We start from the raw sequence: 53,823 nt of genomic DNA on the forward strand, positions 1-53,823 counted from the left end.
TCTGGTCTTTCCTTGGAACACTGAAGCTTCGCAACCTCAGCTTCCTCGGTTCAGACCAGATGGACAACCTCCTGAAAGAGCAAATCTAGCCCCCGTCATCCTGAGGTGCGAGCGAAGCGAGCCTCGAAGGATCGACGGCCCCGCTGGTGGCCGATTCATCCTTCGAGACGGCCGCGTTGCGGCCTCCTCAGGATGACGGGGATGGTCTGAATCCGGCTCGACGATCAGCTGTCGCTCGCGCCGCTCCACACCGTCAACTCTACCGCATCGTGATCGCAAGGCCGCTCAGATCGGCGTTGGCCATCAGGCCGACCTGGTGGCCGGTCAGTTCGAGCACCGCGCCCTTCTGATTAGTCAGCACGATCGCGCGCGCGCCGCGGCCGACGGCAAGGCCCGCGCCGGCCGCGCCGTAGACGCCGGCAACGTCGGACGGACGATTGATGTTGCTGACGCGGCCGCGCAGCACGGTCTTGGAGCCGCCGAACACCAGGCCGTAGTCGAGGCCGCCGGTGGAGAGCCGATAGGAGCGGCCGCGGAACGTCAGCACGCCGCTGCCGCCGGAGCCGCCGATGAACCATCCGGCCTTGTAGATCGTGAGCGTCACGAAGCCGCTGTCGGCACGCGCGGCAGTGGAGAACGCGAGGCCCGTGAAGGCCATCAGTGCGACCAGCGCGGCGCGAAGGGTGAATGAAAGTTTCATGTGCGGTCTCCCCGGGATTTGCTCACGTCGATTTGCTCACGTTGCGACGCCAGCGCGAATCGCAATGCGCCGACTGTAGCAAGCGCGTCGTCAGGCGCAATTTGGCACAGCAGGCGTCCATTGGTGAGGGTAATGCCCGCGGGAACCGCGTTGAACCTGTTCCCGGGGTTGCAACACTCACTGCATGTCCGGGGCGATCGGCCCCTGAGCTCCAGGATTTCCCCGCGGAGCATTCACTTTTTCAAACCGGAGATTTCCCATGCGTCGTCTTGCGATTGCCTGTGCCGCCATGGCCGCCACCGTGTCCGTGCTTGCTGCGGCAAGCCCGGCCAGCGCCACGCCCTATCATCTGATCCGTTGGCAAGACACCGGCTTCTGCCAGATCTGGGACCAGAGCGTTCCGACCACGCCGTGGCCCGCGAACTTCGCCGTCGTCAGCGAGGAGCTGCCGAACTTCGACGCCGCGTTCAGCTACAAGACCGGCCTCCTCAACAACGGCACCTGCTCGTTCTGAGCGCCTCCCCGACCACGCACAGGGCGGACACGCGACAACAGCGCGGCGTCCGCCCTCGTGCTGTCAGCCGCACGCGATCGCGCGTCAGTGGTGCTTGATCAGCGCATCACGCGCGGCGGCGAGTTCGAGGAATGCGGGGCCGTTGCCGCCACCGTCGGGATGCACCGTCTTGGCGGCGCGCTTGAACGCCTGCTGGACCTCGGTCGCGGCGAGGCGGCGGCCGAACGGCAAGCCAAGCAATTGCCGGTAACGCTCTTCCTGCGTCAGCGCCTTCGGCGTCAGGCCACGCCGGCCGAACTGCGGCGCGGACAGCATGTGCAACGCGTCGCTGACGATGCCGAGACGGCGCAGCGCCATCGATCGGGTGCGGCGGTCGGCTGATTTCAGCGCCGCCTGGCGCAGAATCGGCAGCACCTGTGCGGCCGCATGCCGCAGCGTGTCGTCGATGTCGGTGGTGGCGATCTCGGCGATCATCCTGGCCATTTCGCGATAGTCGGGATCAGGCGCAGCGCAGAAGCGCTCGATCGCACCTTTCCAGTGTCTGATATTCGGGTCCATGATCGGTCCGTACTGTCATCCGAATCCGGATAACAGCAACGCGCAAACGCGGCTTGGCGTTTCGGTTGGCGCAGTTTTGAATAGTGTTGTCGGCAACGCTCATAAATCAGAATGAGGAAACACCATGGCCCTTCTCGACAATCACATCGCCGTCATCACGGGTGCAGGCTCAGGCATCGGCCGTGCCATCGCCGCGGGCTACGGCCGCGAGGGTGCGCGCGTGGTGCTGCTCGACATGAACGGCGATGCCGCGGCGGAGGCGGCCAAGGAGATCCGCGACGCCGGCGGCAACGCGGAGAGCTTTGCGCTCGACGTGACCAATCTCGACGCCTGTATCGCGATGGCGAAGCAAATCGCCGACAAGGTGGGACCCGTCTCGATCCTGGTCAACAATGCCGGCATCGCGCGCCGCAACGGCATGCTCGGCGCCGACGAGGCCGTGATCAAGGATTGGGAAGACATCATCTCGATCAATCTCACCGGCGTCTTCAACGTGACGCATTCGTTCCTCGCCCCGCTGCGCAAGAATAAGGGACGCATCGTCAATATCGGTTCGATCCAGTCCTTCGTGCATCTGCGCACGCCGAGCTCGCCGGCCTACACCGCCTCCAAGCACGGCGTGCTCGGCTTCACCAAGGCATTGGCCGCCGAGCTCGGCAAGGACGGCGTGCGCGTCAATGCGATCGGGCCCGGCTTCATCGAGACGCCGCTGAACGAGAAGGTGCGCGCCTCCAATCCCGACCTTGTGAAAGTCTTCATGGACCACACCCCGCTCGGCCGCGCCGGCAAGCCGGAGGACATCGTCGGTCCCGCGATCTTCCTCGCCTCGGACCTCTCGGCCTATGTCTCGGGGTCGATCGTGATGGTCGATGGCGGCTACCGGACACTGTGACCGATGGAACCGCAATCGTGGCGATTTCTGGGTATTTTGCTTACAAAGCAGGGAGTTAGCGGCGCGTTAAGGAATTGTTAACCAAACCGGCACACCGTGGATCTACGGGGTAGTTGGTTTCTCGATGTCTCCGCCTCATCGACGAGGCGGGCGTTGATCGGGAGGAGTTCATGTCTTACGCGTCCACCGTACCGTCGCCGGAAGCACTGCTGCCGTCGCTGGCTCCAAATGAAATCGTCCCATTGCTGATCGGCGCGACTGTCGATGAAGTCGAGCGCGAACTGGTGCTGCAAACACTTGCGCGCTGCGACGGCAACCGCACCCGCGCCGCGCGCGTGCTCGGACTGTCGGTGCGGACGTTGCGGAACAAGATCCGCGAATATTCGGCCGACGGCATCGACGTGCCGCACAGCGAGCACGCCGCGGCGTAGGGATCAGATCGGCAGATCGATCGCAAGACGCCGCCAGCGCGACAATAACACTCTGTCGTCCTCGCCGAGGCAGGGTGCGAGATGCACGTCGGTCGTCGCAGTCCGTTGCAGCGTCTGGCCCACCAGTGCGGTCGCATAACCCCAATAGTCGCGCCGGCCGTTCGGATCCGGCGCGACCAGGGACTTTGCGAGAATCTCGACATAGATCGCCGTCGCGGCTTTGCGCCAGAGCTCACCCGCGCGCAGCTCCGCGGAGGGCGCGCCGGTCCGCGCCTGCCACATCAGCCAGTAGCTCTCCTCTCCGCCGGCCCAATCCGATGACGGCAGCGACGGATCAAGACATGGCGAGCGGCACGCGAGTGGCCGCGCGACGCAGAACACGGAATAGCCGAGCTTGTCGTACCAGCCGACGCGCAGCAATCGGCGGATCCCGTCCTGCTCATCCGCCGCGAGCTGCCGCCTGCCGGTCCGCTCGAGATCGGCGATCATCGCTTCAAGACGATCGTGATCGAATGGCTCGACTTCGAGCACCACGCCGATATTGTGTGGAAACAGCGCATCCAGCATGGCGACCATCTCGCGATAGAACGCGCGCGCCAGGCCGCCGCCGCGCCACGCCGTCGCGATGCCGACGTGGTTGCAGAAGATCAGCTCGCTTGCGTGATCGTAGGTGAAGAAGCCGAGCCCGACCGCGCGCGTGGCGCCGGCGCGCAGAATGAAGCAGCGCGAGTCGAGGCGATAGGACATCTCGTCGCCGCCGACGCTGAAGTGACGCCGTTCGCCGACATCATCCGACAACAGCCAGCGCACGATGTCGTCCGCGCTGTCGCGCTCACTCGCAGGAAACAGCTCCTCATAGACCTCGAGCACACCCGTGCTGCGAAAGGCCGCTTCGTCAAGCACATCGTGCCGCGTCACGACGATGTCGAGCGGTTGCGGTTCGCCCGCGGCTTCGCGGTACATGCCCTCCAGAACCCGCAACGCGCCCTCCGCTGTCATATGCGCATGGAATTATGACTGTTGATCGCTCGCATCGGTGCCGGCGGGCAGAATTGAAGCCGTGCTCCAACCTCTGTTACAAGCGGCTTCAAATCGCGACGGAGCATAGCAGTGGCTGACGAGACAGTTTCCCGCCAGGGGTCACGAGGGGCGCAGGGGCCGCAGGGCCGTCAGGGCGAGCCGGGAAAGCCCGGACCGCAGGGACATCCGGGGCGACCGGGGCCGGAAGGTGCGCGCGGCAAGCCGGGTCCGCAAGGCAAGGCCGGTGTGGTCGGAAAAGCCGGCCCCCAGGGCAAGCCGGGGGCGCAAGGCAAGGCCGGCGTGCAGGGTCCGCGCGGCGAAGCTGGTCAACAGGGCCCGCAGGGTCCGGCCGGCCCGCGTGGTGAAGCCGGCCCGCCCGGCCAATTGCCGTCGATCGAGCAAGTGATGCCGTGGCTGCACATGATCTTCGACGCCTGGGCAGACTACAAGCGCACCAAGGAGCGCGAAGCCGCAGAACTCGCCGAGCGCGATGCCGCCGAGCGCGCGGCAGCCGAGGCGATCGCCCTTGACGTCGACGCGATCGATTTCGCTGAGGATGACGACGAGGACGACGACCACAAGAAAAAGAAGAAGCACCGCAAGAAGGACAAGAAGTAGCCCTTCCTGTCATCACGCGGCGACACGGCCGGCGAAATCCGTGTCGCGCTAAATGCTCAGCGCGCTCGATGCTCACCGCTCGGTGCCCGGATTGGCCGGAGGATCGGACGGCCGGGCGAGCTGCATGAGCTGGAAGAACCAGCGCATCGCTTAGTACCAGGCAACACCCACGAACGCCCCGCAGGCCGACAGGATGACGATGTTGGCGAGGTCGATCGTGCCGCTCGACCACAGCATGCCGCAGGTCCAGAGCACGGCGAACGCAATCGAGCACAATGTGAGCAGGGCGGCAGGCTTCATGGCGTTTGCTCCGGGACCGGGGTGAACGGCCATGATGCCTGGAGGCAAGGCCCCACACCGTGACCTGCATCACGGAATGCGCAGGCTCAGCCTGGCCTCAGCCGAACCGCAGGCGCGAACGCTCCCTCGCCCTCTCCGCCTCCACCTCGCGATCGCGCGCCGGCGACGTGGTCTGCAACGAGATCAGGAGCCTGCGCGCGGCGTCCGAGACCTCGGTCACGGCGAGGTTGAAGGCGGCCTCATTGGCCTGCGACGGCTTGTTGAAGCCGGACAGTTTGCGCACGAACTGCAGCGCGGAAGCGTGGATCTCGTCCTCGGTGGCGGGCGGCTCGAAGTTGAACAGCGTCTTGATATTGCGGCACATGTCGGTCTCCCTCGCCCGCATCTCGGGGCTTGCGTCTCAAAGACGATCGGCTGCTGCAAAATACGACATCGTGGTCTATTCTGGCAGCCTCATCGTCCACGATGGAAACGAGGTTCCGGATGAGCCACGTGATCTACAAGGTTGTCCAGCACGATGGCGGCTGGGCCTATACCGTCAACGGAGTGTTCTCGGAACCGTTTCCAACCCATGCCGCGGCGCTTGCCGCCGCCCGGCGCGCCGCCAATGAGCAGCGCGTTCCCGGGCGCACCGAGGCGATCCAGTACGAGACGTCGGACGGCAAATGGCTGACCGAAACCGCCTCCGGCAATGACCGCCCGGAGACCGAGGTCGAGGACGGCCGCTAGCACCGTGCGCGGGTTCAGAACGGAACCTGCACGCCGAGCCGGTCGAAGAACGCCCGCCCCTGGTCGGTGATCCGCAGCGCGCGCGGAATCCGATGCGGCGCGACGCCGCGCATCGCGACCAGCCGCGCCAGCACGGCATTGGCGAACGGACCGGCGAGATGCGGCACGCGCTCGGTCCAGTCATTGCAGAGCCGCAGATGCGGCTGCCGCGCCGGATCGAAATCGATCTCTTCGGCGCGGCACCAGGCCAGCCCCTGCTCCGTTACGCGACCATCGCGGCCCTCGATGATGACGAGGCGGCGGCGCACCAGCGCATTCGACAGCAACACGCCGAGCTGGCCCGCCAAATGATGGTAGCAGGTGCGCGATTGCCTGAGCTGCTCGGCGGGCATCGCGCGCTTGCGCCCGGCAGTGGCCTTCGTTGCAAGATCGACCAGGTTCTCGATCAGCGCCGCGACATCATCGTCCCTGATCCGGTAGTATCTGAACCTGCCCTGGGCCCACACCGACAGCACGCGCGCATCCACCAGCTTCTGCAGATGCGCACTGGCGCCTTGCGGCGAAATGCCGGCCACCGCAGCGAGCTCGCCGGCCGGCAGCGCCTTGCCGTCGGCCAGCGCGCTGACCATGGCCTCGCGCACCGGATCGCCCAATGCCTCGGCGATCCGCGAAAATCCCGTCTGCACGGATTGGGATGATCTCACCGCATCGTCCTCCGGATCGCGCAACAACGTCCTATCCGCATTCACCGTGCCGTGAAACTCATTTCAGTTTTACCTGAAACGTCGCGACGGCCTCTTCCGATCAAATCGGCGCCATCGGACGAACACAGGGAACAATCATGGCAGCCGACAATACCGACGCGGAACGCATCTACAAACTCTGGGACGAGGCCCTCGGCAACAAGGACCTCGAGGCAGCGTTGGCGCTTTATGCGCCCGATGCCTCGATCGAAAGCCCGCTGGTCCAGCACCTGATGCAGACCAAGGACGGGATCGTGCGGGGCCGCGAGGCGCTGCGCGAGTTCATCACGCGCGTGTTCCGCACCAACCCGCCGCAGCGACGGCGCTTCAAGCAAGGCTTCTTCAGCGACGGCCGAATTCTCACCTGGGAATATCCGCGCCAGTCTCCGGACGGCGATCAGATGGATCTCGTCGAGGTCATGGAGATCAAGGATGGTCTGATCCAGCGTCACCGGGTCTATTGGGGATGGTATGCGCTGAACGTGCTGAGGGCGAGCTGAACACATCTTCGCCAGCCACGCGGCGCAGCGCTCGGACAACGCTTTGCGTCATGCTAGACCTGCGCCTGAGCGGCTGGACAAACATGCCGTGCATGGGAAGAAGCATGATGTTCCGTTGGTGCGCGGCGCTTGTGGCCGCTTTCGTTTCGATGTCGGTACCGGCCATGGCTGCAGATTATCCCGCGCCGCAGGATGGCGAGTGGATCGCAAAGGACTTCAAGTTCCACAGCGGCGAGGTGATGCCGGAGCTACGGCTGCACTACACCACGGTCGGCGCGCCGACCGGGCAGCCGGTGCTGGTGCTGCACGGCTCCGGCGGCTCGGCGGCCAGCATGCTGACGCCGACCTTTGCCGGCCAGCTGTTCGGCCCGGGTCAGCCGCTTGATGCTGCGAAATACTACATCATCATCCCCGACGGCATCGGGCACGGCAAATCGTCGAAGCCGTCGGATGCGATGCGGACAAGCTTTCCAAGATACGACTACGACGACATGGTCGACGCGCAGTACCGGCTGGTCACCGAAGGGCTCGGCATCAGGCACCTGCGGCTCGTGATCGGCAATTCGATGGGCGGCATGCACACCTGGATCTGGGGCGTACGCTATCCGCAGATGATGGACGCCCTGGTGCCGATGGCTTCGCAACCGACGGCGATGGCGGCGCGCAACTGGATCCTGCGCCGGACGATGCTGGAAACAATTCGCAACGATCCCGATTACAATGGCGGCAACTACACCAGCCAGCCGAGGATGATGAAATACGCCATCGCCGCCTATCGCTTCGCGAGCGCCGGCGGCACGCTCGGCTACCAGACGCTGGCGCCGTCAGCGCCGCAGGCCGACAAGATGGTCGATGACCAGCTGGCATTGCCGGTCACCGCAGACGCCAATGATTACATCTATCAATGGGAAGCCTCGCACGACTACGATCCGTCGGCGGGACTGGAGAAGATCGAGGCCACTTTGCTTGCGATCAACGCGGCCGACGATGAGCGCAATCCGCCGGAGACCGGCGTCACCGAGGCGGCGGTGAAGCGGATCAAGAACGGCAAGATTGATCTGATTCCGGCGAGCAGCGAAACACGCGGCCACCTCACGACCGGCGATGCCAAATTCTATGCCAGGCAATTGCAGGAGCTGCTGCAGACGGCGCCGCAACACACGATGTAGCGATCGGGATCGAGGCGATGTCCGCAAGTCGCTTCCGCAATGTCGCGCTGAGCCTGCCCGAGGGGATCGAGGGCGCGCATCACGGCACCGCCGACTTCCGCGTCGGCAACCGCATCTTCGCGACGCTCGGCTATCCCGACAAGGATTGGGGCATGGTGAAGCTGACGCCGGAGCAACAGGCTGTCGTGGTCGAGGCCGAGCCGGAAATCTTCCGGCCGGTGCCGGGCGGCTGGGGCAAGAGCGGCAGCACCAATGTCCGCCTCGCCAAAGCCGATCAGGTCACGTTGCGCAGCGCGCTCACAATGGCCCGCGACAATATCGCGGCAAAGCCTGCGAAGAAGGCACGCGCGAAGAAACCCGCCTGAGCGCGGCGATCCCGCACTGCATCACAGACAACAGCGCTGTCTCGCTGATTCTTTGGGCATGCATCTCGTGCGCGGTTCGTGCCTAATTGCACCAACATCGGATTCGCGCGCGAGACGATGCGCGCGTGTCACGCACAAGGTTGTCGCGGAGGGATGCGATGCGAAGGCTCACGCATGGCGCGATGCTTGCGTGGCTCGCCATGACGGCGGGCGCAGCGCTGGCGTTCGACAACGGCCAATACGACAACGTGCCATCAGATATCCGCGCCTGGTTCAAGAGCGTGATCGCGCCGAACGGCGTGCCGTGCTGCGATATCTCCGACGGCCATCGCACGAGCTATGACGTTCGGGGCGGCACCTATTGGGTGCCGATCGAGGGCGAATGGATGATGGTGCCGGAGCGCGCGATCATCCGCGATCGCGGCAATCCGGTCGGCGAGGCAGTGGTGTGGTACGTGCACCACCGCGGCAACATCATCATCAGCTGCTTCGTTCCAGCAGACGCGGTCTGAGGCGCCGCCACGCAGTCGCGCCAATTTGAAACAGATACCTCCTGTTAACCTTACTTTTTAACCAATAATTAAGGATGAGTTTGCGGGCGCCCTCAGGCGCGGCCTAGCGTCTGCACAATGCTCCGTAACCGCGAGTTGGTGCCGGCCATGACTGATCGAACATATGGGGCGCTGATGGCGTCCATCGGCGTTGCAGCACTGCTGCTCGCTTCCTCGACCGCGACCTATGCAAGATCCGGAACGGCGCCGCGCGGCACGTTTTCCGCGCACCATCCGGCCTTCCGTCATCATGTGCGCGCGCCCGGCATCGTGTTGCCGGACGCGGGTGGATACTATGATGGCGCGGCGGACGTTCCCTTCGCCGCCGCGGTCCCGGCCCCGGCGTCGAACGACGTTCGCTACACTTACACTCAGGACGTGCCCTGGGATTGGGCGCATCGATATCCGCCGGCCGTGGTGCCGTCGGATCGCCCCTATGTGTCGAGTTGCCCCACCGAGAGCGTGACAGTGCCCGGCCGCGACGGCGATCGCACCATCAACATCACCCGCTGCTACTGACCGATCACTCGCTCCGGATCGCGAAAACGAAAGAGGCCGCCCGCACGGACGGCCTCTCGCATTTTTGCCGACGCGCTTCGATCAGCGCGACGTCGATCAGGACTCCTCGCCCTTCAGATGACCGACGTGCTTCTGGGTGTAGAGCTCAAGACCGATGCGCTTGATCAGGTCGAGCTGGGTCTCGAGGAAGTCGATGTGGTCTTCCTCGTCCTTCATCAGCCTCTCGAACAGGTCGCGGCTGACATAGTCCTTGACGCCGTGGCAGTAGGTCGCCGCTTCCTGATAGAGCGTGCGGGCGCCGATCTCGGCAGCCAGGTCACACTCGATGATCTCCTTGACGTCCTGGCCGATCTTCAGGGGATCGAGCACCTGCAGGTTCGGGAAGCCGTCGAGGAACAGGATGCGGTCGACGAATTTGTCGGCGTGCTCCATCTCCTCGATGGACTCCTTGCGCCAGACCTTGGCCATCTCCAGGAGGCCCCAATTGTTGAGCATCCGGTAGTGCAGCCAATACTGATTGATGGCGGTCAGTTCGCTGCGCAGCCCCTTGTTCAGATAATCGATGACCTTCGGGTCGCCTTGCATGATCCACTCCACCTGTCGCGGCCAAAACCGGCCAGCACTGAATTTAGAACGCTTCTAAATCAGATTGCCGGTGAGAGCAACCCTTCGCGGAAGCAGCGCGTGGATAACCGGATTTGGGGGATTTGCGGAGGCAGAGCGTTTCCGGCGGCGTGGCAGCCGGATCGCATGAAGAAAACGCGTTGAAACGGGTAGCTTCGGTTCTGCGTCGATCAGAACCGAAAATGGCTTAGCAGGCCGCGAGCGCGAATTCGGCCGGCTCGGCGTCTTCGTTGGCGGCGTGCGGATGGCCGCTGTGGGGGCAACCCGAGCAGCAGGCCTTGGCGCAAGGGCCAAGCGCCTCGTCGATGATCGCCTTGATGGTGCGCGCGCAGCGACCGCATTCGGCGCTACAGCCGAGGCAGCCATAAACCTGCTTTGCGCTTCGTGTCACAGACTCGCCGCCATTGACGGCATTGCGGACATCGTGGTCGCTGAGGACGTTACAGGAACAGACAATCATCAGATGAGGCGGGTCCAACGGGTGATGCTCGCCAATATGGATATTGTCGACCCCGGCCGGATGCAAAAGGAAAAAGCCGTTTTTGTAGCAATTCCAAACTGATGCAAGATTCATATTGGAATGAATCTAAATCGGTTGGCCCCGCCTTTCGGGAATAAGAGACCCGTCAGGCCAGTCTACCGGGCCAATCCGGGCTTCCATCGCCACACGCACTGGTTCACTGCGGCTACGAGCTTGTGCGTTGCAAGATATGCCAAAAGCTGCAAGCATTTGGACGCGAATACGGCAGCGTCGTTCATTGATCATTCAAGCGGAATATGGAACCCTCAGGGCGAGACAGATCGCCCACGTACGCTGTCCCTGCTCCCGTGAGAAAGGTGAGGTCATGAAGAAGACATTGCTGGCGCTTTGCGCCGCCGCCACTCTGGCGGTTTCGGCTGTGGCGGTGCCCGCCCCCGCCCAGGCACAACGCGGTGTCGCCGCTGGCGTCGCTGCGGGATTGATCGGTGGCGCCATCGTCGGTGGCGCGATCGCTTCGCAGAACGGCTACTACGGTCCGGGCTATGGCTACTACGCGCCCGGTCCGGCCTATGTCGCCGAGCCCGGTTACGGTCCCGATTGCTTCTGGCAGCGCCAGCGGTTCTGGGACGGCTACACCTGGCGCGTTCGCCGAGTCCGCGTTTGCGATTGATCGCCGTTCATCTCGATTAATTCGAACCAGATGTCCCGGAAAACCGACTGTTTGTCCGGGACATCTGCTGTAGAAGGCCAGAAAAAACCGCTTTTCTGCGCGATGAGCCTGCCGACGTTTACTTTCGGTTGACTGTTCTGCGCTGTTTAGCAAGACAGCAGTTCGAGATCAGCGTGTGAGTCACCTAAAACCTGGCGCCGAACCACGACGCCACCACCCTCCAGGAGAGCCAAAGACATGAAGAAGACTTTAGCTGCCCTTGTCGCCGTTACCACGCTTGCCGGTTCGCTGGCGGTTGCTCCGGCTGCCAAGGCTGGTGACGGCGGGGCCATCGCGGCCGGCGTTGCCGGTGGCCTGATCGGCGGCGCCCTGCTCGGCGGCGCGATCGCAGGCGCCCGTCCTGCTCCGGTCTATGTTGCACCGGCACCGACCTACGTCGAAGAAGCTCCGTGCCGCTGGGTTCGTGAGCGCTTCTGGGACGGCTACGGCTGGCGCTTCCGTCGCATCCAGGTTTGCGACTGATCGATCGACGCTATCAGCATCACACTCGAAAACCCGGCCTTGCGGCCGGGTTTTTGTTTTCGTCACCAGGCAGGCTTGGTAATCAGCGCTGCCCGTTCATCGCGCGCAGCACCGCCTCGCTCGGCCAGCAATCGACCTTGAGCCCGGCCTGCTTCTGATAGGCGCCGAGCGCGGCGCGGGTCTGCATCCCGGCCTTGCCGTCGAGCTTGTCCTTGTAGAGCCCGATCTTCGTCAGCTGCTGCTGCATCGCCTCGACGTCGGCAGAACGCAGCTGCTTCGACGCCGACCATGGCGTCGCGAACGGCTGCGGGCTCGTCATGCGGTCGGCGAGATGGCCGACGAACAGCACATAGAGGTCGGAGAAATTGTATTCCTTGATCACGAAGTAGTTCGGCGTGGTCAGGAAGGCCGGACCGTAGATGCCTTCCGGCTGCAGCAGCGAGGCCGATTGCGCCTGCTCGGTGGCGCTGAGCCTCACGCCGCGCACCGGCACGAAGCCTGCCCGCAGCCACTGGCTGATCGGTTTGGTCACTTCGGGGACACCTATCGTGCAATCGGCATTGGCGGGTGCTGTGACCTCGTAGGCCCAGCGCACGCCGGGCTGCCAGCCCTTGTTGACGAGCTGTTGCGCGGCGGAGGCGAGCGCGTCGGGCACCGAGTGCCAGATGTCCACCTTGCCGTCGCCGTCGAGGTCGACGCCGTGCTTGTAATATTCCGACGGCAGGAACTGGGTGTAGCCGGTCGCCCCCGCCCACGACGAGCGCAGCTCCTTGCGCGTCACGGCGCCCTCGCCGAGGATCTTCAGTGCGAGGATGAACTCGGTGCGGTACTGATCCTTGCGGCGGCCGACATAGGCCTGCGTCGCCACCACGCGCAGCGTGTCGTAGGGCAGTGAATAGCGGCCGTAGTCGGTCTCGCGGCCCCAGATCGCCAGCACGATGGTGGGGGGAACGCCGAACCGCTTCTCGATCGCGTCGAGCGACGGACGATACTTCTGCAGCAGCCGCTGCCCCTCGGTGGCGAGCCGCGCGATCGAGGCTTCCTTGATGTAGTCGGCCGGCACCTGCACGAACTCGGCCTGCGCCGGCGCGCCGGTCTTCGGGCGTCCGGGAAGGATCAGGTCAGGCAGCTTGTAGTCGGGCTCGAGCCCGCGCGTCTCGCGATCGAAGGTTTCGCGCGATACGCCGGCCGCCTTGGCTTCCGGCCACAGCGAGGCGATGAACTGGGTGAACGCGGCGTCGGCGGCGGATGCGGGCCGTTGCAGCGGCGCACACAGCAGCACCGCGCATGCGACGATGGTGGCTGGCCATTTCATGATCGATCTCACCTGGTGTCCCGAATCCGAATATCATTCGCCGCACCTTCGGAGCGAACTTCAGATTCGATAAGGACACTAGCAAACTTATGATTCCAGTGTGCTTTATGAATGCGAAGTTCGTGAAGCGGCTGCCGCGAAATCGCACGAACTTCGCATTCAGCACACTGGCGGAAACAGGCATTGCAACGTGGATTCGGCAATGTCAGAATTCAATTCTGGGTGGTAAGTTTTGCCATGCGCATATTTTTGTCATTTCCCTCCGAACTGGAATCGCAGGCTGACAACATCGCTCAGTCCCTGCGCAATTGCGACCATGACGTTTTCTTTTCGCACGACGATCTCCCGCCGGGCGACAGTTTCGATGCGCGCGTCGAAAAAGCCATCGAAAGCAGCGATTTTATGGTGTTCCTGATCAGCCCGGAATCGGTGACCAAGGGACGCTACACCTTGAGCGAGCTCGCCTTTGCCCGAGCCAAATGGCCGAACCCGAGCAACCGCGTGCTGCCGGTGATGATGGCGCCGACCCCGCTCGACCAGGTTCCGGCCTATCTCAAGGCGGTCACGATCCTGGAGCCGCAGGGCAGCGCCGCCGCCGAGACGCGGGCCGCGGTGGACCGCATGCTGGCGGCCGAGAGCGCGCAGTCGCGCGGCCGACCGAATTTGCCTTTCCTCGTGCTGGCGCTTGCGTCCGCCGTCGTGTGCAGCCTGGTCGCGACCTATGCGCTCAACGTCCTGCAATATTCGTTCGTCGTCTCAGACGCGGGCGGGATCACGATCCTGCCAGGGGTGATCTTCGGCGCGGCGATCGCCGCCTGCAATGTCGTGTTCGGCGCCAAGGACCGGTTTCAACTGGCGCTGGTGGTCGCCATCACGACCGCGGCATGGATCGCGGCCTATGATGCCAGCGCCGTCACGCTTCAGGCGCTCGGCCAGTACGCGAAGACCGTCCCAGTCGACGGCAATGCCGCGAGCCCGGCCCAGATCACCGAGACGCTCGGCAACAACCCGTTGATGGGTTATCTGATCGGCGGCATCGGCGGCGCGGTGGGCGGAGCGATCACCATTCTCGGCGTGCTCCTGACCAACCCCGCGTTCAGGCGGATCGACAGCGTCGTGGTGACCTGGATCGCAGCCATCGCGGCCGGAACCATTTACGGTGCAATCGTCAGGCTGCCGACCTTGCTGGGCTGGCTGGTGCTGTTCGGCGTCTGGCAGACCGCGTTCATCCTTGCTATGGCCCGCGGATTTCCGCGCGGCGCGGCGCAGATCCCCGAATGGCTTGGAAGATCCGCGCCGGCATTGTTTGGCCAGCGCGCCGCGCGATGACGCCGCGCCAGCCATTAGTCGTTGTCCTGGCTAGTGCCCGGACTGCTGCTTGGCGCCCTCGATCGAGTCGTTCGACAGCTTGTCGACGAGGGCGATGCCGATGGCCGACAGGATGAAGACGCAGTGGATGATGGTCTGCCACATCACGCCGGTCTCGGTGTACGTGCTCTTGCCGGACGACAGCGCGCCGGCCTCGATGAAGGTGCGCAGCAGGTGGATCGAGGAGATGCCGATGATCGCCATCGCCAGCTTGATCTTCAGCACGCTGGCATTGACGTGGCTGAGCCATTCCGGTTCATCCGGATGCCCCTGCAGATTGAGGCGGGAGACGAAGGTCTCATAGCCGCCGACGATCACCATCACCAGCAGGTTCGAGATCATGACGACGTCGATCAAGCCGAGAACGGCCAGCATGATCTGCTGCTCGCTGAAATCGAAGGCATGGGCGAACAGGTGCCACAGCTCCTTCAGGAACAGCACGACATAGACGCCCTGGGCGATGATCAGGCCGACATAGAGCGGCAATTGCAGCCAGCGCGATCCGAAGATCAGCATGGGAACGGGACGCAGCGACCGGCCCTTGGAGCGGGCGGGCGCGTCTGATAGTGCGGACATGTCGGGGTGCTCGCGGAATTGAGAAATTGCGGAGCGCTCTATCTACGCAATCCCGCGCGCTTGAAAAGCGACAACTGGCCGCAGATTTGCGCCGCGATACCGTCATGATCCTGCAAAGAGGAACAGCCGAACGCGGCGCGATGGCCGCGTTCGACTGCTTTGACCGATCAGCGCGTCAGCTTCTTGTACTTCACGCGGTGCGGGATGATGCTGTCCTGGCCGAGGCGGCGCATCTTGTCCTTTTCGTAATCCTGGAAGTTGCCTTCGAACCATTCGACGTGGCTGTCGCCCTCGAAGGCCAGGATGTGGGTCGCGATGCGGTCGAGGAACCAGCGATCATGGCTGATGATGACGGCACAACCGGCAAAATCCTCCAGCGCCTCTTCCAGCGCACGCAGCGTGTCGACGTCGAGGTCGTTGGTCGGTTCGTCGAGCAGCAGCACGTTGGCGCCCGACTTCAGCATCTTGGCGAGATGCACGCGGTTGCGTTCACCGCCCGACAGCGCGCCGACCTTCTTCTGCTGGTCGGCGCCCTTGAAGTTGAACGACGAGCAATAGCCGCGCGAGTTGACTTCCTTCTTGCCGAGCAGGATCAGCTCGTTGTTGCCTGAGATCTCCTCCCACACCGTCTTCTTGCCGTCGAGCGCGTCGCGCGACTGGTCGACATAGCCGAGATGCACGCTCTCGCCGACGGTGATGGAGCCCTTGTCGGGCTCCTCCTGCTTGGTGATCATCCTGAACAGCGTGGTCTTGCCGGCGCCGTTGGCACCGATCACACCGACGATGCCGCCCGGCGGCAGCTTGAAGGTGAGATCGTCGATCAGCATGCGGTCGCCAAAACCCTTGCTGAGGCCTTCGAAGTCCACCACGTTCTGGCCGAGACGCTCGGCGACCGGAATCGTGATCTGCGCGGTCTGGGTCTGCTTTTCGCTGGCCTGCTTCAGCAGGTCCTCATAGCGCTGATAGCGCGCCTTCGACTTGGCCTGGCGTGCCTTGGGGGACGACGCAATCCACTCCTGTTCGCGTGCCAGCGTCTTCTGGTGGGCGGCGTCTTCGCGGCCCTCCTGCTCTAGCCGCTTCTGCTTCTGCACCAGCCAGGACGAGTAGTTGCCCTCGTAAGGAATGCCGCGGCCGCGGTCGAGCTCGAGGATCCAGCTCGTGACATTGTCGAGGAAGTAGCGATCGTGGGTCACGATCAGGATCGCGCCGGGATAGTTGCGCAGATGGCCTTCGAGCCATGACACCGACTCGGCGTCGAGATGGTTGGTCGGTTCGTCCAGCAGCAGCAATTCCGGCTGGTCGAGCAGCAAACGGCACAGTGCGACGCGGCGGCGCTCACCGCCCGACAGCTTTGTGACATCGGCATCGTCCGGCGGGCAGCGCAGCGCGTCCATCGCCTGGTCGACCTTGCTGTCGAGATCCCACAGGCCCTGCGCCTCGATCTCGTCCTGCAGCTTGGTCATCTCGTCGGCGGTCTCGTCCGAATAATTGACCGCGAGCTCGTTGTAGCGGTCGAGGATCGCCTTCTGCTTGGCGACGCCGAGCATGACGTTCTCACGGACGTTGAGTGCGGGATCGAGGTGCGGCTCCTGCTCGAGATAGCCGACGCGGGCGCCCTCGGCGACCCAGGCCTCGCCGTTATATTCCTTGTCGAGGCCGGCCATGATCTTGAGCAGCGTCGACTTGCCCGAGCCATTGACGCCGAGCACGCCGATCTTGGCGTCCGGATAGAAGCTCAGATGGATGTTATCGAGCACCTTGCGGGTCGGATACGCCTTGGTCAGACCCTGCATGAAATAGATGAACTGGCGAGCCATCCGCTGTCCCTGGAATTGATCCGATTTAAAGGAAATTTTGCTGCCGCCGATGTAACGGCCGGCCCCCGAAAGCGCAACCGCAGGGCGGTTGTTTTCCATCCGTTCACCACGTTCCGTCCATTCGCCACGGGTGATTACGGGTTCGACACCATGTGCGCGCCGAATCACGACAATGGAAACCATCTTTTAATAAATCAGGCCAAAACTCGTCTCCAACGCCGAAAAACGGCGATTTTCGCGGCAGAACCGCGACCAAACAGTTGAGGCCACGTCATGGCTACCATCATTTCAGCACCTCTTTCGCGCTCCACGACCAAACGCGAGGCGACGCTGTTCGCCGAATTCAGCGCCTTCTGGCGGGCTTTCGTTGCCAAGGCTTTCCATCCCTACCGGCCGGAACTGCACTATATGCGCGGCCCGGGTCCGGCCTGCCGTGCCAAGCAGATGGCGCTGTCGCCGGCCGTCCGCTCGATGCTCGTCGATATCCGCACCGCGAAGACGCGCAAGCCATCCTGAGCCGCGTGACAATCGCCGCATTTTGAACCTGCGGCCGCTTGCGCGCCTGCCGATTGCGCGCGACCATCCGGGTCTCCCCGACGGTTGATTTTCCGCCGTCGCCTCACCCTGAATGGACCTTTCCGATGACGCGGCTCCGCTGTGCAATCCTCGACGACTATTTCGACATCGCGCTTTCGCTGGCCGACTGGCCGGCGATCACGGATCGCGTCGAGGTCACCGTGTTCGACCAACCGTTCGCGAGCGAGGCGAAGGCAGCGGCCAAGCTGAAGGATTTCGAGATCATCTGCGCGATGCGCGAGCGCACGCCGTTCCCGCGCAGCCTGCTCGACGCGCTGCCGAAGCTGAAGCTCATGATCACGTCGGGCATGCGCAACGCGGCAATCGACATGGAGGCCGCCAAGGAGCGCAACGTGGTGCTGTGCGGCACGCAGTATAGCCGCGATCCCACCGCGCCCCTGACCATGGGCTTGATCCTCGAATTGACCCGCGGCATCGGCCGCGAGAATGCGCGGATGCACGCCGGCGAGGCGTGGCAGAGTTTTGCCGGCACCGAGATCGAGGGCAAGACGCTCGGTGTCATCGGCCTCGGCAAGCTCGGCAGCAAGGTCGCCGGCATGGCCAAGGCGTTCGGCATGAACGTGATCGCCTGGAGCCCCAACCTGACGCCGGAGAAATGCGAGGAGGCCGGCGTCGGCTACGCCAGCAAGGACGAGCTGTTCGCGACATCAGACATCATCACCATCCATGTCGTGCTGAGCCCGCGCTCGCGCGGACTGGTCGGCGCCGCCGATCTCGCCCGCATGAAACCGTCTGCCTATCTCGTTAACACCGCGCGCGGGCCGATCGTCGACGAAGACGCCCTGCTTACGGCGCTGCGCGACAAGAAGATCGCCGGCGCCGGCATCGACGTGTTCTCGGTCGAGCCGCTGCCATCAGATCACCCGCTTCGCAAGCTCGACAATGTCGTGATCACGCCGCATCTCGGCTATGCGACGCGCGAGAGCTTGCAGACGCACTATCAGCAGATGGTCGCGTGCATCGACGCCTTCACCAAAGGCAGCGAGCCGCCGCGGCGGCTGGCCTGAGATCGGACATCGATCGGCAAACAAAAAAGGCGCGCTGTTCGCGCGCCTTTTTCAATGATGAGTTTGCCGGTTGGCCTAGCGCACCGTGACCGGCGCGGGCAGCGGCTGGACCGAGGTCGGCTGCGTGCCGGGCAGCGGCGCAGCCTGAGCGGGGGCCATCGGGTTGGGCGGCGGCGCGGCGGACGCCGTCGTCGTGCCCGGGGCGGCGCCGCCGGGCAGCACAACCACACGGGTGCCGACCTTGGCGCGCTCGAACAGGTCCGAGACGTCCTCGTTCAGCATGCCGATGCAACCCGACGAGACGAACTTGCCGATGGTCGACGGCTGGTTGGTGCCGTGAATACGGTACACGGTCGAGCCGAGATACATCGCGCGGGCGCCGAGCGGGTTGCCGGGTCCGCCGGCCATGAAGCGCGGCAGATAGGGCTGGCGTTCGATCATCTCCGTCGGCGGATGCCAATCCGGCCACTCGGCCTTGCGGGTGATCTTCTGCACCCCGGTCCAGGTGAAGCCGTCGCGGCCGACGCGGACGCCATAACGGATCGCCCGGCCATTGCCCAGGATGTAATAGAGATAGGTATTCGGCGTATCGACAACGATCGTGCCGGCCGGTTCCTTGGTCGCGAACGCCACTTCCTGGCGCCGCAGATTCGGGGCCAGTTGCGCCGGGCCGTCTTCCGGTTGCTCGTCCGCCGGCAGCGACGCGATCTGCAGCGGCTTGCCATTGGCATCGACCGGCGCCTGCTGCTGCGGCACGGCTCCGGTCACGCCCTCGGGCGGACGCATGCCGCCGCGGTCGTCGCCATAGGACACGCCGGCTGCCGGAACGCCATTGTCGCGATTGGCTTGCTGCGCGCCCGGACGATCGCCGTAGATCACCGGCGGCGGCCCCATCGGCCGGCCATAGCGCGGATCATCGGGCGACATCACCGGACCGGTCGGCGCACCGCGCTCGGAGTAGACCGGCTGGGAATTCATCGGACGGCCGTAGCGCGGATCGTCCGGCGACATCACGGGACCGGCGGGCGCACCACGATCGGAATAGACCGGTGCATTCGTCGGGCGGCCATAGCGCGGGTCATCCGGCGACATCACCGGGCCGGGCGGCGGCAGCGCGGCCGAATTGCGCGGCGCATCTTCATCGTCGAGCGAGTCGAAATCCGGCATGTTGCCCTGCGAGTAGGGCTGCGGCGCTGCCGAATAGGCCGGGCCCTGGGGAACCGGATACCCCTGCTGCGCATGCGCAAGCGAGGTTCCCGCCACGCCGAGAGCCGCGGCAGCGCAAATCGTCAGAATGCGGTTGATCATCATTGCTCTGTTATAGTCCCCAAGCCACACCGGACTGTTAACGGCCCAATGCAGGAAGATAGCGGCGCATTCAAGACAAATCCGCGAAACCCGGGCCATTTCGGGCATTTGTGATTTGCCGTCAACGCTGCGGCAAAGATGTCTCATGGGTCGGGAATGATTGTCCACCTGCCCAAAGTCATCAATCACCCGCATTTTGTAACAAACAGTCTCCGGGGGTTGCGATATCTTCGAATCGGCCTGATTCGCGTTCGCGACGCCGGCTCTCTTGTGTGGTCACCGCGTTCCCTCGACATCAAAGACCCTCCCGCAGAAGGGGGAACCCGCGCCCATGCTCCCCGGCCTTCGTTTCCTGTTCGCCGCGATCGTGCTGGCGACGTCGCTTCTGGTGTTCGGGTTAGGGGCAGCCGCGCTGTTTCGCGCGGCGCATGAGGAATTCGCCAGCATTCCCGCCCGCCGGGCCCCGCCCGAGCCGCAATTTGCGCAGCAGCCCGAAACGCCGCCGGTGCTCGCCATGGTGCGGGTCGAGCCATCAGCCGCAGACAGGGCGGCGGCCGACAGCCCAGCGCCCTCGACGCCGTCCGAGCCGGTTGCCGCCTCCGAGCCGGCCGCTCCTGCCGAAGCCTCTCCTCCAGCCGAGCCGGCGAAGCTCGCCGCCGTGACGGCGGATGACGCACCGCCTGCTCCGCAGAAGCTGGAAGCCCAGACGGTCGAAACTCCTGCGCCAGCGCAGTCGGCCGAAGTTGCTCCGCAACCTCCGGCCGCAGATCCGTCGCCTGCATCGCAGCCCGCGCCGGTTTCCACGGAAGCGGCACCGGCGCCAGCCGAGGCCAAGGTCGCCGCCGTGGTCGATCCGCCTGCCACACCCAGCGAACCCACGCCCGCCGCAGCGGCGCCAGCGATGGCTGGGCCGGAGCCAGCACCGCCGTCACCCGAGGCCATCGCAGCCGCCAGCAGGATCGCAACGCTGGGTGGACCCGAAGTTGTCGTCGAAGCGCCGGCCGCGCCGAAGGCCACGGAAGCGAAGAAGCCGGAGCGCAACGCGACCAGCAAGCCGGCACATCGCAAGGAGCGCCGGCGGATCGTCCGCGCACCACCGGTGCGGCAGGCCGTTCAGCAGCAGCTCGATCCGTTCGGCAACCCGACCCTGGTGCCGCTCACGCGGCGTTGATCCCGCAGCTTAAGCCGGACCCGTCGCGATCGGCGGGCCGCTCGCCTGTCCCCATTCCGACCACGAGCCGTCATAGAGCGCGCTCTCGGTGACACCGAGCCGGTAGAGCGCGAGCGTCAGCACGCCGGCCGAGACGCCGGAGCCGCAGCTCGTGACGATCGGCGCGTCGAGCTTGACGCCGGCGCTGCTGAACGACTTGCGCAGATCGTCGAGCGGCTTCATCTCGCCGGTCACGGCATCGAACAATTGGCCGTAGGGCACGTTGCGGGCGCCCGGGATGTGGCCCGCACGAATGCCCGGCCGCGGCTCCGGCGCGCGGCCCTCGAAGCGTTCGGCGGCACGCGCATCGATCACCTGCTCGGCATGGCTTTCGACATTGGCGATCATCTGCTCGATGCTGCGCACGCGCTTCGGATCGTAGCTCGCCTTGAAGGTCGCAGGCTTCGCCTTCACCTCGCCGCTCTCGACTGCCCTGCCCTCGGCGCGCCACTTCTTCAGACCGCCGTTGAGAATGCGCACATTGCGATGGCCATAGGACAGGAACATCCACCAGGCGCGCGGCGCGGCAACCCAGCCGCCGGAATCATAGATCACGACGGTGTCGGCATTGCCGACGCCGAGCCCGCCGATGTCGCGGCCGAACTGCTCGGCGCTCGGAAACATGTGCGGCAGCGGATTGGAATGATCGGACACCGCGTCGACGTCGAAGAACACCGCACCGGGCAGATGCACGGCGAGATAGTCGTCCTTCGGCAGCGGCAGCACGCCGGGCAGCTTGAAGGTCGCGTCGAGCACCTTGACGTTGGCGTCGCCGAGATGCGCAGCCAGCCATTCGGTCGAAACGAGCGGATCGTCGGTGGTGGTCATCTTGCCTGTCTCTCCATCGTCATTGCCGGACTTGATCCGGCAATCCATCTTGCTTCGAAACGATGGACACGCGGGTCCCGGCTACGCAAAAGGCTTCGCCGGGCTCTCCGTGAAGTGGCCGCCGAAACTTCTTAGCGAAGGCGGCAAGCCCGCGTGTGACATCTTGCTCAGCCCTTCTTCTTCGGCTCCCACGCCTCGATCGGACCGCCGGCCTCGCGCCACGCAGCGAAGCCGCCGCCCATATGAGCGACCGGCTTCAGGCCCATGTCCTTCGCGGTCTTGGCGGCGAGCGCCGAGCGCAGACCGCCGGCGCAGTGGAAGATGAACTTCTTGTCTTCCTGGAAGATCGGCTTGGCGTAGGGGCTGTTCGGATCGATCCAGAACTCGAGCATGCCGCGGGTGCAGGAGAACGCGCCGGGGATCTTGCCGTCGCGCTCGATCTCGCGCGGGTCGCGGATGTCGACGATGACGACGTCGTTCTTTCCGATCAGCGTGATCGCATCGGCCGCGCTGATGGTCTCGATCTCGGCATTGGCCTCGTCGATCATCACCTTGATGCCGCGGTGGATGTTCTGGGGCATGGGGCTCTCCCTTTGTCTTTATCTTTTGCCACCGTCATTCCGGACAGACGCGAAGCGGCTGATCCGGAATCTCGAGATTCCGGGTTCGATGCTTCGCATCGCCCCGGAATGACGGAATTGACTACCGCACCAGCTCCCGCATCGCGTGCTCCAGACCCTCGATCGTGATCGGATACATGCGCTCGGAGAACAGGCGGCGGATGATGGTGGTCGATTCCGAATAGTCCCAGTGCTTCTGCGCCACCGGATTGAGCCACACCGCATGCGGATAGGTGCGGGTGATGCGGTCGAGCCAGACCGAGCCGGCCTCTTCGTTGACATGCTCGACCGAGCCGCCGGGCACCATGATCTCGTAAGGCGACATCGAGGCGTCGCCGACGAACACCACCTTGTAGTCGTGCGGATACTTGTGCAGCACGTCCCAGGTCGGCGTGCGATCGGTGAAGCGCCGCTTGTTCTGCTTCCAGACGCCTTCATAGAGGCAGTTGTGGAAGTAGAAATATTCCATGTGCTTGAATTCGCTCTTGGCGGCCGAGAACAGTTCCTCGACCTGCTCGATATGCGAGTCCATCGAGCCGCCGATATCGAAGAACACCAGCACCTTGACCGCATTGCGCCGCTCAGGCCGCATGTGCACGTCGAGATAGCCGTGGTTGGCGGTCTCCTTGATCGTGGTGTCGAGGTCGAGCTCATCGGGCGCGCCGGTGCGCGCGAACTTGCGCAGCCGCCGCAGCGCGACCTTGATGTTGCGGATGCCGAGCTCGACATTGCCGTCGAGATCCTTGAACTCGCGCTTGTCCCACACCTTCACGGCGCGGTTGTTGCGGTTCTTCTCCTGGCCGATCCGCACGCCCTCGGGATTATAGCCGTGGGCGCCGAACGGCGAGGTGCCGGCGGTGCCGATCCACTTGCTGCCGCCCTGGTGACGGCCCTTCTGTTCCTCGAGCCGCTTCTTCAAGGTCTCCATGAGCTTGTCCCAGCCCATGGCCTCGATCTGCTTCTTCTCTTCCTCGGTGAGATACTTCTCCGCGAGCTTCTTCAGCCACTCCTCAGGGATCTCTGCCTTGCCCATGGCGTCGAGCAGGCTCTCGAGCCCCTTGAACACGGTGCCGAACACCCGGTCGAACTTGTCGAGATTGCGCTCGTCCTTCACCAGGGCGGCGCGCGACAAATAGTAGAAGTTCTCGACGGTCTGTTCGGCGAGATCGGCGTCAAGCGCTTCCATCAAGGTCAGATATTCCCGTAGCGTCACGGGGACCTGGGCGTCGCGCAGCGATGTGAAGAACTGCAGGAACATATTTACTTAAATCGCCCGCCCTGCCGGTGCCGTCAAGGGCCCCTGCCCCGGTTGCGGCTGCGGATCAGCCATTCACTTTCACTTAACCACCCCGGCCGGCTTCGGCTCCCGGGGGCGAAACGTGACGTTAAGGTGGGGCGTTGATCACTGGAGGTAGCGCGCCGCCCGTGGACCCGATCGACTTGCCCAACAGCCCTGCCAAGCTGCCGAAACTGTTCTCGCCGACGGCGATCGTCGCCGCCGTGGTGACGGCGATGAGCATATTCGTGCTGGGTCTGTTGATCTGGAAGGCGGTCGAGGCGCGCACCATGGCGCTCGCCCAGGGCGAACGCGACATCCGCAACCTCACCCATTCGCTGGCGGAACACGCCTCGCATTCGGTCCAGGCGATCGATGTCTCCATGAACGCCATGGTCGACCTGCTGAAATACCAGAAGCCGCGCGTCGACCGCTTCAACGCGGCCTTGCGCAAGACCGCGGACGCGCTGCCGCAGATCCGGGAAATCGGCGTGATCGATCCCGACGGCAACCGGATCTACTCGTCGGCCGCGGAACTGCCGGCCCACAACAATGCCGACCGCAGCTATTTCATCGGCCATCGCGACTCGCCGGATGCGACGCTGCATATCAGCGAGCCGTTGCAGTCGCGGCTGACCGGGCATCCGACCATCGTGCTGTCGCGGCGCGTCACCAGGGAAGACGGCAGCTTCGGCGGCGTGCTGTTCGCGACCATCGAAAGCAGCTACTTCGACAATTTCTACCAGGCCTTCGAATTCGGTCCGCACGCCGGAATTACCCTGCTCCGTCTCGACGGCATCGTTCTGGCGCATTGGCCGGCGGGCAAATGGAACAAGGAGGTATCTGCGGCCTTCAAGGCACAGATCGAGCAGGAGCGCACCGGCTACACCAAGACCACATCGCCGTTCGACGGACGCGTCAAATATCTCGGCTTCGAGCGCGCGTCCCAATATCCGATCGTGATCACCGTCGCGTTGCCGGAAGCCCAGGTGCTCGCCGCCTGGCATGAGGATCTGCGCAACGACCTGTTTGTCGCCGTGATCCTGATGGGGAGCGTCATCCTGTTCGCCATCCTGCTCGGCAAGGAGTTCGCCAAGCGGACCAGGGTCGCGCGGATGCTCAGGGAGCGCGAGGCGCGCTACCGGCTGCTCGCCGACAACATCGCCGACGTCGTGATCCTCCTGGACCGCGACGGCCGCTTCCTGTTCGTGTCGCAGTCGGTCGAGACCATCCTCGGCCGCAAGCCGGACGATCTGATCGGCAAATCCTGCTTCGAGTTCGTGCATCCCGATCACCTCGCCGACGTCGCCAGGGCGACGTCGGAATTGACCAACTGGACGACCACCAAGACCGTGGACTTCAAGACCTTCCGCGCCGACGGGACCGAGATCTGGGTCGAGATCAACTTCAAGCTCGCCGGGCTTGCGGAAGACCATCAGGCCATCGAGGTCGTCGGCGTACTGCGCGACGTGACCGAACGCCGCAAGATGGAGGATGAACTCAACGCGCTGAACATGCGCCTGTCGGAGCTTGCGACCACCGACGGCCTGACCGCGCTTGCCAACCGCCGCAGCTTCGACAGCGCGCTGCCGCGCGAGTTCCGCGACCGCGATCAGATCTCCCTCATCATGCTCGATATCGATCACTTCAAGGGTTTCAACGACACGCTGGGCCATCAGGCCGGTGACGAATGCCTGAAGCGCGTGGCCCGCGTGATCGCGGACGCCACCATCAACACCACGGCGCTCGCCGCGCGATACGGCGGTGAGGAGTTCGCGATCATCCTGCCCGGGATCGGCGAGCAGGACGCGCTGAAGGTCGCCGAAGCAATGCGCCTCACGGTGCGATCGCTGGCGATCGCCAATCCGCCAACGCGGCGCGGCGTGGTCTCGATCAGCCTCGGGATCGCCAGCCGGTCGGCTGCGACCGCCAACGAGAGCGAATTGCTCGGCCAGGCCGACCTTGCGCTCTACGAGGCGAAACGCTCGGGACGCGACCGCACGGTGCTCGCCTCGTCGCTCGCGGGTGACAATCATTCCGCAGGACGGAAACAGTACGCCTGACATACTATGCGCCCTGTGCCGTTCAGGGTACCGCTGCGCTGCGGAATCCACCCTAGACCGCCCGGCTTTTTCAATTACAATTGCGCCTGACAAGACATTGGGCAGGACGTTTGAATGGGCATCATTGCAGCACTGGTGATCGGTGCGATTGCCGGCTGGCTCGCTGGGCTGATCGTGCGCGGCGCGGGCTTCGGACTGATCGGCAACATGGTCGTCGGCATCATCGGCGCGCTGGTGGCGAGCTGGCTGCTGCCGCGCCTTGGCGTCGGCCTCGGCGGCAGCGCGATCCGCGACATCGTCAACGCGACGATCGGCGCTTGCATCGTGCTGGTGATCGTATCGATGATCAGACGAGCGTGATCGAAAAATTTGCATCTCCAACGGCCGCTGCGAGAGCGGTCGTTTCATGTTGAGGCCCAAGGTGAGACCCATGCGGCCAACGAACGAAACAAGGCAAACAGATAGATGAAATTCACGGGTACCAAGGACTACGTCGCCACCGATGACCTCAAGGTCGCCGTCAATGCCGCCATCGTGCTCGAGCGCCCGCTGCTGGTGAAGGGTGAGCCCGGCACCGGCAAGACCGTGCTGGCCGAGGAAGTCGCCAAGGCGATCGACGCGCCGCTTTTGACCTGGCACATCAAGTCGACCACCAAGGCGCAGCAGGGCCTCTACGAATACGACGCGGTGTCGCGGCTGCGCGACAGCCAGCTCGGTGACGCCCGCGTGTCCGACATCAAGAACTACATCAAGCGCGGCAAGCTGTGGGAGGCCTTCACCCACGAGAAGCGCCCGGTGCTCCTGATCGACGAGATCGACAAGGCCGACATCGAATTCCCTAACGACCTGCTGCTCGAGCTCGACCGCATGGAGTTCCACGTCTACGAGACCGGCGAGACCATCAAGGCAAAGCTGCGCCCGATCGTGATGATCACGTCGAACAACGAGAAGGAACTGCCGGACGCCTTCCTGCGCCGCTGCTTCTTCCACTACATCAAGTTCCCCGACGTCGACACCATGAACAAGATCGTCGACGTGCACTTCCCCGGCATCAAGAAGCGGCTGGTGGAAGAGGCGCTGCGGATCTTCTTCGAGGTCCGCGAGGTGCCGGGCCTGAAGAAGAAGCCCTCGACCTCCGAGCTGCTCGACTGGCTCAAGCTGCTGCTGAACGAGGACATCACGCCCGAGATGCTCAGGGAGCGCGACCCGCGCAAGCTGATCCCGCCGCTGCACGGCGCGCTGCTCAAGAACGAGCAGGACGTGCATCTGTTCGAGCGGCTGGCGTTCCTCAGCCGCCGCGAAGTCTAGTTCACGCAAACGCCGGGGCATTCGCTCCGGCGTTTTGCTGAGCCGCTCCAACCAAAAAGAAGACCAGGGAAGATGAACGTCCAGACCCAAATCCGCGCCGCCGAGCCCGTCACATCAGAGCATTTCGACGTCCTGATCGCAGGCGCCGGCATCTCCGGCGTCGGCGCTGCCTACCACCTCACCACGCAATGCCCGGGCACCAGCTTCGTGGTGCTCGAGACGCAGAAGACCTTCGGCGGCACCTGGTCGACGCACCGCTATCCCGGCATCCGCTCCGACAGCGATCTGCACACCTTCGGCTATCGCTTCAAGCCGTGGACCAGCGCGCCGATCGCGAGCGCGGCCGAGATCCTGAAATACATGGGCGAGGTGATCGACGAGAACGATCTCGCCCGCTACATCCGCTATCGCCACACCATTACCGCGGCGGAGTGGTCGAACGAGACCAATCTCTGGACCGTCGATGCTGTCCGCGTCGACACCGGCGAACAGCTGCGCTTTACCACCAACTTCTTCTGGATGTGCCAGGGCTACTACCGCCACGACGCGGGCTATACGCCCGAATGGACCGACATGGCGAAGTTCAAGGGCACGGTCGTACATCCGCAGACCTGGCCCGACGACCTCGACTACAAGGGCAAGCGCGTGGTCGTGATCGGCTCCGGCGCCACGGCTGCGACCCTGATCCCGGCGATGGCCAATGACGCCGGCCATGTCACCATGCTGCAGCGTTCGCCGACCTATTTCCGCACCGGCCGCAACGCGATCGAGATCGCCGAGGAGCTGCGCAGGCTGCAGGTCGACGAGCACTGGATCCACGAGATCACCCGCCGCAAGATCCTATTCGAGCAGGACGCCTTCACCAGGCGGACCTTCGCCGAGCCCGAGGGCGCCAAGAAGGACCTGCTGGCGGCGGTCGAGGCCGTCCTCGGCAAGGACTACGACATCGCCACCCACTTCACGCCGCGCTACCGACCGTGGCGGCAGCGCATCGCCTTCATTCCGGATGCCGACCTGTTCCACGCCATCAAGAGCGGCAAGGCCTCCGTCGTCACCGACGAGATCGAGCGCTTCACCGAGAAGGGCATCCTGCTCAAGTCCGGCAAGGAACTCGAGGCCGACATCATCATCACCGCGACCGGCTTCCACCTCTCCGCCAATGGCGGCATCGACTTCGCGATCGACGGCAAGCCGCTCGAGTTCAAGGACACCGTGACCTATCGCGGCATGATGTTCACCGGGGTGCCGAATCTCGTCTGGGTGTTCGGCTATTTCCGCGCCAGCTGGACCTTGCGCGTCGATCTGGTCGGCGACTTCGTCTGCCGCATGCTCAAGCACATGAAGGCCACCGGTGTGAACAAGGTGACGCCGGCGCTGCGCCCTGAAGACCACAACATGCCGCTGCTGCCGTGGATCGATCCGGAGAACTTCAATCCCGGCTACATGATGCGCGGCATGCACCTGCTGCCGAAGCGCGGCGACAAGCCGGAATGGCAGCACAACCAGGACTACTGGGCCGAGAAGGACGAATTCCCGGCGATCGACCTTGAGGACAAGGCGTTCGTCTACGGCTGAGCTCCCGATAGCAGTCCCGTCATCCTGAGGAGCGCGTAGCGCGTCTCGAAGGATGCACGGCCCCAGTCGGGCCGTTGTGCTTCGAGACGGCCGCTTCGCGGCCCCCTCAGCATGACGGTGTTAGACACAGCGCGCCGATCGAGAAGCATCGGCGCACCTCTGCCGTCATCGCGAGGAACGAAGCGACGAAGCAATCCATGCATCCGCAGGTGCGGAGAGATGGATTGCTTCGCTCCGCTCGCAATGACGAAATCGCCTCACGCATACTCCGGCAGCTTCGCAGCCACCTCTGGCTGCTTACCCCGGATCATGTCGGAGGCCTTGTCGGCGATCATCAAGGTCGAGGCGTTGAGATTGGCCGAGATCATCCGCGGCATGATCGAGGCGTCGATCACGCGCAGGCCCTCCATGCCATGGACCCGAAGCTGATCGTCGACCACGGCCCAGGGCGCGTCGGCCGGGCCCATCCGGCAGGTGCAGCCGGGATGGAAGGTGGTGGTGCCGCGCTGGGTCGCGGCCGCGAGCAGCTCCGCGTCGCTTGTAACCTTCGGACCCGGAAAGTCCTCATAGGCGAAATACGGCTTGAGCGGCTCGGAGGCGAGCAGCCGGCGCGCCAGCTTCATGCCGGCGACGACGACGCGGCGGTCGATCTCCTCGGCAAGATAGTTGGTCTGGATGATCGGCGGCGCGAACGGATCGGCGGAGCGGATGCGGACATAGCCGCGGCTCTCCGGCCGCTGCTGCCATGACGCCACCGTCATGCCCGGCTCGTCCTCGAGCTGGCCCTGCACGCCTTCCTTGTAGCTCGCCGGAGTGAAGGTGAGCTGTAAATCGGAGCTTTCGGTGGTCTCGCCGGAATGCCAGAAGCAGTAGACCATGGTCGGCGACAGCGACAACAGCCCGCGCCGCGTCGTCGCCCATTTGATCGCCTCGCCCCACAGGCTGAAGCCGCGGCGCATTTCGTTGATGGTCCTGATATTCTTGACCCGCGCCACCGAGCGCGGCGCGTAGTGATCCTGCAGGCCTTCACCGACACCCGGCAGCGCGTGGCGCACCTCGATGCCGTGCGACTGCAACAGCTCGGGCGAACCGACGCCGGAGAGCTGCAACAGCTGCGGCGAGTTATAGGCGCCGCCGGAGAGGATGACCTCCTTGGTGGCGCGGATCTCCAAGGGATCGCCGTGCTTGCCGCCGCGGTTGTAGCGCACGCCGACCGCGCGCTTGCCCTCGAAGATTATACCGGTGACATGGGCATGGGTGCGCACGTCGACATTCGGCCGCTTTCGCGCCGGATGCAGGAACGCGGTCGCTGCGCTGACCCGGCGCCCGTTCAGGATGGTGCGCTGGCAGTACGACACGCCCTCCTGGATCTGGCCGTTGTAGTCAGGATTGCGCGGAATCCCGAGGCTAACCGCGCCCGCCATGAAGGCCTCGCAGAGCGGGTCCTGCCAATCCATCGTGGTGACGGTGAGATTGCCGTCGCGGCCGCGATAGGTGTCGTCGCCCTCACCGATCCTTCGCTCCATGCGCCGGAAGTACGGCAGCACGTCGGGATAGCCCCAGCCGCGATTGCCGAGCTGCGCCCAGGTGTCGAAATCCTGGCGCTGGCCGCGGTTGTAGATGTGGCCGTTGATCGAGGACGAGCCGCCGAGCGTCTTGCCGCGCGGCGCGTAGATGCTGCGCCCGCCGGTGTAGGGACCCACCTCCTGCTGGTAGGCCCAGTTCACGCTCTTCATGTGGAAGGTCTTGATGAAGCCGGCCGGCAGATGGATGTAGGGATGCCAGTCGCTCGGCCCTGCCTCGAGCACGCACACCCGCGTGCCCGCATCTTCACTCAACCGGTTGGTCAGCACACTCCCGGCGGAGCCTGCGCCGATGATTACATAATCGAACGTTTCCATCGTCTCGTTTCTGGCGCCGACCGAAGTGTCAGCGCGGCTTTTCGTTGAGTTGATAGTTGAGATGCGCCTTCACCGTTGGCCATTCGCTGGCGATGATGCTGTAAACCACGGTGTCGCGCAACGTACCGTTGGGCGCGATCTGATGGCTGCGCAGGATGCCGTCCTGCTTGGCACCCAGACGCTCGATGCCGCGCCGGCTCTGGTGATTGAAGAAATGCGTGCGGAACTCGACCGCGATGCAATCGAGCTTCTCGAAGGCATGTTGCAGCAGCAGCAGTTTGCACTGCGTGTTGACCGCGCTGCGCTGCACACGCTTGGCGTACCAGGTCGAGCCGATCTCGACGCGGCGGTTCGGCGTGTCGACATTCATGTAGGTCGTCATGCCCGAGATCTTGCCGTCGGCGTCGAACACCGTGAACGGCAGCATCGATCCGGCCGCCTGCAAGCCGAGCCTGCGGTCGATCTCCTTGGCCATGTTCTCCGGCTGCGGAACGGCGGTGTACCAGAGGTTCGACAGACCGCCGTCCTTCACCGCTTCGACGAGACCGTCGCGATGATCATGCGAAAGTGGTTCGAGCCGCGCATGCGCGCCGCGAAGGGTGACCGGTTCAAGCCAGGGCATTGTGATTCCTTTCCGTCATTGCGAGGAGCGAAGCGACGAAGCAATCCATTCCGCCGTGTTCGTGGCTGCATGGATTGCTTCGCTTCGCTCGCAATGACGTTCTTACGTCACTTATTCAGAAAATTCAGCGGCAATCCCGGCCGCGACCAGTCCATCGCGATCAGCTCTCCCTTGCCGGACAGCGTGATGTAGGCGGTCTTCAGGTCGGGGCCACCGAACGCGATGTTGGTGGTGACGCGGTCGCCGGTCGGCACCTGCTCGACCAATGTGCCGTCGGGTGCGATCACCGAGATGCAGCCGGAGATCAGCGTCGCGACGCAGACATTGCCTGATGCTTCGACGGCGAGCGAGTCGAACATCTGGTAACCGCCGAGGCCCGCGATCGGCTTGCCGCGTTCGCCGCGATAGATCACGTCGCGCGGCTTGATGGTGCCTGGCTCGGACACCTCATAGGCCCACAGCCGTGCGGTCGGCGTCTCCGCGATGTAGACGGTCTTCTCATCCGGCGACAGGCCGATGCCGTTGGCCGGCAGGATGCCGTGCACGGCCTCGACGATCTCGTTCATGCCGGGCTTCAGGTAATAGAACGCACCGACATCCATCTCGCGGGCGCGGCGCTTGCCGAGATCGGAGAACCACAGGCCTCCGTGCTTGTCGAACACCAGATCGTTCGGCCCACGCAGCTCATGCTCGCCGCACTTCGTCACCACGGTCTCGATCTTGCCGGATTGCAGATCGACGCGCTGGATCGAGCCGCCGAGATAATCCTCGGGCTGCGGACCCGGCATGATCATGTTCTTGGTCGGGATCCAGGAGAAGCCGCCATTGTTGCAGATGTACATCTTGCCGTCGGGACCGAGGGCCGCGCCGTTCGGGCCGCCCGGCACCTTGGCGACGATCTCCTTGCGCCCGTCGGGATACACCCGGGTCAGCCGCTGGCCGCGGATTTCGACCAGCACGACCGAACCGTCGGGCATGACGACGGGACCCTCGGGAAATTCCAGATCGGTGGCGAGTACGCGGATATTGGCCATGGCATCCTCCCGGCTCATTTGCTGCAGGCGGATTTTCGAACGGTCCCGCACGCGCAACGTTGTTGTTTCATCCTGTTATGGCAAACGGGGTTTGGCTTGCCAAGCAATCCGGGGCGCAACGCTGCCCGGCGTTGAGGTGGGATGATGCCGCAGTAGCGGCGGCGTCGCTGCCGACATGATCAAGCCCGTCATCCCCGCGCAAAGGCTTTGCCTTTGTCGCTGGAGGAGCCGCGAAGCGGCGTCTCGAAGGATGCACGGCCCCGCTGGTGGCCGTCGACCCTTCGAGACGGCCGCTCCGCGGCCTCCTCAGGGTGACGGTGATGGAGCGCAGGTACACGCTTCTCTCCGTTCGTCGTCCTGGCAAAAGCCGGGATCCATAAGCACCGCGCTTGGTGAAATGGATTCCGGGCTCGCGGTACGCGCGCCCTCAGGTGCGCAATTGCGCAGCGGAGAATGACGGAGAGAGAATGGACGTGCGCTAGCTCAGCGCACCCGCATGCACCCACCAGCCGGGATGCGCGGCGCGGAGCCTTTCGCCGGCGGCCTGGGCGTCGGTGTCGGTTCCGAACACGGCAAAGCAGGTCGCGCCGGAGCCCGACATGCGCACCAGGCGAGCGCCGCTGGTCTCACGTAGCGCGGACAAGACGTCGCTGATGACGGGCTCGATGCGCGCGGCGGGGGCTTCGAGATCGTTGGTGCCGCGCGACAGCGCTGTGATCCAATCGTCGACCACGCGGCCGGCGTCCGGCCAGGACGGCCCCTGCATCACGACATCGGTGGCGCCGATCAAAAGCTCGCCATGGCGCAGGCCGAGCGCGTTGAAGACATCCCTGGTCGCAACCGGCACGCGCGGATTGACCAGCACGCACGGCAGTGTCGGCAGGTCGAGCGGTAGCAGGCCCTCGCCGACGCCGGTCATGTCGCAGGCGCGCGAGGCGACGCACGCCGGCACGTCGGCGCCGGTCTGCAGCGCGACCTCCATGATCCTGCTGTCGTCGAGCGAGAGCTCGTTGAGCCGCGCCAAAAGCCGCAGCGCTGCGGCAGCATCCGCCGAGCCGCCGCCGATGCCGGCCGCAACGGGCAGCACCTTCTCCAGCGTGAAATGGCCGACCTCGAGGTCTGCGACGCGCTCACCGAGCAGCCGCGCGGCCTTGAGCACCAGATTATCAGACGTATCGCCGCAGGCATCGGCCAGCGGCCCCAGCATCGACAGCGACAGCTCGGGGCCCGGCTCGAGCGTGAGACGATCGGCGCAATCGGCAAACGCGACGACGCTCTCCAGGTCGTGAAACCCATCGACGCGCCGCCCGACAACCTTCAGCGTCAGGTTGACCTTGGCACGCCCTTCTTCAATCAGCGCCGGCACGGCGATAAACCCCTAAAAACAAACATGTGCTGCGATTAGCGTAAATCGCCTCACGATCCTATCCCTTTGTTTGCACGGAAATTCCGCCCTTGGCATGCGCTGGGCGCGGGCAAACCGTCGTGGCCATCTCTGCTTCCGTCATTCCGGGGCGCCCGAAGGGCGAGCCCGGAATCTCGAGATTCCGGGTTCGATGCTCCGCATCGCCCCGGAATGACGGGAGCCAGAAACGCGGATGCCCGGGACAAAGCCCGGGCATGACGTCTCAATCGGCAATGCAACGCTGGCGAATTGCGCCAGATCAACCGCCCTTGCCGTCGTCGTCCTTCTTCTTGTCGGCGGAGGCGGCGTTCGAGGTGTCGTCCGGCAGGCCGTTGTCGATCTTGGCCTGGATCTTCGGCAGCTCTTCCGGCTCGGGCTTGAGGTCGCGGGCATGCGCCCACTGGAACTTGGCTTCCAGCGTGCGGCCGACGCGCCAGTAGGCGTCGCCGAGATGGTCGTTGATGGTCGGATCTTCCGGCTTCAGGTCGATCGCGCGCTCGAGGTTCTTCACCGCCTCGTCGTAATTGCCGATCCGATAGTAGGCCCAGCCGAGGGAATCGACGATGTAGCCGTCATCAGGACGCTGATCGACGGCACGCTTGATCATCTTCATGCCTTCGTCGAGATTGATGCCCTGATCGATCCAGGAATAGCCGAGATAATTCAGCACATGCGGCTGCTCAGGCTGCAGCTCGAGCGCCTTGCGCATGTCGGCCTCGGCCTTGTTCCACTGCTTGGAGCGCTCCTCGCAGATGCCGCGGTAGTAATAGGTGACCCAGGCGTTCTTGTCGCCGCCGGCGGCCGGCAGTGCGTCGATTGCCTGCGAATAGGTGGTGGCGCAGTCGGCGAACTTCTTGCGACCGCGCTCGATATTGCCGAGCGCGAGGATCGCCTCGATGTCCTTCGGCTGATCCGTGGTGACTTCCTTGAGGATCTTGATCGCCTCGTCGCTGCGGTCGGCGGCGTCGAGATTGGTCGCGAGCTGGATCTGCGCGTTGCGCTTCAGCGGCGAGGACGCCGGCATCCGCTCATAGACCTTGATCGCCATCTGCGGCTTCTTCACCGATTCATAGAGATCGGCGAGCGACAGCAGCGCCAGCGGATGGTTCGGCTGCAAATAGAGTGCGAGCTGCAGATAGACCAGCGCGAGGTCCTCGCCGCCGCGGCGGGTCAGCGTCGCACCGATGCCGTACAGCGCCTCGGCGGCGCCGGCCTGCGGTGAATCGATCAGCGGCGGCAGCTTCTTGCCGGCCTTGGTTTCCTTGATGCCTTCCAGCACCAGCGGATGACGCGGCAGCTTCTTGTCGAACGCCTCGTACATCGCGGTCGCGGCGGCGGCATCCTTGTTGCGCGAGGTCCAGCGCGCATATTCGTCGACCGTGCGCAGCATCGAATCGTCGAGCTTGAACACCTTCTCGAAGCGAGCCCCGGCATCCTTCTCCTTGCCGGACAGCTCGTAGATCATGCCGGCGTGCAGATCCTTGAAGATCGGATACCATTCGGGGCCGGTCAGCTTGTCGATCGAGGCGACCGCGCCCTTGCTGTCGCCGGCGCCATAGGCGGCCCAGGCCGACAGCAGCGTCGCCACCAGATCGGTGATCGGGCCGCGCACCGACTGGTTGATGTTGGACTGCGCGGCGGCGTATTTCTTCAGCTTGAGGTCGCGCACGCCGACGACGAGGCGGGCGACGCGGTTGGCCTTGTCCTGGGTCAGGATGCGGTCGGCGAGCTTCACCGCCTCATCGATGTCGCCGTCGGCGAGCGAGGAGATGAAGGCGCGGTCGAGCAGCTCGGAATTCTTCGGATCGGTGCGCAGCGCGGAGCGGTAGAACGCCGCAGCCGAGGCCGCATCACGCTCGACACTGGCGTGGCGGGCGGCCAGATAGCTGCCGGCGGTGGTCAGCGACTTCAGGTCGGTCTTGCTCGGAAATTGCGCGGCATTGTCGGTCGGATGGTCGGGCGTCTGCGCCGACAGCTGCGCAGGCACGGCAAGCGCCGCGGCAGCTAAAACGGCAATCGTCAGGCGGTTGAAACGGGTGGACAGCATCACGGTCGCCTTGCTCCAGGGGTTTAAGGCCACGAAGGATTTACGGCCAAGATCTTCGCGACAAGGTCTTGCGATCAGTCTCAAAATGCGAACCCAAGCGGCGGCATCACGGCGAGCGACAATGCCGCTTTTGGCGTTTATCCGCAAGGATCGCCCAAAGGTAACCCATGCCGAATCGATTGGCAGATTAGGCCGTTAGGCCCGCCGATCCAGCCAGCCCACCGCAAGACCCTCCCACTATGGCGGTATCGTGACCGGGCCCGGCATATTCGCGTGCGGAAGCAAAATGCGCCGGATACTGGCGCCGCGGCCCTTGTTCCGCGTCTCCAGCTGTATCCGGCGTGCAATCCGGCCGCTCCAAGCGAGGAAAGCCCAAGCGGAAGCTGCGGCAGGTTGGCGGCGGCCTCACGCAAATGTGGTCGGCCGCGTCAGCCTTGCCCTTCAATCGCCTCCGGGCCTTACATCGCCTCGTAATTCGGACCGCCGCCGCCCTCCGGAGGAACCCAGGTGATATTGCCGTTGGGGTCCTTCACGTCGCAGGTTTTGCAGTGGACGCAGTTCTGGGCGTTGATCTGGAAGCGCGGAGTGGCGCCCTCCTCGACCCATTCATAGACGCCGGCCGGGCAATAGCGGTTGGAGGGGCCGGCGAACACGTCGTGCTCCGAGGTCTTCTGCAGGTTCATGTCGGCGACCTTGAGATGGACCGGCTGGTCCTCCTCATGGTTGGTGTTGGACAGGAACACCGACGACAGCTTGTCGAACGAGATCTTGCCGTCCGGCTTCGGATAGGCAATCGGATGGTGCTGCTTCGACGGATCGAGCGTCTTGCGGTCAGGCTTGGCGTGCGACTGGGTGCCGAACAGCGAGAAGCCGAGCGTGTTGCACCACATGTCGAAGCCGGAGAGCGCCATTCCGAGCAGGTTGCCGAACTTCGACAGCAACGGCTTGGCGTTGCGGACCTTGAACAGGTCCTTGCCGATCGCGGACGAACGCCAGGCATTCTCGTAGTCGACGAGTTCGTCATTGGCGCGTCCGGCGCCGAGCGCGGCCGCGACGTGCTCGGCGGCGAGCATGCCGGAGCCCATCGCATTGTGGACGCCCTTGATGCGCGGGACGTTGACGAAGCCGGCCGCACAGCCGATCAGCGCGCCGCCCGGGAAGGAGAGCCGCGGCACCGACTGGTAGCCGCCCTCGGTGATGGCGCGCGCACCATAGGCGAGCCGCTTGCCGCCCTCGAACAGCTCGCGAATATCCGGGTGCGTCTTCATGCGCTGGAATTCGTCGAACGGCGACAGATACGGGTCGGTGTAGTTCAGATGCACGACGAAGCCGACCGCGACGCGGTTGTCGTCGTAGTGATAGAGGAACGAGCCGCCGCCGGTCTTGTCGTTCAGCGGCCATCCCAGCGTATGCTGAACCCGTCCCTTGCGGTGCTTGGCCGGATCGATCTGCCAGACCTCCTTCAGCCCGATGCCGAATTTCGGCGGCTCGGAGTTGGCGTCGAGCTTGTAATTCGCGATCAGCTGCTTGGTGAGCGAGCCGCGCGCGCCTTCGGCGAACAGCGTGTACTTGCCGAGCAGCTCCATGCCGCGGGTGTAGGAATCCTTGTGGCTGCCGTCCTTGGCGATGCCCATGTCACCGGTCGCGATGCCGCGCACCGCGCCCTTGTCGTCGTAGAGCACTTCGGCGGCGGCAAAGCCCGGATAGATCTCGACGCCGAGCGCTTCCGCCTTCGGCGCCAGCCAACGGCAGACATTGCCGAGCGAGCCGATGTAGTTGTGATGATTGTGCATCAACGGCGGCATGATGAAGTTCGGAATGCGGAACCAGCCTTGCGACGTGGTCCAGTAGAAGCGGTCTTCCTTGACCTGAGTCTTCAACGGACAGTCGGCATCCTCGCGCCAGTCCGGAACGAGCTTGTCGAGCCCGACCGGATCGATCACCGCACCCGACAGGATGTGCGCGCCGACCTCGGAGCCCTTCTCCACCACGACGATCGAGAGCTCGGGATTGAGCTGCTTCAGCCGGATCGCGGCCGACAGGCCCGACGGGCCGGCGCCGACGATGACGACATCGAATTCCATAGACTCGCGCGGGGGAAGGTCTTCAGCACTCATGATCTTGATCTCAGCCCATTGAGAACGCTTCTAAGCTTTTCAAAAGTCGTTGTTTCCGATTTTTGGCGGAAGGACAACCATGGAATTGCGCTCCCATGGCTTTGCACGGCCCGGACACCTCAAGAGAATAATCTTTTCCGAAATCGAGCCTCCACTTTTCTCCGCCATGCTCTAGATTGCGCCGATGGCCCTGATGCCCGACCCCACCCCTACACTGCAGCAATTGCTGGCCTTTTACCTCGAGGCCGGGGTCGACTGCGCGCTTGGCGACGAGCCGATCAACCGGCTGGACGAGCCCGAGCCAGTTCCCGCCCCCGCCGCGCCGCGTCCATCAGTTGCACTCAACCCGCTGCGCCCGCCGCCGATGCCCGCCGTTCCGCGCAGCGAAATCACCATCGCGCCGGACGCTGCGATCGCCTCCGCGCGCGAGGCCGCACGCACCGCACCGACACTCGAAGCCTTGCGCACGCTGATGGAGACATTCGACGGCTGCGCGCTGAAGCACACCGCGACCCGGCTGGTGTTCGCCGACGGCAATCCACAGGCGCGCGTGATGTTCGTCGGCGAGGCACCGGGCCGCGACGAGGACATCGAGGGACTGCCGTTCGTCGGCCGCTCCGGCAAATTGCTCGACCGCATGATCGCGGCGATCGCGCTCGACCGCAGCAAAGCCTATATCGCCAACGTCATTCCGTGGCGGCCGCCGGGCAACCGCACGCCGACGCCGCAGGAGACGCAGGTGTGCCTGCCCTTCATCCAGCGCCATATCGAACTGGTGAATCCAGACGTGCTGGTGACGCTCGGCAATCCCTCGACCCAGGCGCTGCTCGGCACACGCGAGGGCATCATGCGCACGCGCGGCAAATGGATCGACTACGACACCGGCACGCGCACGATCCGCGCGGTCGCCACCTTCCATCCGGCCTATCTGCTGCGCTCGCCGTCGTACAAGAGATTGTCGTGGCAGGATTTGCGCGCGATCGCGAAGGTGCTGCAAGCCGCGACGGCGTAGCCAACTACACGATGTCATTCCGGGGCGGTCCGCAGGACCGAACCCGGAATCTCGAGATTCTGGGTTCGATGCTTCGCATCGCCCCGGAATGACGTGTTCCTTACGATCCCTTCGGCCGCACGATCGCCCAGCCGATCCGCAGCACCGGCTGCCTTCCATTGACCAGCCGGTCGAACGAGCGCGGCACTTCCGGCACCAGGCCCGGGAAGCGCTGCGCGAGCTCGGGCGGCGGGGTGCCGGCGGTGTCCTGCGCGCGCCAGACCACGACGCCGCCGGTCTCGTTGAATTTTGCCACCGACAGCCAGGGCGTCCGTTGCGGCGCGGCGTCGAGCAAGAGATGCGGACGGCGCCCGTTCATCGCAATCAGGCTCGCGAGTTCGGGATCGCCGGCGACCGCGCGCAGGCGTTGGTTGGTGCGGCGTTCATAGCTGTCGTCGAAGAAACGGCCCATCGCGGCTGCCGGCAGCGAGGTCGGCACCTCGGTGGTGCTGGTCCAGGGCAGGAACAGCGCTGCTGCCACTGCGACCGCGGCGGGCGCAGCGACAGCGAAGGCCCACACCGAGCGCAGCAGCCGCTGCCGCCTGAGATGGATCAGGTCGCCCGTCGCGACGACGACCGCGAGGCCCGACATCAACAGCGCCACGCCGGCGCCACCAAAGGCACGATCCAGATCGAACAGCCCGGCGACGAAGCTGCTCACGATCGCCGGCGCGAACGCGAAGAAATAGACGAAGTGCTGCGCCAGCGGACTGACCGGCGGACGGTAGATGATCGGAGCATCCTCACGGTCGCGGGCGAACCAGCGCGAATTGAGGATCGCCAGCAGCACGATCGCACCCGTCGCCACGATCAGCCCGCCGAGCACGACGCCCCAGCGCAGCGCGCGCGCCTTGAGATCGGAGAGCACTGGCAAGGCCGGCAGCGCCAGCACGTCGGCGCGGACGAGCCAGATCAGATAGGGCAGCGCCAGCACGATGATGACGAGCAGCGCATAGAGCGGATCGACCGCGCGCAGCGTGCGCCGCCCGCGCTCGGTTGCGATCGCAAAGCCGACCACGAGCAGGATCATGCCGAGCGCCGCCGGTGTCGTCAGCAGCAAGAGGCCGCAATCGATCGACCAGGCGAACCAGGCGGCGCGCCGGTTCTGCCCGATCAATTGCCAGGAATGCAGCAGCAACAGCGCCCACAGCGGACGCGCCAGGATCAGCGGGCCGAACTCGACGCTTGGCGAGGAGAACACCACGACCGTCATCGACAACAGCACCGCCAGCACGCCCTGCGGGCCGCCGACGATGGCCCGTGCCAGTTGGTAGAAGGCGATGAAGGTGACGATCTCGCAGACCTGCGCCAGCAGATAGACGCCGAACACGTGATTGCCGGCGGCGCGGAAGGCGATGTCGGCGAGCCAGAACGACAGCGGCGGCCCCATGTCGGTGCCGACCTGATACTCGCGGCCGAACGCGAGGACGGTGGCGAGATTGCCGGGTGGGCTGCCGTAGAAGATCAGCGGCAGGAGCAGCCAGATTACGGCCTGCACCAGCACCACGACCCACACGACGAGGCGCGGCCGGGCGCGGATCAGTTCGACAACCAGGGAGGTAAACCGCATGAAACGCCCGAAATGCCCCAGCCACCTCGTCAGCGGCGCCATCTGATCCCTGAGGAGTTGATAACGGGCGGCGGCGGGAGAGGCAACCGGGGCCGATGAGTCCACAGTGCAAAGTCGAATACAGATGTCATGCCTCGCGAAAGCGGGGCATCCAGTACGCCGCGGCCGTGGAGTTAGGCACGGCTGTCTCTGGAATACTGGATCGCCCGGTCAAGCCGGGCGACGACAGCGTTGGGTGGGTTGGTGCGGTTGCGCTACGCCGCCGCGGATGCCGCGGCTTCGTCTTCCGCGTCCATCCCGAACAGATCGGACTCGGCCGGCACCGGGAAATGCTTTAGCCGCGCGGCGACGACTGGCGCGAAGAAGCTGCGGTGATAGGTGCTGGGCCCGAGCCGGTCCAGCGCCTCGAGGTGCTCGGGGACGCCATAGCCCTTGTGCTGCTCGAAACCGTAGCCGGGGCAATCCAGCGCCAGCGCGCACATCAGGCGGTCGCGCGTCACCTTGGCGATGATCGAGGCCGCCGCGATCGAGGCCACGATGCCGTCGCCGCCGATCACCGCGTCGCAGTCGCAGGGCGTGGCGAGCTTGTCGCGGCCGTCGACGAAGACGTGCTTCGGCATTTCCGGCAGCGCATGGACGGCGCGCGCCAGCGCCCACAGCGAGGCGCGCAGGATATTGTCGCGGTCGATTCGTGCCGGCGAAGCCACCGCGACCGAGAACGCTGCGGTGGCGCAGATCTCCTCGAACAACTCCTCGCGCCGCTCGGCGGTCAGCCGCTTGGAATCATCGAGCCCCTTGGGAACGCGGTTGGGGTCGAGCACCACCGCGGCGGCGACCACCGGACCTGCGAGCGGCCCGCGCCCGGCCTCGTCGCAGCCGGCGACCGGCCAGACGCCGCGCTTGATCAGCGCGCGCTCGCGCCGGAAGCTCGGCCGCGTCACGGCGATCACGCGCTTGCCCGGCTTGGCCGGCGCCTTCTTCGACGTGGTTTTTGACGCGCTTTTGGACTTGTCCCGAATCATGCGGGGATGGTGGTCAAGCAAGGCCCGCGGCGCAACCGGGAACCCGGCGCCCTTCCCCGTTATTCAATCGGGCTGGCTAATCCGGGATCGACACCCGCCCGCTCTCGAGAACCTCAAAACCCGGCGCGCGCACCACTTCCCAGGCGTGGCCGTCGGGATCGCCGAAATAGCCGCAGTAGCCGCCATAGCTCGTCGGCTGCGCGGGCTTGAGCAGTTTGGCGCCTTTCGACAGCGCGAACGCCATCACACGATCGACCTCGGCATCGTCATTGCAGTTCCAGGCGATCGACACACCGTGGAATGCGGCCGGCCGCGGCTGATCGGGCAATCCGGCGTCGTCAGCGAGCAGATGCCACGGGAACAGCCCGAGCACGCTGCCGCCGGTGTCGAAGAAGGCAACCTCCTCGCCGGTCGCGCGCATTTTTCTGGTGAAGCCGAGCGATTCGTAGAAGGCGATGCTGGCGCGCATGTCCCTGACGCCGAGCGTGAGGACGGTGAAGCGGGCAGTCGGGGCGTTACTCATATTTACCTTTCCCGTCATTGCGAGCGAAGCGAAGCAATCCATCGTACCGCATATACCGAAGCGTGGATTGCCTCGTCGCTTCGCTCCTCGCAATGACGCCTGTGGTATCAAAACAAGCTCAGCTGCTGCCCGCTGCGTTTCGGCTTGGCGAAGTGATCGGTGGTCAGCTTGGTGCGGCGCTTGTTGAGGCCGAGCTTTTCGCAGGCGATCTCGAAGCGGCGACCGATCATCCAGGCCATCGGGCCGGTGCCCTTCATCCGTGTGCCCCATTGCGAGTCGTAGTCGCGGCCACCGCGCATGTCGCGGATCAGCGTGAAGACATGGCGGTAGCGGTCGGGATAGTTCGCCATCAGCCATTCGCGGAACAGATCGCGGACCTCGAGCGGCAGCCGCAGCAGCACGTAGCTCGCCTCCCTGGCGCCGGCATGGGCTGCGGCATCGAGGATACGCTCGATCTCGGAATCGTTCAGCGCCGGGATCACGGGCGCGACCATCACCGTGGTCGGGATGCCGGCATCGGCGAGCCGCTTGATCCCCTCGAGCCGCTTCGACGGGGTCGAGGCGCGCGGCTCCATGGTGCGGGCGAGTTTCGGGTCGAGCGTCGTCACCGAGAGCGCTACCTTGGCGAGATTGCGCTTGGCCATCCGCGCCAGGATGTCGATGTCGCGGGTCACCAGCGCCGACTTGGTGACGATGCCGACCGGATGGCCGGCGCGCTCCAGCACCTCGAGGATGCCGCGCATGATTTTTCGTTCGCGCTCGATCGGCTGATAGGGATCGGTGTTGGTGCCGATCGCGATCATCCGCGCCTCGTAGTCGGGCGCCGCGAGCTCCTTCTCGAGCAGCGCCGGCGCATCCGGCTTGGCGAACAGTTTCGATTCGAAGTCGAGCCCCGGCGACAGACCGAGATAGGCGTGGGTCGGCCGCGCGAAGCAATAGACGCAGCCATGCTCACAGCCGCGATAGGGATTGATCGAGCGGTCGAAGCCGATATCGGGCGAATCGTTGCGTGTGATCACCTTGCGCGAGGTGTCGAGCGCCACGCTGGTCGAAAACGGCGGCAGGTCTTCGAGGCTCTGCCAGCCGTCGTCGAAGGCAACCCGCGCCTCGGCCTCGTAGCGGCCACTGGCGTTGGACTGCGCGCCGCGGCCGCGCCGCCGCTCGCGCTCGATCGCGACCGCAAGCTCGGGAAAAGGGGCAGGAACAGGTGAAGGTGCACCCGCCGGGTTATCGGAGGGCGCCGTTACCGGCGGGTGCTTGAGGGCATGAGAGGATGCTCGGCTCATGTTTTGAAGCTAACACAACCCGAGAACAAATCAAGAACACGAACTGAGAAAATCCACAAAGTGATGGCGTAAAAATCTGCAGGCGAAAAGGCTGCTTTGAATATGACAAGGTGATAACACGGCCGGAGTTTCTCCATTGTTTGAGCCAGCGAAGCCTCAAAGTCATGCTGAGCGTGATCATTCCCACCGACGGAGTCGAGCGCACCGCGGTCGCAACATTGGCGGCGCTGGTGCCGGGTGCGGCCGCCGGCGTCATCCGCGAGGTGCTGCTGGTCGACCGTACCAACAGCGATGTGATGGAGCGCGTTGCCGACATCGCCGGCTGTCACTTCCTGCGTTTCGAGGGCACCCGCGCCGCGGCGCTTGCGGCAGGCGCGCGGCAGGCGCGTTCGCCCTGGCTGATGTTCCTGCATCCGGGAGCGGTGCTCGACGCCGGCTGGATCGAGGAGACCACCCAGTTCATCCAGATGGTGGCGGCGAGCGGCAAGGACCGCGCGGGCGTCTTCCGCTACGCCCGCGCGCCCTACACCGACCCCGGTCTGCGCGACGGCCTCAAATTCGTCGCCCGGATGATCACCGGCCCCTCGGCCGAACAGGGCCTTCTGATCGCACGCGAGCATTACGAGCGGATCGGCGGCTACCGGCCGGATGCCAGACGCTCCGAGGCGCGCCTGCTGCGCCGGCTCGGCCGCTCCTCTCGCACCATGCTGCGCAGCCGGATCATGGTGGCGTAGGGCATATTCAAGCGAAGCAGACACCGGTTCTCGCGAAGAAAATGCGCTGGAAAGCACTTGCCATTTATTTGATTCCGTCAAATAATATGTTTGATGAAATCAAATTCACATGACACCGCCCTCGAGAGCCAGGTTGCCGCGGTCCGCGGCTTCAGCCGGTTCTACACCCGCAAGCTCGGCATCATCGAGCCGAAGCTCTTGCACTCGACATTCACGCTGCAGGAAGCGCGGATCATCTACGAGCTCGCGCATCGCGCGGACTGCACCGCGACCGACCTGGTGCGCGATCTCGACCTCGATGCCGGCTTCGTCAGCCGCACGCTGGCAGCTCTGCAGCGCCGCCAGATCGTGACGCGCAAGCCGTCAAAGACCGACAAGCGCGTCAACGAGGTGGCCCTCACCGCCAAGGGCCGCACTGCCGCCGCCGATCTCGACCGCCGCTCGCGCAGCGAGGTCGGGGCGCTCTTGAAGCAGATGGACGGCGGCCGCCGCGCAGCGGTGGTGCGCGCGATGAGCACGATCGAGCAGTCGCTGGAGCCGCCGGCCGAGAAGCCGGTGGGATTCCTGCTGCGCAGCCACCGCGTCGGCGACATCGGCTGGGTGATCTCGCAACAGGGTCGCGCCTACGCGGAGGAATATGGCTGGGACATCAGCTACGAGGCATTGGTAGCCGAGATCTGTGCGCAGTTTCTGCGATCGTTCGATCCGGCCCGCGAGCATTGCTGGATCGCGGAGGTCGACGGCGAGCCGGTCGGCTCGGTCTTCCTGGTCAACGGCGGCAACGGGGTCGCCAAACTGCGGCTGCTGGCGGTGGAGGAGAAAGCGCGCGGGCTCGGTGTCGGCCGCGCTTTGGTCGAGCAATGCATGCGCTCCGCACGCGAGATGGGCTACAAGAAGATGACGCTGTGGACCCAGAGCATTTTGGTCGCCGCGCGCGGCATCTATGCGCGCGCCGGCTTTGAGCGGGTCAAGGAAGAGAAGCACCACAGTTTTGGCGTCGACCTGATCGGGGAAACGTGGGAGATGGAGCTTTAGGACTCCACATTCCCGTCATTCCGGGATGCGCCGTCAGGCGCAGGCCCGGAATCCATCCGGCCACAGAACCCGCGGCGAAATGGATTCCGGGTTCGCGCTTCGCGCGCCCCGGAATGACGGTAGTGGCTACGCGCTCGCGCCTTTCGCCTTCGGGCGGCGCAGGTGCTCGTCCAGCCGCGGCATGATCTCGACGAAATTGCAGGGCCGCGTGCGGTAGTCGAGCTGCGCGGCCAGAATGCCGTCCCAGCCGTCGCGGCAGGCGCCGGGCGAACCGGGCAGGCAGAAGATGAAGGTCGCGCCCGCAACACCGGCGGTCGCCCGGCTCTGGATCGTCGATGCCCCGATCTTGGCATGGCTCAGCATGTGGAACGCGATCGAAAAGCCGTCCATCCGCTTCTCGAACAGCGGCTCGACCGCCTCCGGCGTCACATCGCGGCCGGTAAAGCCGGTGCCGCCGGTGGTGATCACGGCGTCGACGCCCGCGTCCGCGATCCAGCGCCGGATCACAGCCCTAATCGCCTCGACATCGTCGGTGACGATCTCGCGCACCGCCAGCTTGTGGCCGGCCGCGGTCAGACGGTCGGCCAGCGTGGCGCCCGATTTGTCATCCGCCAGCGAGCGGGTGTCGGAAATCGTCAGCACCGCGATGTTGAGCGGGATGAAGGTTTTGGATTCGTCGGTCGAGGACATGGCAGCGCGCTCCTTCCGCACATTCCACCGTCATCCTGAGGTGCGCGCGCAGCGCGCCTCGAAGGATGGGCCGCGGGCTCCGTCATCCTTCGAGGCTCGCCAAGAGGCGAGCACCTCAGGATGACGCCACTGGCAGCGGGCCACCATGACCCTCACGCCATTGCGGCGGCTACCCACCCCCACCGAACGTGTTGCAAGCCTGCACCGTGCCCTGCTGGTAGCCGGTCATGAACCATTGCTTGCGCTGCGCGGCGGAGCCGTGGGTGAAGGAATCAGGCACCACCCTGCCCGTCGCCTGCCGTTGCAGGGTGTCGTCGCCGATCGCGTTCGCCGTGGTCAGCGCGGCGTCGATGTCGCCGGCCTCGAGGAAGCCCGGCCGCTTCTTCTCCTCGCGGTTGACCCAGACGCCGGAGAGACAATCGGCCTGCAACTCGACCTTGACCTGAAGCGCGTTGGCCTCGGCCTTGCTGCCGGCCTGCTGCTGCAACCGGTTCACCCGCGGGATGATGCCGAGCAGGTTCTGGATGTGATGGCCGGCCTCATGCGCGATGATATAGGCCGCGGTGAACTTGCAGGCGTTGCCCGAGCAGCCGCGGAAGCGCGTCTCGACCTCGCGGAAGAAATTGGTGTCGAGGAAGATGGTCTTGTCCGGCGGGCAGTAGAACGGTCCCATCGCCGACTGCGCCATGCCGCAGCGGCCGCCATTGGTGGCGTTGCGGAACAGCACGATCTTCGGACCGGTGTAGGTCTGGCCCGAGGCCTGGAAGATCTCGCTCCAGCGATCGTCGATCTCGCCGAGGATGCCGGCGATCATGCTGCCCATCTCGTCGGTCGGCGCGCCGCGCTTGGCCTGCCCGCCCGACGACTGGCGATCGGTCTGGTAGGTCGGCGCCTGGCCGCCGCCGGTGAGAATCTCGGCACCGCCGATCAGGATGCGCGGATCGATGCCGAAGGCATAGCCGAGCAGGCCGAGCACGATGACCGTGCCGATGCCGAGCCCACCGCCGCCCATCGGAAGCCCGAAGCCGCCACCACCGCCGCCGCCTCCGCTGTCGTCGCGACGGTCTTCGACATCGTCGCTGCGGCGGAAATCATCATAGCGCATGGCGGTTTCCCTTCACTCCGATCGGCGCCCCAATGCGGGACACTCCAACCTAAAATTTCCATTCTGTTAATCAATATCCTGCCCGGCAAAAATTGCCTAGTCGTTAGACGCGCATCCTTCGGGCCGCCAACACTGCAAGCGGCGGCAATTTACCGGTCGAATCGTGCCGGATTGATGATCCGCAAAATTTTTCGCCGAACGCGCTGATGTTGCAGCACAACGCAAACGACACTGCGCCATGTCGCGCAAAAGATGCTGCAATCTTTTGCATGAACATTTCCAATTAAGTCGATTTTTACTTTGCCGGGTCAATGTGACGCCAGTCGGTTGTTTAGTCCCGCGTCGCCGACAGCGTCGCCTGAGTCAGAGTTCTTGAGTCATGGTAGTGTCGCGTCGCGGGGCGTCTGCAAGGGCGCCCCGCACTAAATTTGAGAGTGCCCCGTCGAGCCACATCGTCATTGGCGATTGCGTGGCCGAGTTGTCGAAGCTTCAGGCCGGCTCGGTCGACCTGGTCTTCGCGGATCCTCCCTACAATCTGCAGCTCAAGGGTGATCTCAAGCGCCCCGACGAGTCGCATGTCGATGCCGTCAACGACGACTGGGACAAGTTCTCGTCGTTCGCTGCCTATGACGATTTCACCCGCGCCTGGCTGCTGGCCTGCCGCCGCGTGATGAAGCCGTCGGCAACGCTGTGGGTGATCGGCTCCTATCACAATATCTTCCGCGTCGGCGCGATCATGCAGGACCTCGGCTTCTGGCTCCTGAACGACATCGTGTGGCGCAAGTCCAATCCGATGCCGAATTTCCGCGGCCGCCGCTTCACCAACGCGCACGAGACCATGATCTGGGCCGCGCGCGACGAGAAGGCCAAGGGCTACACCTTCAATTACGAAGCGCTGAAGGCGTCCAATGAGGACGTGCAGGCGCGCTCCGACTGGCTGATCCCGCTGTGCACCGGCGAGGAACGCCTCAAGGGCGACGACGGCAAGAAGGTCCATCCGACGCAGAAGCCCGAGCAGCTGCTCGCCCGCGTGCTGCTGTCGTCGTCGAAGCCCGGCGATCTCGTGATCGATCCGTTCAACGGCACCGGAACGACAGGCGCGGTCGCCAAACGACTCGGCCGCAACTATATCGGCTTCGAGCGCGACCGGACCTATGCCGCCGCCGCCGAAGCCCGCATCGCCGCGATCGAGCCGCTGCCGGCCGAGACCTTGGCCCCGTTCATGACCGCTCGCGAGGCGCCGCGTGTGGCATTCTCCGAACTGATCGAACGCGGCATGATCGTGCCCGGCGCCAAACTCGTCGATGCCAAGAAGCGCCATGGCGCCCTGGTGCGCGCCGACGGCGCCATCATGCTCGGCGACAAGGTCGGCTCGATCCACCGCATCGGCGCGGTCGCGCAAGGCTCCGGCGCCTGCAACGGCTGGACCTTCTGGCACGTCGAGACCAAGACCGGCCTCAGGCTGATCGACGAACTGCGCGCCGAGATCCGCTCCGGAATGGCGGTGGGCTGAACGGCCGCCGTGTTGCGGCGCTTCGCGTTCGCGGCGGCAGCCGCCGCACCTCGCCTCGCAGGATGAGACGAGATGGCATTGTTCAATCTGCTTTATCTCCTGGTCTTCCTCCGCGGCGCGATCATCTACGCGCTGACGCTAATTCCGATCATCATCGGTCTGCTGCTGCTCCGCCGCTGCAGGGCTGGCTGGGCGCTGATCGTGGTGGGGCTGGTGACGCCGGGCTACTTCGCCGGGCAGTGGATGCTCGCTCGATCACTCGCCGCCACGCGGGCAGCGGACATCGCATCGTGGCCGCGTGCAGGCCTGAGCGCCGACGGTCGTCCGCGCGTGCTGATCGTTCAGAGCACCCGGCGAGATGTCGAGCCGTTCGTGCACTTCCTCGCCGAAACCGGACTGTTCGAGGTCTATGCCGTGTATGGCAGCCGCTACGAGGTGGCCACCCAGAAAAGATGGCGCCTCGAGGTCTCGGCGCGCGACGACTGCCGCAAGAGGCGCACCGAGCGCGACGAGATGGTGGTGCTGACCGGATGGCGCAGCTGCGCCGTCGCCGTGCCAGCCGACAAGGTACCGGGCGACGGGCTCGTGTTCTACGCCGATACATTCGCAGCGCCGCATTCCTGGATCACGACGCATCGCGACTACACCACACCCGTCGCCTGGACACTCGAGCTCGCGCTGCACCAGGGCGCCGATGAGCGCATGGTCGCATACGACGAGTTCATCGGCTTCCCCGAGATGCATTTTCACTTGGTCGCCGGACCTGTCATGCGGCCACGCGAAGCGCCGCGGTACCGGGCCGTCGTCGGCTCGCAAATCGCGGCACCGGAGCCGGGCCAGTTCCTGTTGAAAGCGCTCGGTATCGACGAGCGCAGCATCGTGCCGCCGCAGGCGCTGAGCATCGAGGAACAGCGCGTGCTGGCCGATCAGCTCAGCGCGAGCAGCCAGCCGGACGACACGCAGCGCGCCGTCGAGGTGATTGCGGCCGCGCCGCTCGACCAGGGCCTTTGGGCGACGATGCGCCGCCTCGCCGCCGATCCCACGACCTCGGTGCAAATGAAGCTGCGCAACCAGGTGGGTTGGTGCGAGAAGGTCGAGCGGCTGACGCGCTATCGCAATGCGCTGGCCGAGGCATGTGCCGCCAATTCGGTCCCGGCCGACACATGCGGCCTGGTCGGACATCCGGCACAGTGGATGCATTACTGCGCCGACGACGCACGGCCGGTCTGGCGCAGCGACGACCCGCCGGCGCGGCGCGTATTCATCGCCAACATCCTGGACGGCCAGAAGACCTCGGTCCTGCTGCCGCGTCCCGCGATCGCCCATGAAGTGCGGATACCTGCCGACCGCGGGGCGCTCGACATCGTGGTCCGCAACCAGAATCCGAGCATCGTCGTCTTCACCGGCGCGACATCCTGCATCGGACGGCTCACCGTCCTTGCCGACCAGTTTAACAGCATTCCCGGCGTCGTCGGCGTCGATCCGTCGCGCATCAGGTTCGTGGCTCCGGTGGGAAGCGGCAGCTGGATCAATCCCGCGGCGCCCTTTTCAGGGGATTTTGCCGCGCTCCTCGGAATCAAGCCGGACGCGACCCTGCTCCATCATAAGGGCGACATCGACCTTGCCGAATCCATCGCACAGGACAGGACGGCGCCGCCCTGCGCGCAGGGGGGGCTGCCGAGCGGCGGCCGGCTCAAAATCGACACCAGCCAGATCATCACCATGCCGACCATTCTGCCCTTCGTCAGGCCCGGCAACGCCGCGCGCTGAGCGCGCCGAGAATGCAGACCAGCCATTTGCTTTTTGTTGGCCAGGCAGCAATGCCGTGGCCTAGGATGGTGCGGCTGTCAGTCACCCGTTTCGATTGGTCGCCCGATGCGAAGACAATCCGAGACCTTGCTGCTGGTGCCGCTGTTGCCGATCTTCCTGCTCGGCATGTTTCCGATGCTGCTGATCGGCTTGCTCGGATTCTTCGGCCTGATCATTTTCGGCATCCTGCTGGTCTGCGTCGGCCTCACGCTCGCCCTCGAGGCGCATGGCGAGTTCAATGAAGAGATCATCGTGCACGGCTTTGCCCGCGGCTCGGAGCGCGCGACACAGCTTTCCAACCTGCACGCCGCGACCCGTTCCGCCGCCGTGCTGGACGTCGCGGGCGTTGCGCTGATCGTCGCGGGTATCCTGGGCTTCTTCTGGGGCTGACCAGCGCGACACGCGACCCTGATTCACAAACTCGTCGCTTGCGCATTGCAGCGAATTTTGCGCATGAGGGGCCAAGCGGCCCTCGCCCGCCGCGTCCCGATTTCGCCGGTCACAAGAACCAAGGGAGTCCCTTCATGATCAAATTCTATTTCAATGGCGCGCCGAACCCGAACAAGGTTGCCCTGTTCCTGGAAGAATCCGGCCTGCCGTTCGAGGCGATCCCGGTCGACACACGCAAGGGCGAGCAATTCGCGCCTGAATTCCTCAAGGTCAACCCGAACGGCAAGGTGCCGGCGATCGACGATGACGGGGTGCTGGTGTTCGATAGCAACGCCATCCTGCTCTACCTCGCCGAGGAGAACGGCAAGTTCCTGCCCGCCAACACGCCGGCCAACCGTGCCGCGACGCTGTCCTGGTTGATGTTCATCGCGACCGGCCTCGGTCCGTATTCCGGCCAAGCGGTGCATTTCAAGCATTTCGCGCCGAAGGACCTCGACTACGCCAACAACCGCTACCAGTACGAGGCACATCGCCACTACAAGATCCTCGACGATCATTTGGCAAAGTCGCGCTACATGGTCGGCGACAGCTACACGATCGTCGACATGGCGTTCTGGGGCTGGGCGCGGATGGCGCCGTTCATCCTCGGCGAGGAAGGCTACGCGAAGTATCCGAACGTGAAGCGGCTGGTCGACGAGATCTCGGCCCGGCCAGCGGCGGCGCGCGCGATCGCGCTGAAGGACAAGCACACCTTCAAGGCGGAGATGGACGACTCGGCCCGCGACATCATGTTCGGCCACCTCAAGTCCAAGGTGGCGTAAGCCGTCCCTCAACGCTGCGCAGGGTGGGCGCGCTTCCGCGCTGCCCACCCTGACCATTTTCGCATCTTACGGCGGCCAGTACCTGCCGTTGTCGTACCGGCCTTGACGGGCGATGTCGGCGCGGCAGACGCCGATGTCCTGCCGTTCGCGTTCACTCACGGCGGCAAGTTGCCGCCATGCGCGCCGGTTCTCACGCCACTGCCAGATCCAGGCCAGCGCTGCCGCGACTGCGGCCGTCAGTGCTTCAACCCGCCGCGCGAACCGCGGCCGCCGGAAACGGACCGAGCGCCTTCTCGGTCAGCACCGAGTCGCAATATTCCCGCACCTCCTTGATCTTGCCGCCGTCGAAGCGAAACACCATGCAATAGTCGTTGTCGTAACGCTGGCCTTCCCTGGTAAGGTTGTTGCCCTTGGCCTCGACCACGACGATATCTCCGTCGGCGATGATGCGATGGGCGACGGTGCGGGTCCGTTCCACCAGCCTGGAGCGGACCGTGCCGTGCAGATCATTCATGATCGACTGCTTGCCGGTGAAGGTGCGCGACCAGGAATATTGCCCGGTCACGGTCCAGATCGCATCGTCGGCAAGCGTCGCCATGAACAGCGATTTCTCGCGCACCGCGGGATCGGGATTGCTCGCGACCACGAATATCTCCTGCACCAGTTTCTTGTTGTCGGCTGCGCTCATGGCGCGTCTCCTTGCGATGGGTTGGCTCTGATTTCAGGCATTTCCTCAAGTGAAGCGTTGTTCGCTTCGCGTGAGAACGCCTTGCCTCCCGATCATGCGGCGCCGGCGCACATTCTTCCAATCGATAGGTGGTATGATATATATTCACCTAATGAATTTGAATTCGCTTGACCTCAATCTGCTGGTCGCGCTCGACGCCCTGCTGCGCGATGCCAATGTCAGCCGCGCCGCGATGCGGCTCAACCTGTCGCAGCCGGCGACCAGCCACGCGCTGCAGCGGCTGCGCGACCTGATCGGCGATCCGCTGCTGGTGCGCAACGGCGCGCGGATGGAGCTGACGCCGCGGGCGCAGGCGCTGCGTTCGCCGCTGGCGCAGGCGCTCGACCAGGTGCGCACGCTGTTCGTCTCCGACGATTTCGACCCGGCGCGCAGCGAGCGGCATTTCCGCCTGATGATGCCCGACCTCGCCGTCGAGCTGCTGATGCCGCCGCTGATGGAGAAGGTGACGCAGCTGGCGCCGAACGTCACCATCGACGTCGTGCCGTGGCGGAGCTCGACGATCTTCACGCCCGACTTTGCCCGCACCATCGATCTCGTGATCTCGATCGGCAATTCCTTCAAGGGATTTCACCGCCAGCGGCTCTACACCGACATCGATGCGCTGGCAGTGCGGCGCGGCCATCCCGCCGGCGCCAGGCTCAGGAAGCGCGAAGCGTTCCTCGCGGCACGGCACGTCGCGGTGATCATCCGTGGCCACAACGAGGACCTGATCGACACCTGGCTGCGCGCCAAGGGCATCCAGCGCCGGATCGCGCTGGTGGTGCCGGGCTATATCGAGGCGCTGCACGTCACTGCGCGCACCGACCTCGTCGCCTTCGTGCCGCGCCGGCTGATCTCCGCGCTGGCGAAACAACTATCGCTGGTGACGGTGACGCCGCCGCTCGATCCCGGGATCGACGAGCAGCATATGTTCTATCCGACACGGGCCCAGATGGATCCCGGTTCGATCTGGCTGCGCCGGCTAATGCTGGAGACCGGACGGGAGCTGGAGACGCGGAAGGTGTGACGGCGCTCTCTCTCCATGCGTCGTCCCGGCGAAGGCCGGGACCCATAACCACCGCCGTTCGCTATCGCGCACGGCGGCGGCCCCAGCGTCGTACCACAAGCGAGATTTGTGGTTATGGGTCCCGGCCTTCGCCGGGACGACACCGAATTATTAGCGGCCTTACACCTTCTGTTCTGCCAGTACCTTCTGCACCGCCGGCCGCTGCTCCATCGCGGCGCGATGCGCCTTCACCTTGGGCAGGGTCGCGATGTCGACGCCGTCGCCATCGAGCCAGAGCGCGAGCGTGTAGAGATAGGCGTCGCCGACCGTATAGTCCTCGCCCATCACCCACGGGCCCTTCAGCATGTCGCGCTCGATCAGGTTGAAGCAGGTGGCCATGGTCTTCGGGACCATCGCCTTCATGTCGGCGAACGACGTCTCCTGGGTTGCCCAGCGCGCGCCGCGCATCTTGTGGGCGTGGCAGACATGCACGGTCGAGCAGAGGTAGGAATTGAAGGCCTGCAGCTTCGCGAATGCGAAGGCGTCGTCGAGCGGCGCGAGCTTCGCCTGCGGATAGGTCTGCGCGATGTAGGCCAGCATCGCCGGCGTCTCGGTGAGCACGCCGTGGTCGGTCATCAGCG

Annotated in this window: 59 protein-coding genes (1 of these 59 only partly in view); 28 read left to right on the forward strand and 31 right to left on the reverse strand. The window is 64.7% G+C overall.

Annotated elements, in window-relative coordinates; genetic code table 11:
• Positions 1-259: 259 nt before the first annotated feature.
• The gene (locus tag BraRD5C2_RS14240; RefSeq protein WP_223969309.1) at positions 260-700 is read right to left on the reverse strand and encodes a lipid-binding SYLF domain-containing protein; all 441 of its coding nucleotides are present in this window, start codon (positions 698-700) and stop codon (positions 260-262) included.
• 259 nt (positions 701-959) lie between these two features.
• Between BraRD5C2_RS14240 and BraRD5C2_RS14245 the strand changes: the two genes are divergently transcribed.
• Positions 960-1,214 (forward strand): hypothetical protein, encoded by a 255-nt coding sequence (locus tag BraRD5C2_RS14245; protein WP_223969310.1) that lies wholly within the window; start codon positions 960-962, stop codon positions 1,212-1,214.
• An 84-nt stretch (positions 1,215-1,298) separates the two neighbouring features.
• Here the strand turns inward: BraRD5C2_RS14245 and BraRD5C2_RS14250 are convergent, their stop codons facing one another.
• Positions 1,299-1,772 (reverse strand): hypothetical protein, encoded by a 474-nt coding sequence (locus BraRD5C2_RS14250; protein ID WP_223969312.1) that lies wholly within the window; start codon positions 1,770-1,772, stop codon positions 1,299-1,301.
• Between the two features lie 124 nt (positions 1,773-1,896).
• On the opposite strand from BraRD5C2_RS14250, the gene BraRD5C2_RS14255 reads away from it, so the two are divergent.
• A complete protein-coding gene (locus BraRD5C2_RS14255) occupies positions 1,897-2,664 on the forward strand; it encodes an SDR family NAD(P)-dependent oxidoreductase (RefSeq protein WP_223969313.1) in 768 nt (255 codons plus the stop codon).
• 170 nt (positions 2,665-2,834) lie between these two features.
• Positions 2,835-3,095 carry a helix-turn-helix domain-containing protein gene (locus BraRD5C2_RS14260; protein WP_021076090.1) on the forward strand — a complete coding sequence of 87 codons (261 nt, stop codon included), beginning with the start codon at positions 2,835-2,837 and terminating at the stop codon, positions 3,093-3,095.
• Between the two features lie 3 nt (positions 3,096-3,098).
• On the opposite strand, the gene BraRD5C2_RS14265 is transcribed toward BraRD5C2_RS14260, so the two are convergent.
• The gene (locus BraRD5C2_RS14265; RefSeq protein WP_223969315.1) at positions 3,099-4,076 is read right to left on the reverse strand and encodes a hypothetical protein; all 978 of its coding nucleotides are present in this window, start codon (positions 4,074-4,076) and stop codon (positions 3,099-3,101) included.
• A gap of 129 nt (positions 4,077-4,205) precedes the next feature.
• Here BraRD5C2_RS14265 and BraRD5C2_RS14270 point away from each other — a divergent pair, with 129 nt between their 5' ends.
• Positions 4,206-4,733 (forward strand): collagen-like protein, encoded by a 528-nt coding sequence (locus BraRD5C2_RS14270; protein ID WP_223969316.1) that lies wholly within the window; start codon positions 4,206-4,208, stop codon positions 4,731-4,733.
• A 150-nt stretch (positions 4,734-4,883) separates the two neighbouring features.
• Here the strand turns inward: BraRD5C2_RS14270 and BraRD5C2_RS14275 are convergent, their stop codons facing one another.
• Both BraRD5C2_RS14275 and BraRD5C2_RS14280 read right to left on the reverse strand, forming a co-directional pair.
• Positions 4,884-5,033 carry a hypothetical protein gene (locus BraRD5C2_RS14275; protein WP_223969317.1) on the reverse strand — a complete coding sequence of 50 codons (150 nt, stop codon included), beginning with the start codon at positions 5,031-5,033 and terminating at the stop codon, positions 4,884-4,886.
• Between the two features lie 97 nt (positions 5,034-5,130).
• Complete coding sequence (locus tag BraRD5C2_RS14280; RefSeq protein ID WP_223969319.1) at positions 5,131-5,397, reverse strand: DUF2277 domain-containing protein; 267 nt, start codon at positions 5,395-5,397, stop codon at positions 5,131-5,133.
• Positions 5,398-5,516: 119 nt separating this feature from the next.
• Between BraRD5C2_RS14280 and BraRD5C2_RS14285 the strand changes: the two genes are divergently transcribed.
• Positions 5,517-5,762, forward strand: a complete 246-nt coding sequence (locus BraRD5C2_RS14285; RefSeq protein ID WP_016840968.1) for a DUF2188 domain-containing protein — start codon at positions 5,517-5,519, stop codon at positions 5,760-5,762.
• A 14-nt stretch (positions 5,763-5,776) separates the two neighbouring features.
• On the opposite strand, the gene BraRD5C2_RS14290 is transcribed toward BraRD5C2_RS14285, so the two are convergent.
• Complete coding sequence (locus BraRD5C2_RS14290; RefSeq protein WP_223969320.1) at positions 5,777-6,466, reverse strand: ArsR/SmtB family transcription factor; 690 nt, start codon at positions 6,464-6,466, stop codon at positions 5,777-5,779.
• Positions 6,467-6,603: 137 nt separating this feature from the next.
• Here BraRD5C2_RS14290 and BraRD5C2_RS14295 point away from each other — a divergent pair, with 137 nt between their 5' ends.
• From BraRD5C2_RS14295 to BraRD5C2_RS14315, 5 genes are all read left to right on the forward strand, one after another.
• Positions 6,604-7,005: a nuclear transport factor 2 family protein gene (locus tag BraRD5C2_RS14295; protein ID WP_223969322.1), complete on the forward strand. Its 402-nt coding sequence runs from the start codon at positions 6,604-6,606 to the stop codon at positions 7,003-7,005.
• Positions 7,006-7,112: 107 nt separating this feature from the next.
• Entirely contained in the window at positions 7,113-8,174 is a 1,062-nt protein-coding gene (locus tag BraRD5C2_RS14300) for an alpha/beta fold hydrolase (protein WP_223969798.1), read from the forward strand.
• A gap of 17 nt (positions 8,175-8,191) precedes the next feature.
• A complete protein-coding gene (locus tag BraRD5C2_RS14305) occupies positions 8,192-8,539 on the forward strand; it encodes an MmcQ/YjbR family DNA-binding protein (protein ID WP_223969323.1) in 348 nt (115 codons plus the stop codon).
• 158 nt (positions 8,540-8,697) lie between these two features.
• The gene (locus BraRD5C2_RS14310) at positions 8,698-9,051 is read left to right on the forward strand and encodes an invasion associated locus B family protein (RefSeq protein ID WP_223969325.1); all 354 of its coding nucleotides are present in this window, start codon (positions 8,698-8,700) and stop codon (positions 9,049-9,051) included.
• Positions 9,052-9,198: 147 nt separating this feature from the next.
• Positions 9,199-9,609, forward strand: coding sequence for a hypothetical protein (locus BraRD5C2_RS14315; RefSeq protein ID WP_223969327.1), 411 nt, complete (start codon positions 9,199-9,201; stop codon positions 9,607-9,609).
• 96 nt (positions 9,610-9,705) lie between these two features.
• Here the strand turns inward: BraRD5C2_RS14315 and bfr are convergent, their stop codons facing one another.
• Positions 9,706-10,194 carry a bacterioferritin gene (gene bfr / locus BraRD5C2_RS14320; RefSeq protein ID WP_163155403.1) on the reverse strand — a complete coding sequence of 163 codons (489 nt, stop codon included), beginning with the start codon at positions 10,192-10,194 and terminating at the stop codon, positions 9,706-9,708.
• Positions 10,195-10,420: 226 nt separating this feature from the next.
• A complete protein-coding gene (locus tag BraRD5C2_RS14325; RefSeq protein WP_223969799.1) occupies positions 10,421-10,693 on the reverse strand; it encodes a (2Fe-2S)-binding protein in 273 nt (90 codons plus the stop codon).
• A gap of 385 nt (positions 10,694-11,078) precedes the next feature.
• Here BraRD5C2_RS14325 and BraRD5C2_RS14330 point away from each other — a divergent pair, with 385 nt between their 5' ends.
• Both BraRD5C2_RS14330 and BraRD5C2_RS14335 read left to right on the forward strand, forming a co-directional pair.
• The gene (locus tag BraRD5C2_RS14330; protein WP_050422015.1) at positions 11,079-11,384 is read left to right on the forward strand and encodes a hypothetical protein; all 306 of its coding nucleotides are present in this window, start codon (positions 11,079-11,081) and stop codon (positions 11,382-11,384) included.
• Between the two features lie 237 nt (positions 11,385-11,621).
• On the forward strand, positions 11,622-11,906 hold the full coding sequence (locus tag BraRD5C2_RS14335) for a hypothetical protein (protein WP_212311628.1): 285 nt from the start codon (positions 11,622-11,624) through the stop codon (positions 11,904-11,906).
• Between the two features lie 82 nt (positions 11,907-11,988).
• Here BraRD5C2_RS14335 and BraRD5C2_RS14340 read toward each other — a convergent pair whose 3' ends face one another.
• Entirely contained in the window at positions 11,989-13,221 is a 1,233-nt protein-coding gene (locus BraRD5C2_RS14340) for a lytic murein transglycosylase (protein ID WP_223969329.1), read from the reverse strand.
• A gap of 237 nt (positions 13,222-13,458) precedes the next feature.
• Here BraRD5C2_RS14340 and BraRD5C2_RS14345 point away from each other — a divergent pair, with 237 nt between their 5' ends.
• Positions 13,459-14,550, forward strand: a complete 1,092-nt coding sequence (locus tag BraRD5C2_RS14345) for a toll/interleukin-1 receptor domain-containing protein (protein WP_223969331.1) — start codon at positions 13,459-13,461, stop codon at positions 14,548-14,550.
• A gap of 30 nt (positions 14,551-14,580) precedes the next feature.
• Here BraRD5C2_RS14345 and BraRD5C2_RS14350 read toward each other — a convergent pair whose 3' ends face one another.
• Together BraRD5C2_RS14350 and ettA are read right to left on the reverse strand one after the other, a co-directional pair.
• Positions 14,581-15,165 carry a TIGR00645 family protein gene (locus tag BraRD5C2_RS14350; protein ID WP_223969333.1) on the reverse strand — a complete coding sequence of 195 codons (585 nt, stop codon included), beginning with the start codon at positions 15,163-15,165 and terminating at the stop codon, positions 14,581-14,583.
• Between the two features lie 167 nt (positions 15,166-15,332).
• Positions 15,333-16,982: an energy-dependent translational throttle protein EttA gene (gene ettA, locus BraRD5C2_RS14355; RefSeq protein ID WP_223969335.1), complete on the reverse strand. Its 1,650-nt coding sequence runs from the start codon at positions 16,980-16,982 to the stop codon at positions 15,333-15,335.
• 273 nt (positions 16,983-17,255) lie between these two features.
• Between ettA and BraRD5C2_RS14360 the strand changes: the two genes are divergently transcribed.
• Positions 17,256-17,498, forward strand: coding sequence for a hypothetical protein (locus BraRD5C2_RS14360; protein ID WP_223969337.1), 243 nt, complete (start codon positions 17,256-17,258; stop codon positions 17,496-17,498).
• A gap of 125 nt (positions 17,499-17,623) precedes the next feature.
• The gene (locus tag BraRD5C2_RS14365; protein WP_223969339.1) at positions 17,624-18,586 is read left to right on the forward strand and encodes a D-2-hydroxyacid dehydrogenase family protein; all 963 of its coding nucleotides are present in this window, start codon (positions 17,624-17,626) and stop codon (positions 18,584-18,586) included.
• 75 nt (positions 18,587-18,661) lie between these two features.
• On the opposite strand, the gene BraRD5C2_RS14370 is transcribed toward BraRD5C2_RS14365, so the two are convergent.
• Positions 18,662-19,897: a L,D-transpeptidase gene (locus BraRD5C2_RS14370; RefSeq protein ID WP_223969341.1), complete on the reverse strand. Its 1,236-nt coding sequence runs from the start codon at positions 19,895-19,897 to the stop codon at positions 18,662-18,664.
• A gap of 328 nt (positions 19,898-20,225) precedes the next feature.
• Here BraRD5C2_RS14370 and BraRD5C2_RS14375 point away from each other — a divergent pair, with 328 nt between their 5' ends.
• The gene (locus BraRD5C2_RS14375) at positions 20,226-21,065 is read left to right on the forward strand and encodes a hypothetical protein (protein ID WP_223969342.1); all 840 of its coding nucleotides are present in this window, start codon (positions 20,226-20,228) and stop codon (positions 21,063-21,065) included.
• A 9-nt stretch (positions 21,066-21,074) separates the two neighbouring features.
• Here the strand turns inward: BraRD5C2_RS14375 and sseA are convergent, their stop codons facing one another.
• The 3 genes from sseA to BraRD5C2_RS14390 all read right to left on the reverse strand — a co-directional run bounded on the left by sseA (position 21,075) and on the right by BraRD5C2_RS14390 (position 23,810).
• Complete coding sequence (gene sseA / locus BraRD5C2_RS14380; RefSeq protein WP_223969344.1) at positions 21,075-21,932, reverse strand: 3-mercaptopyruvate sulfurtransferase; 858 nt, start codon at positions 21,930-21,932, stop codon at positions 21,075-21,077.
• Between the two features lie 167 nt (positions 21,933-22,099).
• Positions 22,100-22,513: a rhodanese-like domain-containing protein gene (locus BraRD5C2_RS14385; protein ID WP_016847778.1), complete on the reverse strand. Its 414-nt coding sequence runs from the start codon at positions 22,511-22,513 to the stop codon at positions 22,100-22,102.
• Between the two features lie 121 nt (positions 22,514-22,634).
• Positions 22,635-23,810, reverse strand: coding sequence for a vWA domain-containing protein (locus BraRD5C2_RS14390; protein WP_166216842.1), 1,176 nt, complete (start codon positions 23,808-23,810; stop codon positions 22,635-22,637).
• Positions 23,811-23,977: 167 nt separating this feature from the next.
• Here BraRD5C2_RS14390 and BraRD5C2_RS14395 point away from each other — a divergent pair, with 167 nt between their 5' ends.
• The 4 genes from BraRD5C2_RS14395 to BraRD5C2_RS14410 all read left to right on the forward strand — a co-directional run bounded on the left by BraRD5C2_RS14395 (position 23,978) and on the right by BraRD5C2_RS14410 (position 28,774).
• Positions 23,978-25,891 carry a diguanylate cyclase gene (locus BraRD5C2_RS14395; RefSeq protein WP_223969346.1) on the forward strand — a complete coding sequence of 638 codons (1,914 nt, stop codon included), beginning with the start codon at positions 23,978-23,980 and terminating at the stop codon, positions 25,889-25,891.
• A 114-nt stretch (positions 25,892-26,005) separates the two neighbouring features.
• Positions 26,006-26,251: a GlsB/YeaQ/YmgE family stress response membrane protein gene (locus BraRD5C2_RS14400; RefSeq protein ID WP_223969348.1), complete on the forward strand. Its 246-nt coding sequence runs from the start codon at positions 26,006-26,008 to the stop codon at positions 26,249-26,251.
• Between the two features lie 105 nt (positions 26,252-26,356).
• Positions 26,357-27,199 (forward strand): AAA family ATPase, encoded by an 843-nt coding sequence (locus tag BraRD5C2_RS14405; protein ID WP_223969350.1) that lies wholly within the window; start codon positions 26,357-26,359, stop codon positions 27,197-27,199.
• A gap of 72 nt (positions 27,200-27,271) precedes the next feature.
• Positions 27,272-28,774 carry a flavin-containing monooxygenase gene (locus BraRD5C2_RS14410; RefSeq protein ID WP_223969352.1) on the forward strand — a complete coding sequence of 501 codons (1,503 nt, stop codon included), beginning with the start codon at positions 27,272-27,274 and terminating at the stop codon, positions 28,772-28,774.
• A 257-nt stretch (positions 28,775-29,031) separates the two neighbouring features.
• Here BraRD5C2_RS14410 and BraRD5C2_RS14415 read toward each other — a convergent pair whose 3' ends face one another.
• The 6 genes from BraRD5C2_RS14415 to BraRD5C2_RS14440 form a co-directional block, all read right to left on the reverse strand.
• Positions 29,032-30,675, reverse strand: a complete 1,644-nt coding sequence (locus BraRD5C2_RS14415; RefSeq protein WP_223969353.1) for a GMC family oxidoreductase — start codon at positions 30,673-30,675, stop codon at positions 29,032-29,034.
• A 28-nt stretch (positions 30,676-30,703) separates the two neighbouring features.
• Entirely contained in the window at positions 30,704-31,297 is a 594-nt protein-coding gene (locus BraRD5C2_RS14420; protein WP_223969356.1) for a GNAT family N-acetyltransferase, read from the reverse strand.
• Positions 31,298-31,404: 107 nt separating this feature from the next.
• Entirely contained in the window at positions 31,405-32,331 is a 927-nt protein-coding gene (locus BraRD5C2_RS14425; RefSeq protein WP_223969358.1) for an SMP-30/gluconolactonase/LRE family protein, read from the reverse strand.
• Between the two features lie 478 nt (positions 32,332-32,809).
• On the reverse strand, positions 32,810-33,697 hold the full coding sequence (locus tag BraRD5C2_RS14430; RefSeq protein WP_223969360.1) for a 4-(cytidine 5'-diphospho)-2-C-methyl-D-erythritol kinase: 888 nt from the start codon (positions 33,695-33,697) through the stop codon (positions 32,810-32,812).
• Between the two features lie 298 nt (positions 33,698-33,995).
• Entirely contained in the window at positions 33,996-35,783 is a 1,788-nt protein-coding gene (locus BraRD5C2_RS14435) for a tetratricopeptide repeat protein (RefSeq protein WP_223969362.1), read from the reverse strand.
• A 458-nt stretch (positions 35,784-36,241) separates the two neighbouring features.
• Positions 36,242-37,900, reverse strand: coding sequence for an electron transfer flavoprotein-ubiquinone oxidoreductase (locus tag BraRD5C2_RS14440; RefSeq protein ID WP_223969364.1), 1,659 nt, complete (start codon positions 37,898-37,900; stop codon positions 36,242-36,244).
• Positions 37,901-38,090: 190 nt separating this feature from the next.
• On the opposite strand from BraRD5C2_RS14440, the gene BraRD5C2_RS14445 reads away from it, so the two are divergent.
• Positions 38,091-38,912 (forward strand): uracil-DNA glycosylase, encoded by an 822-nt coding sequence (locus tag BraRD5C2_RS14445; RefSeq protein ID WP_223969800.1) that lies wholly within the window; start codon positions 38,091-38,093, stop codon positions 38,910-38,912.
• A gap of 100 nt (positions 38,913-39,012) precedes the next feature.
• Here BraRD5C2_RS14445 and BraRD5C2_RS14450 read toward each other — a convergent pair whose 3' ends face one another.
• The 4 genes from BraRD5C2_RS14450 to BraRD5C2_RS14465 form a co-directional block, all read right to left on the reverse strand.
• Complete coding sequence (locus BraRD5C2_RS14450; protein ID WP_223969366.1) at positions 39,013-40,521, reverse strand: glycosyltransferase family 39 protein; 1,509 nt, start codon at positions 40,519-40,521, stop codon at positions 39,013-39,015.
• Between the two features lie 254 nt (positions 40,522-40,775).
• Positions 40,776-41,543 (reverse strand): ribonuclease HII, encoded by a 768-nt coding sequence (locus BraRD5C2_RS14455; protein WP_223969368.1) that lies wholly within the window; start codon positions 41,541-41,543, stop codon positions 40,776-40,778.
• Positions 41,544-41,619: 76 nt separating this feature from the next.
• Entirely contained in the window at positions 41,620-42,066 is a 447-nt protein-coding gene (locus BraRD5C2_RS14460; protein WP_223969370.1) for a VOC family protein, read from the reverse strand.
• A 107-nt stretch (positions 42,067-42,173) separates the two neighbouring features.
• Positions 42,174-43,352, reverse strand: a complete 1,179-nt coding sequence (locus tag BraRD5C2_RS14465; protein ID WP_223969372.1) for a PA0069 family radical SAM protein — start codon at positions 43,350-43,352, stop codon at positions 42,174-42,176.
• Positions 43,353-43,516: 164 nt separating this feature from the next.
• Between BraRD5C2_RS14465 and BraRD5C2_RS14470 the strand changes: the two genes are divergently transcribed.
• Both BraRD5C2_RS14470 and BraRD5C2_RS14475 read left to right on the forward strand, forming a co-directional pair.
• Complete coding sequence (locus tag BraRD5C2_RS14470; RefSeq protein WP_223969374.1) at positions 43,517-44,086, forward strand: glycosyltransferase family protein; 570 nt, start codon at positions 43,517-43,519, stop codon at positions 44,084-44,086.
• A gap of 93 nt (positions 44,087-44,179) precedes the next feature.
• On the forward strand, positions 44,180-45,121 hold the full coding sequence (locus BraRD5C2_RS14475; protein ID WP_223969376.1) for a bifunctional helix-turn-helix transcriptional regulator/GNAT family N-acetyltransferase: 942 nt from the start codon (positions 44,180-44,182) through the stop codon (positions 45,119-45,121).
• Positions 45,122-45,247: 126 nt separating this feature from the next.
• Here BraRD5C2_RS14475 and moaB read toward each other — a convergent pair whose 3' ends face one another.
• From moaB to BraRD5C2_RS14490, 3 genes are all read right to left on the reverse strand, one after another.
• On the reverse strand, positions 45,248-45,811 hold the full coding sequence (gene moaB, locus BraRD5C2_RS14480) for a molybdenum cofactor biosynthesis protein B (protein ID WP_223969377.1): 564 nt from the start codon (positions 45,809-45,811) through the stop codon (positions 45,248-45,250).
• 169 nt (positions 45,812-45,980) lie between these two features.
• Positions 45,981-46,916 carry a KPN_02809 family neutral zinc metallopeptidase gene (gene ypfJ / locus BraRD5C2_RS14485; protein WP_223969380.1) on the reverse strand — a complete coding sequence of 312 codons (936 nt, stop codon included), beginning with the start codon at positions 46,914-46,916 and terminating at the stop codon, positions 45,981-45,983.
• 103 nt (positions 46,917-47,019) lie between these two features.
• Positions 47,020-47,187 carry a hypothetical protein gene (locus BraRD5C2_RS14490; RefSeq protein ID WP_223969381.1) on the reverse strand — a complete coding sequence of 56 codons (168 nt, stop codon included), beginning with the start codon at positions 47,185-47,187 and terminating at the stop codon, positions 47,020-47,022.
• A 108-nt stretch (positions 47,188-47,295) separates the two neighbouring features.
• On the opposite strand from BraRD5C2_RS14490, the gene BraRD5C2_RS14495 reads away from it, so the two are divergent.
• The 4 genes from BraRD5C2_RS14495 (at position 47,296) to BraRD5C2_RS14510 (ending at position 51,449) form a co-directional block, all read left to right on the forward strand.
• A complete protein-coding gene (locus tag BraRD5C2_RS14495) occupies positions 47,296-48,429 on the forward strand; it encodes a site-specific DNA-methyltransferase (protein WP_097672884.1) in 1,134 nt (377 codons plus the stop codon).
• Positions 48,430-48,630: 201 nt separating this feature from the next.
• Positions 48,631-50,199, forward strand: coding sequence for a hypothetical protein (locus BraRD5C2_RS14500; protein ID WP_223969383.1), 1,569 nt, complete (start codon positions 48,631-48,633; stop codon positions 50,197-50,199).
• 105 nt (positions 50,200-50,304) lie between these two features.
• On the forward strand, positions 50,305-50,628 hold the full coding sequence (locus BraRD5C2_RS14505) for a hypothetical protein (protein WP_223969384.1): 324 nt from the start codon (positions 50,305-50,307) through the stop codon (positions 50,626-50,628).
• 134 nt (positions 50,629-50,762) lie between these two features.
• On the forward strand, positions 50,763-51,449 hold the full coding sequence (locus tag BraRD5C2_RS14510) for a glutathione S-transferase family protein (RefSeq protein WP_223969386.1): 687 nt from the start codon (positions 50,763-50,765) through the stop codon (positions 51,447-51,449).
• Between the two features lie 66 nt (positions 51,450-51,515).
• Here the strand turns inward: BraRD5C2_RS14510 and BraRD5C2_RS39655 are convergent, their stop codons facing one another.
• Positions 51,516-51,689, reverse strand: a complete 174-nt coding sequence (locus BraRD5C2_RS39655; protein ID WP_374708002.1) for a DUF1127 domain-containing protein — start codon at positions 51,687-51,689, stop codon at positions 51,516-51,518.
• 4 nt (positions 51,690-51,693) lie between these two features.
• Positions 51,694-52,137: a nuclear transport factor 2 family protein gene (locus BraRD5C2_RS14520; protein WP_223969387.1), complete on the reverse strand. Its 444-nt coding sequence runs from the start codon at positions 52,135-52,137 to the stop codon at positions 51,694-51,696.
• Positions 52,138-52,288: 151 nt separating this feature from the next.
• Here BraRD5C2_RS14520 and BraRD5C2_RS14525 point away from each other — a divergent pair, with 151 nt between their 5' ends.
• Positions 52,289-53,203 (forward strand): LysR family transcriptional regulator, encoded by a 915-nt coding sequence (locus tag BraRD5C2_RS14525; RefSeq protein ID WP_223969389.1) that lies wholly within the window; start codon positions 52,289-52,291, stop codon positions 53,201-53,203.
• Between the two features lie 159 nt (positions 53,204-53,362).
• Here the strand turns inward: BraRD5C2_RS14525 and BraRD5C2_RS14530 are convergent, their stop codons facing one another.
• Positions 53,363-53,823, reverse strand: partial view of a glutathione S-transferase family protein gene (locus tag BraRD5C2_RS14530; protein ID WP_223969391.1) — the 3' portion only. It continues 160 nt past the right edge of the window; 461 of the gene's 621 nt are visible here — the last part of the coding sequence; its start codon lies off the right edge, out of view; the stop codon is at positions 53,363-53,365.

The sequence above is a fragment of the Bradyrhizobium sp. RD5-C2 genome (genome assembly GCF_019972155.1).
GTDB lineage: Bacteria > Pseudomonadota > Alphaproteobacteria > Rhizobiales > Xanthobacteraceae > Bradyrhizobium.

Bases quoted from the DNA above. Each gene is read 5' to 3' on its own strand.
- BraRD5C2_RS14450 (WP_223969366.1), bottom strand. From the start codon at position 40,521: ATGCGGTTTACCTCCCTGGTTGTCGAACTGATCCGCGCCCGGCCGCGC.
- BraRD5C2_RS14470 (WP_223969374.1), top strand. From the start codon at position 43,517: ATGCTGAGCGTGATCATTCCCACCGACGGAGTCGAGCGCACCGCGGTC.
- BraRD5C2_RS14460 (WP_223969370.1), bottom strand. From the start codon at position 42,066: ATGAGTAACGCCCCGACTGCCCGCTTCACCGTCCTCACGCTCGGCGTC.
- BraRD5C2_RS14340 (WP_223969329.1), bottom strand. From the start codon at position 13,221: ATGAAATGGCCAGCCACCATCGTCGCATGCGCGGTGCTGCTGTGTGCG.
- BraRD5C2_RS14285 (WP_016840968.1), top strand. From the start codon at position 5,517: ATGAGCCACGTGATCTACAAGGTTGTCCAGCACGATGGCGGCTGGGCC.
- BraRD5C2_RS14415 (WP_223969353.1), bottom strand. From the start codon at position 30,675: ATGGAAACGTTCGATTATGTAATCATCGGCGCAGGCTCCGCCGGGAGT.
- BraRD5C2_RS14465 (WP_223969372.1), bottom strand. From the start codon at position 43,352: ATGAGCCGAGCATCCTCTCATGCCCTCAAGCACCCGCCGGTAACGGCG.
- BraRD5C2_RS14510 (WP_223969386.1), top strand. From the start codon at position 50,763: ATGATCAAATTCTATTTCAATGGCGCGCCGAACCCGAACAAGGTTGCC.
- BraRD5C2_RS14475 (WP_223969376.1), top strand. From the start codon at position 44,180: ATGAAATCAAATTCACATGACACCGCCCTCGAGAGCCAGGTTGCCGCG.
- BraRD5C2_RS14420 (WP_223969356.1), bottom strand. From the start codon at position 31,297: ATGCCCTGGCTTGAACCGGTCACCCTTCGCGGCGCGCATGCGCGGCTC.
- BraRD5C2_RS14425 (WP_223969358.1), bottom strand. From the start codon at position 32,331: ATGGCCAATATCCGCGTACTCGCCACCGATCTGGAATTTCCCGAGGGT.
- BraRD5C2_RS14325 (WP_223969799.1), bottom strand. From the start codon at position 10,693: ATGATTGTCTGTTCCTGTAACGTCCTCAGCGACCACGATGTCCGCAAT.
- BraRD5C2_RS14440 (WP_223969364.1), bottom strand. From the start codon at position 37,900: ATGAGTGCTGAAGACCTTCCCCCGCGCGAGTCTATGGAATTCGATGTC.
- BraRD5C2_RS14400 (WP_223969348.1), top strand. From the start codon at position 26,006: ATGGGCATCATTGCAGCACTGGTGATCGGTGCGATTGCCGGCTGGCTC.
- BraRD5C2_RS14385 (WP_016847778.1), bottom strand. From the start codon at position 22,513: ATGCCCCAGAACATCCACCGCGGCATCAAGGTGATGATCGACGAGGCC.
- BraRD5C2_RS14275 (WP_223969317.1), bottom strand. From the start codon at position 5,033: ATGAAGCCTGCCGCCCTGCTCACATTGTGCTCGATTGCGTTCGCCGTG.
- BraRD5C2_RS14345 (WP_223969331.1), top strand. From the start codon at position 13,459: ATGCGCATATTTTTGTCATTTCCCTCCGAACTGGAATCGCAGGCTGAC.
- BraRD5C2_RS14455 (WP_223969368.1), bottom strand. From the start codon at position 41,543: ATGATTCGGGACAAGTCCAAAAGCGCGTCAAAAACCACGTCGAAGAAG.
- BraRD5C2_RS14390 (WP_166216842.1), bottom strand. From the start codon at position 23,810: ATGTTCCTGCAGTTCTTCACATCGCTGCGCGACGCCCAGGTCCCCGTG.
- moaB (WP_223969377.1), bottom strand. From the start codon at position 45,811: ATGTCCTCGACCGACGAATCCAAAACCTTCATCCCGCTCAACATCGCG.
- ypfJ (WP_223969380.1), bottom strand. From the start codon at position 46,916: ATGCGCTATGATGATTTCCGCCGCAGCGACGATGTCGAAGACCGTCGC.
- BraRD5C2_RS14360 (WP_223969337.1), top strand. From the start codon at position 17,256: ATGGCTACCATCATTTCAGCACCTCTTTCGCGCTCCACGACCAAACGC.
- BraRD5C2_RS14370 (WP_223969341.1), bottom strand. From the start codon at position 19,897: ATGATGATCAACCGCATTCTGACGATTTGCGCTGCCGCGGCTCTCGGC.
- BraRD5C2_RS14490 (WP_223969381.1), bottom strand. From the start codon at position 47,187: ATGCAAAAGATTGCAGCATCTTTTGCGCGACATGGCGCAGTGTCGTTT.
- bfr (WP_163155403.1), bottom strand. From the start codon at position 10,194: ATGCAAGGCGACCCGAAGGTCATCGATTATCTGAACAAGGGGCTGCGC.
- BraRD5C2_RS14315 (WP_223969327.1), top strand. From the start codon at position 9,199: ATGACTGATCGAACATATGGGGCGCTGATGGCGTCCATCGGCGTTGCA.
- BraRD5C2_RS14520 (WP_223969387.1), bottom strand. From the start codon at position 52,137: ATGAGCGCAGCCGACAACAAGAAACTGGTGCAGGAGATATTCGTGGTC.
- BraRD5C2_RS14255 (WP_223969313.1), top strand. From the start codon at position 1,897: ATGGCCCTTCTCGACAATCACATCGCCGTCATCACGGGTGCAGGCTCA.
- BraRD5C2_RS14295 (WP_223969322.1), top strand. From the start codon at position 6,604: ATGGCAGCCGACAATACCGACGCGGAACGCATCTACAAACTCTGGGAC.
- BraRD5C2_RS14240 (WP_223969309.1), bottom strand. From the start codon at position 700: ATGAAACTTTCATTCACCCTTCGCGCCGCGCTGGTCGCACTGATGGCC.
- BraRD5C2_RS14310 (WP_223969325.1), top strand. From the start codon at position 8,698: ATGCGAAGGCTCACGCATGGCGCGATGCTTGCGTGGCTCGCCATGACG.
- BraRD5C2_RS14300 (WP_223969798.1), top strand. From the start codon at position 7,113: ATGTTCCGTTGGTGCGCGGCGCTTGTGGCCGCTTTCGTTTCGATGTCG.
- BraRD5C2_RS14405 (WP_223969350.1), top strand. From the start codon at position 26,357: ATGAAATTCACGGGTACCAAGGACTACGTCGCCACCGATGACCTCAAG.
- sseA (WP_223969344.1), bottom strand. From the start codon at position 21,932: ATGACCACCACCGACGATCCGCTCGTTTCGACCGAATGGCTGGCTGCG.
- BraRD5C2_RS14495 (WP_097672884.1), top strand. From the start codon at position 47,296: ATGGTAGTGTCGCGTCGCGGGGCGTCTGCAAGGGCGCCCCGCACTAAA.
- BraRD5C2_RS14280 (WP_223969319.1), bottom strand. From the start codon at position 5,397: ATGTGCCGCAATATCAAGACGCTGTTCAACTTCGAGCCGCCCGCCACC.
- BraRD5C2_RS14375 (WP_223969342.1), top strand. From the start codon at position 20,226: ATGCTCCCCGGCCTTCGTTTCCTGTTCGCCGCGATCGTGCTGGCGACG.
- BraRD5C2_RS14250 (WP_223969312.1), bottom strand. From the start codon at position 1,772: ATGGACCCGAATATCAGACACTGGAAAGGTGCGATCGAGCGCTTCTGC.
- BraRD5C2_RS14335 (WP_212311628.1), top strand. From the start codon at position 11,622: ATGAAGAAGACTTTAGCTGCCCTTGTCGCCGTTACCACGCTTGCCGGT.
- BraRD5C2_RS14525 (WP_223969389.1), top strand. From the start codon at position 52,289: ATGAATTTGAATTCGCTTGACCTCAATCTGCTGGTCGCGCTCGACGCC.
- BraRD5C2_RS14245 (WP_223969310.1), top strand. From the start codon at position 960: ATGCGTCGTCTTGCGATTGCCTGTGCCGCCATGGCCGCCACCGTGTCC.
- ettA (WP_223969335.1), bottom strand. From the start codon at position 16,982: ATGGCTCGCCAGTTCATCTATTTCATGCAGGGTCTGACCAAGGCGTAT.
- BraRD5C2_RS14410 (WP_223969352.1), top strand. From the start codon at position 27,272: ATGAACGTCCAGACCCAAATCCGCGCCGCCGAGCCCGTCACATCAGAG.
- BraRD5C2_RS14505 (WP_223969384.1), top strand. From the start codon at position 50,305: ATGCGAAGACAATCCGAGACCTTGCTGCTGGTGCCGCTGTTGCCGATC.
- BraRD5C2_RS14330 (WP_050422015.1), top strand. From the start codon at position 11,079: ATGAAGAAGACATTGCTGGCGCTTTGCGCCGCCGCCACTCTGGCGGTT.
- BraRD5C2_RS14365 (WP_223969339.1), top strand. From the start codon at position 17,624: ATGACGCGGCTCCGCTGTGCAATCCTCGACGACTATTTCGACATCGCG.
- BraRD5C2_RS14260 (WP_021076090.1), top strand. From the start codon at position 2,835: ATGTCTTACGCGTCCACCGTACCGTCGCCGGAAGCACTGCTGCCGTCG.
- BraRD5C2_RS14305 (WP_223969323.1), top strand. From the start codon at position 8,192: ATGTCCGCAAGTCGCTTCCGCAATGTCGCGCTGAGCCTGCCCGAGGGG.
- BraRD5C2_RS14350 (WP_223969333.1), bottom strand. From the start codon at position 15,165: ATGTCCGCACTATCAGACGCGCCCGCCCGCTCCAAGGGCCGGTCGCTG.
- BraRD5C2_RS14435 (WP_223969362.1), bottom strand. From the start codon at position 35,783: ATGCTGTCCACCCGTTTCAACCGCCTGACGATTGCCGTTTTAGCTGCC.